The organism is Streptomyces olivochromogenes (assembly GCF_021538895.1).
Taxonomy (GTDB): Bacteria; Actinomycetota; Actinomycetes; order Streptomycetales; family Streptomycetaceae; genus Streptomyces; species Streptomyces olivochromogenes_A.
In genome coordinates this window covers 1-57,671 of sequence record NZ_JADDRL010000005.1, presented here as the reverse complement: position 1 = coordinate 57,671, position 57,671 = coordinate 1, and the positions used below count along the sequence as shown (strand labels likewise).

Sequence of the window (57,671 nt, the reverse complement as noted above, 5' to 3'; positions counted from 1 at the left end):
CTGGCGATCGGCACGATGATCGAGCTGCCGCGCGCCGCGCTCACCGCCGACCAGATCGCGGAGGCCGCGGAGTTCTTCTCCTTCGGCACGAACGACCTGACCCAGACCGTGTGGGGCTTCAGCCGCGACGACGTCGAGGCGAGCTTCTTCACCGCCTACCTGGAGAAGGGCATCTTCGGCGTCAGCCCGTTCGAGACCATCGACAGGGACGGCGTCGGCTCCCTGGTCAAGGCGGCGGTCAAGGCGGGCCGCGAGACCCGCCCCGACCTGAAGCTCGGCGTCTGCGGCGAGCACGGCGGCGACCCCGAGTCGGTCCACTTCTTCCACGAGGTGGGTCTGGACTACGTCTCCTGCTCCCCGTTCCGCATCCCGGTCGCCCGCCTCGAAGCGGGACGCGCGGCCACCCACTCCCAGGGCAGCGACCACCGCTGACCCTCACCCGGAGGGCGGCGACCACCGCCATTCCTCCCTGGCCCCGGAGCCGCCGTCGGTCCCCGACCCTCAAGACCGATCGGCGGCGGCTCCGGCGCACCATAGAAGGAGGGGCGGCACCCTGTGCGGGGGTGCCGCCCCTTCGGGCATCATCCAGCTCCGTGGAGAGCGGCATCCGGCGCACTAGGAAGTGCCGTTCGGGCCCCCGGTGGGCGTTCCCTGATGGTGGAACATCTGCCAGTGCGTCGGTGCTACCCGTCGCCACAACGAGGTTCGGTTGGACCACTTCCCGTCGATGTTCGCGCGGTACTTCACCATCACCAGCCCGTCGGCCAATCTGAGCCCACGTACGCGCTCGGCCTTGATCGGCTCACCAGCCGGGTCGGTGTATGCCGCTACGCGCTGCGCGGTGCCTTCGTACTCGATCTCCGCGCCGGAGGCGCCGAACTCATGGAAGTCCGGCGCGAGGAACCGGTTCAACCGGTCAGGATCGGCTCGGCACTCAGGTGACAGAGCCTCGTACTCCGCAGCAAGTGCTTCGGCCACCTGAGGGTCATTGCTGCCGGTTTCCAGATGCGTTGCCGTCATGAAGCCATGGTCACCCTCGCGCGGTGCTCGTGTCGCCTGCCTTTCCCTGCCACGCTCCTTCACCCACCACTTACACCCCCCACCCCTCAGCGCCGTCGGCAAGACGCCCGTGCCACCACGGCGCCTCGCCCCGCGCGGCCGCGAGTGGATCGGGCAGGGTCCGGGTCCGATAGCGGCGGTCGAGCGTCAGCAGTGCACGCCGCAGCTCGCCCCGGGCCCGGGGCGGCAGCAGTGGCAGGATCTCCGCCAGTACGTCACGGGCGTGCCGTACGTCGTCCAGGGCACAGCCGGGGCACGACGGGCAGAAGGCCTCGTGCGGATACAGGGGGCGTAGCCCCGGGCGGCTCAGGAACGCGCGGTACCGGCGTAGGGCGTCGCCGGTCGCGCCGACCCGGATGAGGAAGCCGTCCGACGCGCTCTCCACCCGGTGGATCGTGAGACTGGTCCGGGCCGACAGACCGGGGATGCGGACGGGAGGCGGGGTCTCCCGGGTGTGCGGGAGCGCGCGGCTCCGTCGGGCGCGCAGGGCGCCGGGCCGGTTACGCGGCATCGGCCTTTCGGGGTGTGATCATGGACGCCATCATGTCACGGGGACATGCTGTGACCGGCGTTGTCACGGCACTTCGGCCCCCTCTCGGAAGGTCTCGCCCATGTCCGGCTGGAAGACGACCGACATCCCCGACCTCACCGGCCGCATCGCCGTCGTCACCGGCGCCAACAGCGGCCTCGGTTACGTCACCGCGCGGGAACTGGCGCGCAACGGGGCCCGGGTGGTGCTCGCCTGCCGGAGCGAGGATCGGGGGAGTGCCGCGGCCGACCAGGTGGTGGCCGAGGTGCCGGGCGCCCAGGCCGAGTTCGGACGGCTGGACCTCGGGGACCTCGCGTCCGTACGGGACTTCGCCGACTCGTTCGCGTACGACCGTCTCGATCTGCTCGTCAACAACGCCGGTGTGATGGCGCTGCCGTACGGGACGACGGCCGACGGGTTCGAGACCCAGTTCGGCGTCAACCACCTGGGGCACTTCGCCCTCACCGGGCTGCTGCTGCCGGCCCTGCTCGCCGCCCCCGGCGCCCGGATCGTGACCGTGTCCAGCATGCTGCACGCGCTCGCCAACCTCGACATCGACGACCTCAACAGCGAGCGCCGGTACCGGCGTTGGGTGGCCTACGCCCGCTCCAAGACCGCCAACCTGCTGTTCACGCACGAGTTGGCGCGCCGGCTGGCGGCCACCGGCGCGGACGCCGTCGCGGCGGCGGCCCACCCGGGGTATGCCGCCACCAACCTCCAGACGGCCGGGCCGCGGGCCGAGGGGCGCCGGGGCGCGGAGCGGCTGATGGAACTCGTCAACACGGCCGTCGCCCAGCCGGCGGAGGCGGGCGCGCTGCCCACGCTGTACGCGGCGACCGCGCCCGAGGTCCGGCCCGACTCCTTCACCGGCCCGTCCTTCGCGATGTGGCGCGGGGCGCCGGCCCCCTCTCCGCGCGCCCCGTGGACCCGCAACGACCAGGCGGGCATGCGGCTTTGGGACGCGTCCGAGCGGCTGACGGGAGTGACGTACGACGCGCTGAAGGCGTGAGGTGAGCGGGAGCCCCGTGCGGAACCTAGGCCCTGTCGTCAAACTCCCGTCTGCCCCGCGACGTCATGCACGCTCCCCCAAGCTCTTCGAGCAGGGGGGACCCCCACTCGCCGCACCGGGCCCCGACCCAAGTACGTCCAGTACGAGGGACGAGGCCCGGCACTCCCCCAGCCTTCGGCCGGGGGGACCCCCAGAGCACGCTCCCCCAAGCTCTCGGCTCCGCTCGAGCAGGGGGGACCCCCATGACGCCGCGAGGCCCGCCCTTCGGGCGGACGACGCGAGTTTGACGACAGGACCTAGCGCCGGCGCTGTGCCACGGCCGCCTTGAAGGTGTCCACGGCCAGCTTGTCCGTGGCGTCGGCGCGGCCGGTCTGGCGGTGCACGAGGATCCAGCCGCTCGGTGAGGCACCGGCGAAGACGGACGCGGTGTTCGTCGCGCCGTTGTGCCAGAGCATGGGTCCCGCCGGCTGCCAGGCGGGCGCCGGATCGCCGAGGCCGCGGTCGACGAGCAGGCCGACGACGACACGGGCGGCGGCCCGGGGAGTGGCCCAGAGCCCGCCGGCGGGCAGGATCGCGCCGGTCATCGTCCAAGGGCGCCGCAGCAGTTCCAACGGCCCCCACCGGTGCAGTCGTCGGTCGGCCGGGGGGTCGGCGCGGACGTCGGTGACACCGAGCGGGTCGAGGACGTGCCGGCTCAGGAGTTCCTCGTACGAGGCGCCGGCCGCGGAGACCAGGGCGGCGCCCAGGACGGCGTACCCGAGGTTCGAGTACTCCTCGGAGGTGCCCGCGGGGGCGGTGACCAGGCCGTCGAGGTGGCGCACGACCGAGTCCAGGGCCCCGGCGTCGAAGGCCGCGTAGGGGTCGCTCCCGCCGAGGCCCGGGGGTAGCCGGGGCAGGCCCGAGGTGTGCTCGGCGAGGTGCCGCAGGGTGATTCCGGTGCCCCTGGGAGCCGGCAGGAACGACTCCAGCGGGTCGTCGAGGCCCAGGAATCCGCTGTCCGCCAGCCGCGTGAGGACGGTCGCGGTCAGCGGCTTGGTCAGGGAACCGATCTGGACGAACAGGTCGGGGCTGTGGCCGTGCAGCACACGGGGGGCCTCGAAGCTGCTGAGGACGCAGGTGGGTACGCGCATCACGGTGCCCTTCGGTCGCCGGTCCGAGGCGGGGTGATCACGTCTGCGCGAGCCAGAGTCCGAGAACCTCCTCGCGCTCGCGCGACTTGAGGATTCCCGTCGGCCGCGACTTCTCCCACCACTGGGTCATCAGGGCGGGCGTGGCGCCGCCCCGTACGAAGCGGTCGATCAACTGCCGTGACAGGTCGACCTCGCGGGGCGAGTAGGCGACGGCGGCGCCGGAGTGGACGGATGTCCGGAAGCAGCCGTCGGGCGTGGTCACGGAGACGGTCATCCGCTCGGGGTCGCCCGGCACCCAGACGTCCATGGCCGCCGCGGCGACGCTCGCCGCCCGGCTCGCCCAGCGGTTCAGGGTGGAGCGGACCGGGACCTCGGTGACCTGCAGATCGGCGATCTCCGACCACGTCCACGTCCGTGGATCCGGACCGGTGAGACGGGGCCCGGACGGCTGGAGAACCAGGGTGGGAGCCGGAGTTGTCGCGGGTGCTCCCAGATACACGCCGTCCGCGGCGACCCAGAAGAGTCCCACGACCATGCCGGCCTCGGGTCGGACGGGCGGGGTTTCGTGCATGTCCTGTCCGTCCTCCCTCGGTGGGTCCGGCCCTTTCATTCCTTACGTCGATCGAAGGTTGGCACACCTCCCGCGTAAGTTTCTTGTCGGTAGCCGTCCCGCGTGACCGAAAACAGTCGGTGTGCCGAGCGCGGTCGAGAAGGGTGCCTACGAGGCTCCCGCCTCCCTCAACCCCTCGCCCCCCTCACTTCGTACGTCGCCACCCGCACCGTCTCGTCGTCCAGGCACTGCCCGGTGACCAGGTCGAAGCGCTGCTTCAGCAGCGGGGAGGCGACGAACGGCCGGCCCTCGTGGGTGCCGGTCAGGCCGCGCGAGAGGACCGCCGCGCCGCCGAACGGGTCGCGGTTGTCGATCGCGTACACCTGGCCCGTCCGGTCCAGGAAGAGCGCCGCCTGGCGGCCGTCGGGCAGCAGCGCCGCCACCCCGCGCCCCGGGGTCAGCGCGGCCAGGTCGCAGATGGTCAACCAGTCCTCGCCCAGCCGCAGTTGGACCATCAACGAGGTCGTCTCGGGTGCCAGGGTCATCGCGGGGCGCTTCCTTCCAGTGCGTCGTGCAGGGGACGGTGGCCGATGCTCAGCAGCGGCAGGTCGGGCTTGATCTGGTCGCGCTCGGGGACGAAGGCGACCACCGGGTCGGGGGTGTCGGGCGCGTTGACGAAGGACACGAACCGGGCCAGCTTCTCGGGGCTGTCGACGGTCTCGGCCCACTCGTCGCGGTAGTGGGCGACATGGGCCGCCATCAGCGACTCCAGCTCCTCGCAGATGCCCAGCGAGTCGTGCACCACCACGTCCCGTACGTGGTCCAGCCCGCCCGGGATCCGCTCCAGCCAGGTCGACGTGCGCTCCAGCCGGTCGGCCGTGCGGATGTAGAACATGAGGAACCGGTCGATCAGCCGCACCAGTTCGGCGTCGGACAGGTCCTGCGCGAGCAGGTCCGCGTGGCGCGGGGTCGCGCCGCCGTTGCCGCCGACGTACAGGTTCCAGCCGTTGGCGGTGGCGATCACGCCGAAGTCCTTCGACTGGGCCTCGGCGCACTCGCGGGCGCACCCGGAGACCGCCGACTTGAGCTTGTGCGGCGAGCGCAGCCCCCGGTAGCGCAGCTCCAGGTCGATCGCCATCCGTACGGAGTCCTGGACGCCGTAGCGGCACCAGGTCTGCCCCACGCACGACTTCACCGTGCGCAGCGCCTTGCCGTACGCGTGCCCGGACTCGAAGCCCGCGTCCACCAGGCGGGTCCAGATCAGCGGGAGCTGCTCGACGCGCGCCCCGAACAGGTCGATCCGCTGACCGCCGGTGATCTTCGTGTAGAGCCCGAAGTCACGGGCGATCTCACCGATCACGATCAGCTTCTCCGGGGTGATCTCACCGCCGGGGATGCGCGGCACGACCGAGTACGAGCCGTTCTTCTGCAGGTTGGCGAGGAAGTGGTCGTTGGTGTCCTGCAGGGCCGCCTGCTCGCCGTCGAGGACGTAGCCGTCCGCGCCGATCGTCGGGGCGAGCGAGGCGATGATCGAGCCGACGGCCGGCTTGCAGGTCTCGCAGCCGTCGCCGCCCCGGGCACCCTCGCGGCCGTACCGGTCCAGCAGGTCCCGGTACGAGGTGAGGCGCAGGGCGAGGACGATCTCGTACAGCTCCTCGCGGGTCTGCGCGAAGCAGCCGCACAGCCCCTTGTCGACCTCGACGCCGCTCGCCTCCAGCTCGGCGGTGAGCAGCTGACCCAGCACCTTCACGCAACTGCCGCAGCCCGTACCGGCCTTGGTGCACTTCTTCACCTCGGGCACGCTGGTGCAGGAGTGGTCCGTCACCGACCTGCGGACCGCGCCCTTGGTGACGTTGTGGCAGGAGCAGACGACCGCCTCGTCCGGCAGGGCGGAGGGGCCGAGCTGGACGGGGCCGCCCACGCCGGCGGGCAGTACCAGGGACTCGGCCGCCACCGGCGGGACCGAGCCGGTGAACGCGCGCAGCGTGGCGTACGCCTCCGCGTCGCCGACCAGGATGCCGCCGAGCAGCGTGCCGTCGCGGCCGACGACCAGCTTCTTGTACAGACCCGACCGGGCGTCGGCGTATACGACCTCCAGGCAGTCCTCGGTGGTGCCGTGCGCGTCGCCGAAGGAGGCGACGTCCACACCGAGCAGCTTCAGCTTGGTCGACAGGTCGGCGCCGGTGAACGTCACCTGGTCGGCCTCGTCGGCGGCGATCGTCGCGGCCGCCGTCTCGGCCTGCTCGTAGCCCGGCGCGACCAGGCCGTACACCCGGCCGTCCGCCGCCAGCGCGCACTCGCCGATCGCGAACACCTGCGGGTCGGTGACCGTACGGCACCGCTCGTCGACGGTGATGCCGCCGCGCTCGCCGACCGCCAGACCGCAGTCGCGGGCCAGCTGGTCGCGGGGGCGGACACCGGCGCTGAACACCACCAGGTCGGTGGCGAGTTCGGAGCCGTCGGACAGCTTCATGCCGGCCACGGCGCCCGCGTCGTCCGTCACGATCTCCTGGGTGCCCGTGCCGGTGTGCACGGTCAGGCCCATGTCCTCGATGGTGCGCAGCAGCGCCGCGCCACCGCCCTCGTCGACCTGCACCGGCATCAGCCGCGGCGCGAACTCCACGATGTGGGTGGCGAGTCCGAGGCCCTTGAGGGCGCCGGCCGCCTCCAGGCCGAGCAGACCGCCGCCGACCACCGCGCCCGTCCGGGCCCGCGACTTCGCGTACGCCTCGATGGCGAGCAGGTCCTCGATGGTCCGGTAGACGAAGCAGCCCTCGGCGTCCTTGCCCGGGACCGGCGGTACGAACGGGTAGGAGCCGGTGGCCAGGACGAGGACGTCGTAGCCGACGGTCAGTCCGGAGCGGGCGGTCACCGTCCGGGCCGCGCGGTCGACGTTCTCCGCGGGGTCGCCGACGTGCAGCTCGATGCCGTGTTCCCTGATGAACTCCCGGTCGGTCATGGAGAGTTCGTCGGGCGTCCGGCCCGAGAAGTACGAGGTCAGCCGCACCCGGTCGTAGGCGGGGCGCGGCTCCTCGCAGAGCACGACCACGCGGTGGGTGGCGGTCAGGCCGCGCTCGGCGAGCGCTTCGAGGAAGCGCTGGCCGACCATGCCGTGGCCGACGAGCACGATCGTGGGGCGGGGGTGGTTCTCGACAGGTGAGGTCGTGGACATCAGCAGCCTCCGTCGTTGGTGAGCAGGTGGAGCACCGCCACACGCGTATTCGAGGTCATGCCACGCAGACTGCGGCGCCGACGTTACCCGGCCGCATCACGACTGTTTCCCGGGAGGAACGCTGCCCTCAGCGGGAGCGGGGAGGCGATGTGAGGGGGCTGGAGGCCCTCACCGGCTGCCGGTGAGGTGCGCGAAGACGACCACGTTCCCCTGGTAGCCGGTGGTCTTCGAGTAGCCGCCGCCGCAGGTGATCACCCGCAGCTCGGGGCGCTTGGCGGCGCCGTACACCTTCTCGTCGGGGAAGTCGCGCGCCTGGTAGACCTCGACGGCGTCGACCGTGAACACCGCGACGCCGCCGTCCTTGCGGTCCACCTCGACGGTGGCGCCGCGCTTGAGCGCGCCGAGGTCGTAGAAGACGGCGGGACCCTCGGTGTTGTCGACGTGCCCGGCGACGATCGCGGTGCCCGGCTCGCCGGGAGCGGTGCCGGCCTCGTACCAGCCGGCGAGGTTCTTGTTCGAGGCGGGCGGCACGTCGAGGCTGCCGGACTTCGTCAGGCCGAGGCCCATCAGGGGCGCGTTCACCCGGATCCCGGGGATCCGGATGCGCGTGGGCGGGGAGGGCGGCAGCGCGGGTGCCGTGAGCCGCTCCTCGGCCGCCTCCGGGCGGCCCTCGGCGGCGGACGGCTGGGGCGGGGCGTGCGTGCCCGCCGTGCCGCCGAGCAGCCACACGCCCGAGCCGAGGGCGACGACGGTGACCGCGGCTATCGCGGTGTCCCCGATCCTGCGCATAGGAAACCCCTCTCCGGAACAGGTCCCCTACCCCCTCCGGGCCGCGAGGGGCGTCGGACCCGGAGGGGGTGGGACATGCGGTACCGGCGGACGGACAGCGGAGGGTGTCCGTCAGATCCCGTCGCCTCTCGCCCGGCGATGCAGGAGCCAGGTACCGCCCGCGGCGGCGACGGCCAGAGCCGACACACCCGCCGCGGTCTGCACGGGGTCGCGGCCGAGCGCGCCGCCGACCCCCGTCTTCACACTTCCGCGCGGCTGCACCTGCTCGTGCGCCGCCATCAGCGTCACCATGAGGTCGCCCGCCACCTGCCGGTCGCCCTCGGCGCACTTCGCGACGATCTCGTATGTCCCCGGCTGCGCGCTCGGCGGCACCCGGAACTGGCCGATCGCGTCGCCCTCGTGCGCGCTGGGCGCCAGCGTGAACGTTCCGGCACCCACCGCTCCGGCGTCGCCCAGCGCCGAGCCCGCGCCGCACGCCTTCGTGTTCACCGTGACCTGACCGCCCGGCGTCACCGTGGACGGATACACCTCCAGGCTGCCGGTGGCGTCGCCGAACGCGGGCGCGGCGGCCAGCCCCGCCGTCGCGACGGCGAGCGCGGTACCGGTCAGCAGACGGGCGGTGCGTCGCATGGTGCTCCCTCGACAAGCCAGGGATCACGGCCCGCGGCACCCCCATGTGCCGCCGAGTCGGTCGCGCCCCTGCCCTTCCGAGGTAAGTGGCACTCGCGCCCTGCCGCTTCCCGAGGCGCCGCCGGCTGTGGGATGAACGGGTGTCACCGGCAGCGGCCGTACGGGTCGTCGGCGCCGTGTTCCGGCAGGTCATGGGGCGTACGCGGGACCGTGTCAGCCTCACGCTCGCGGATTCACCCGAACGGGACGGCGGTGGCCGCCATGAAGACCGGGGCGCGGAGCATGCATCCCCCGGAGAGTGGACGAAGGGAGCGCGCATGGGCGTGGACAGGGCTTATTTCACCGTCGGGGGCACGGTCACCCCGTACGACATCGACGCGGACGCGGCCGACACCGCCGGGCAGTGGCAGCTCGGCACGGCGTGGAGCGGGCTGCCGCCCGGCTGGGAGGAGGGCGTCGACGCGGCCGTCGACCTCGGCCGGCAGCACCTGTACGTCTTCCGGGGCACCGAGTACGTCCGCATCCCCTTCGCCACCCAGACCGTCGACGACGGCTACCCGCTGCCCATCGCGGGCAACTGGCCCGGACTGTCCTTCGACACCGTCGACGCGGCGATGAACTGGGGCGACGGCAAGATCTACTTCTTCAGCGGCGGCGAGTACGTGCGCTACGACATCGCCGCCGACCAGCAGGACCCCGGCTATCCCAAGGCCGTCGCCGCGGGCTGGACGGGGGTGGCCGCCGACTGGGTGGGCGACGGCCTCGACGGGGCGCTGAACCCGGGCAACGGGCGGGCGTACCTCTTCAGGGGCACGGAGTACGTCGGCATCGACTGGCACAAGAAGCGCCAGGAGGACGGCTACCCGCTCACCGTCGCCGACCAGTGGCCGGGCCTGACCGACCCCTTCGACGCGGTCTGGTCGAATGCCGCCACGGCGCCGGTGGAGCGCTCGGCGACGGCGGCCGAGTTCCGCGCTCGATACGGGGAGTACGCCGACGCCGGCCAGGCGGCCACGGGCGTGCCCGCCCTGGTGACGCTCGGCCAGGCCGCGCTGGAGTCGGGCTGGGGCGCGCACGCCCCTGGCAACAACTTCTTCGGCATCAAGGCCAGGGCCGGCGACCCGCCCGAGACCCGTCAGCTGCTGCGCACCACGGAGGTGCTCGACCGGCCCGACGCGGTGTTCCCCGAGGTCATCTCGGTGACCCAGCGGGCCGACGGGAAGTACGTCTACGTCGTCCGCGACTGGTTCCGCGTCTACGCCTCGCCCGCCGACGCCTTCACCGCGCACGGCAACTTCCTGCGCAACAACAGCCGGTACGCCCCCGCGTTCGAGCACACCGACGACGCGTACGCCTTCGCGCGGGCCGTCGCGGACGCCGGATACGCGACGGCGACGGACTACTACGAGGCGCTGGCGAGGGTGATGCGCACCATCGAGGCCAGTGACTGAAGACCCGCAAAGTTCCCCAAGTGCCGTTATTGCTCGGGTAATTCACTTATCCGGGTGAAGCGCTCCAGTCGGTCGTATGGGTGTCCAGCGACTCGGGCAGGACGGTCGCATGGGGTATCAACTGGGGGATCTCGGGCGGACGTTCCGCGATCAGATGTACAACGTGCTCACGGGGGGCGACGGAAGCGTGCCCCCCTCCACATCCAGCTTCATCACCTGGTGCATGCCGGGACTGCCCTACCAGGAGGCGGACTTCGCGTTCGCCGCGCAGGGCATCGGCACCGGCGCCACCGCGGCCGAGGACAAGCTGCTGCTCCAGCAGGCGTTCAACTTCGCCTCGCTGATCGACTTCATCCCGGACGTGACGTCGGCGTACTCGACGGGACGCCAGGAGGGGGTGTGGCGCAACGCGAGCGGGGCGCGGCTGAGCGAGATCTACGGCCAGATCCTGAAGTTCTCGAAGGTGATCGACGACCAGCTCACCGACGACCAGAAGAAGAAGCTGGAGCGCTTCCGCGGACTGCTGCGGGTGACCCGCACGGTGAAGGACATCGTCACCGAACAGGAGAAGCAGGTCACCGAGGACAGCCCCATGCTCAAGGCCTACAAGGCCGGCATGCAGGCGTACGTGGCCGCCGCGCTGGCGTACAACAACAAGCGCATCGCCGCCCAGGCCGCCATCGGCGAGGCCGGCAAGCAGGCGGTCGCGGACTGGGCGAGCAACGCGCAGCTGTACGGACTCCAGGTGGCCGCCGCCGCGGACGACTGGACCTCCAGCGGCTATCGCAACGAGGTCGAGGAGATCAACGCGTACATCGACCAGACCACCGAGAAGTCGATGCTGCTGTGGAAGCGCAACCTGGAGCGGTACTACGAGGAGGCGCTCACCAGCGCCCTCGGACCGGGCCAGTCCTTCTACTACACAAGCGTCGTGCCCGGTGACTTCGCCACCTCCGCCGGCTGGACCAACTACTCCATGTACCACCAGATGGTGGACTCCCACAGCCACTACGAGACCACGTCCTGGTCGGCGGGCGGCGGCCTCAACTGGGGCCTGTGGAGCGCGAGCGCGGGCGTTTCCTCGACCTCCACCGACTACAGCGAGAACTTCCAGCTCGAAGACTTCTCGATGTCCTTCGACATGACCCAGGTGCAGGTCGTCCGCCCCTGGTTCTACCCGGAGTTCCTGGAGAACCGCGGCTGGGACCTGTGCAAGGGCGAGGGCTGGAACTACGACGACATGCCCTCGGACGGCGGCACCCCGCCCCAGGGCCGCTTCATCGGCTACCCGCTCCAGGCGCTGTTCGTCAAGAACCTCACCATCCGCTCCGCCTCGCTCGCCCAGGCCTTCCAGCACCACGCGAGCTCCGTGTCCGTGTCGGCGAGCGTCGGCTGGGGCCCCTTCACGATCAACGGCAGCTACAGCCACTCTGAGTCCGACCAGCACTTCCACTCGGAGAACGACGGCGCCACCATCCGGGTCCCCGGCATGCAGATCATCGGCTTCGTCAACCATCTGCTCGGCAAGACGCCCAACCTCCTCGACGGCATCGACCCCGACCAGCTGGTCTGACCCGAAGGCGCGCACATGGTCAACACCGAGGCGGCGTCCTCCGTCGACGCCTCCGCCCTGCTGGGCCTCGCGACCCGTATGCAGCAACTGCTCACCGACGCCGACCACCTGGTCGCCGTACCGGCCACACCGTTGGCGTACCGGGACGCCGAGTTCCGTTTCGACGGGCCGCTGGACGCCGTCCGGGCGGGCGCCCACGCCGAGTTCTCCGAACTCGTCAACCGGGTGCCCACCCAGCCCGTCTGGTCGCCGCCGGGCACCCTGCACCTGTGGGACGTCTACGGCGAGCTGCTCGCCGCGGACCTCGCGCACAGCAGCCTCACCCCACAGGAGCGGCAGCGCTACGACGCCGCGTCGGACTACCTCTATGTGACGGACGCGAGCGGCACCCCGTCCCCGTCCCGGGCCCTGCTCGACTACCGTGCCGCCCGCCAGGCCTGGCTGCAGGCCGACACCGACTACCACCAGGGCGAACAGACCGCGAGCATGTCGCCCGACCCCGCCGTCCGCGACCACTGGGCGCACGTCGACGAGCCCCGGCTGCGGCAGATCCGGGACGACGCGATGGAGGCGTGGCAGACGGGCGGCCACAAGGCCCAGGTCGAGGACGCGCTCAGGGAGACCTCGGAGCTGGCGTCGAAGGCACCCTCCAGCATCTGGAAACGCCACCGCGACACCTTCAACCCGAACCTCCCCGACCAGTTCTCGACGGCCCCGAACGGCATCCGGTACGCGCCGACGTACTACTCACCGGCCGGTGCCCTGGACATGCCCTGGTCCCGGGTGGTGCTGCCCCGCCAGACCCTGCTGACCCTGGCCGAGCAGGCGCCGCCGGAGCTCACGGCGGCCCTGGGCGGCGGCATCGACCCGACGGTCCAGTCCCTGGCCTTCGACTACCGCGTGGTCTCCGTCGTCCGCCCGTGGCTGGATCCGCCGATGGAACTCTTCGGCTCCCGCGCGTGGAAGCTGTCGCCCTCGGTGACGCCGCTGAGCGACGGCGGCAGCCCGCCGCACGGCCGCTGCCCGGCGTACGTCGAGTCCGTCGCCCTGGCCCGCAACCTCGACCTCACCCGCCTGGTCACCGACTCGGTCGTGGCCAGTCAGGGCGACACCGCGCTGAAGGGCACCTGGACCTTCGACTTCGACACCGGCGAGCAGGGCGGCGACATGTTCTACGCCGACGTCTGGTGGGAGTGGATGACCGAGTCGTCCGCGCAGCTGGTGCCGAACGGCCGGGCGAGCATCGTCAACCTGGGCGTGCGGGACTTCGGCTCGCTCACGGTGGACCAGCTGGCCGCGTTCACCTACGGCAAGAGCCCCGTCCCCGGCAATCCCGACGGCTCCAACCAGCTCGTCGACGGCGACGTCTTCGCGGTGGCCACCAGCGAGGGCAACTTCGCCAAGGTCCTGGTCGTCAAGTACGGCTACAACATGCTGATCCGCTGGGTCACCTACCGCTGGACGTCCCCGCGCGAGGAGCACGCCGTCACCGGCCCGGACGACGTCTTCCTCGCCGCGTTCGTCTGCCGGCGACTGCCGCGGTGCCCGGATCCGGACCCGGGGCTGACCTGGTGACGGCGCCCCGGGCACTGCGCGGCCTGCTGCTCCTGGGCAGGGATCCCGTGTACGCCGTCCACCTCCCGATGTTCGGCCCGCCGTACGACTTCCAGGCGATCCTGCGGGTGACGCCGAGCACGCCCACGTACGACTCCGCCCGCTCCCGCTTCGGCACGTCCGCGGTGTTCACGGTCCGCCCGGAGACGGAGGTGCTCCTCAAGGACCTCGAACCGGGGGCGGAATTCCCCGGGGAGCTGTACTTCGGCCGCTTCGACCGGGACGGCGACTCCCTGGGGCCGCTGTCGGTGCGGGTGAGCCACCTGGTCCACGCCCGGCCCCTCGACGCGCCCGACACCGACCCACCCGACAGCGGGCTCACCGGCGCCGACCCGACCGACCCGGCCTACGTCGTCTTCGGCGACGAGGACCGGCTGTTCCTGACCCGCCGGCTCACCGTACCGCCGGACTTCGACCAGACGCTGACGGCACTGGTCGTGGACGGCGAGGTGCGGGAGGGGTGGACCGTGACCCTCCCAGGCCGCCGGGGCGACCTCATGAGCCGCCCGAGACCGGGCGAGCAGATCACGACGGCCGACGGAACCCAGCTCCAGATCCTGGCCGAGGTCTACCTGGAGACGGACGACCTCGCCCGGTGAGGGAGTCCCCGAGTCCTAGGTCCTGTCGTCAAATCCCCGTCGTCCGCCCGAAGGGCGGGCCTCGCGGCGTCAGGTGCCTGCTCTCGGTGTGCCGGGCCTCGGCCCTCGTACTGGATGTACTTGGGTCGGGGCCCGGTGCGGCGAGTGGGGGTCCCCCCTGCTCGAAGAGCTTGGGGGAGCGTGCATGGCGTCGCGGGGCAGGCGGGGATTTGACGACAGGGCCTAGTCCGGCAGCCGCAGCGCCAGCCCGTCCAGCACGATCTCCAGCGCGTAGGCGAACTTGTCGTCGCGGAGCTTGACGGGGTCCGCGGTCCTGACGGCGGCCTCGCGGTAGGAGTCGGCGAGGTGGTCGTGGTCGGCCGCGGCCTGCTGGGCGGCGGGCAGCAGCCGGTTGATGAACTCGGCCTCTGTCTCGCCGGAGCGGGCGACCGTGCTGAGCCAGGCGGCCTCCGTGGTGCTCATGCCGATCGTGTACGACAGCACCGCGTCGATCGCGCCGCTGGGGTCCGGAAAGCCGACCGCGATGAACAGCGAGGCGAGCCGCTCGGAGAAGGCCATGAGGTTGGGGCCGAGGTAGGCGAGCCCGGCCTGGCCGAGGACCGAGGACAGCCAGGGGTGACGCAGGGCCGTGGCCCGGAAGGAGTGCGCGGCCTCGGTGACGGCGGCGCGCCAGTCCGGGCTGTCGGACGGCGGTACGTGGATCTCGGCGGCGACCGCGTCCAAGGCCAGCTCCATCAGCTCGTCCTTGGTGGCGACGTGCCGGTAGAGGGAGGTCGCGCCGGCGTTCAGCCGGGCGCCGAGCTTGCGCATGCTGAGCGCCTCGATGCCCTCGGCGTCCAGCATGGCGATCGCCTCACGGACGATCACGTCCCGGCTCAGCGCGGGCTGGTCGGGCTCGCGCTGCGGCCTGGCCCAGACGGAGGGGATCGGGTTCGGCTTGCTCTTGGCGGCGGCCATGACGCGCTCCTGTCGGCTTCCCTGTCGGCTTCTTCGGGCGTACGTACATGCCTCGGTGCGTACGTCGTGCGCAACCAGCGTACAGCGATCGTGGGTTGCGCACATCGTTCCGCTGTGCGTACAGTGTTCGCATCGCAAGGAACGGTGTTCGCGCCGCAGGAACAGTGTGCGCACTCTGGTTGAGTCGAAAGGAAGACCCCGATGGAAACCCGCAATCCGCGTCGCTGGTGGATTCTGGTCGTGCTGTGCCTGAGCACGCTGGTCCTGGTGATCGACAGCATGGCCCTCACCGTCGCGGTGCCCTCGATGACCGAGGACCTCGGGGCGAGCGCGCAGGACACCCAGTGGATCCTCGACTCCTACATCCTGGTCTTCGCCGGCCTGCTGCTGACCTCCGGCAGCCTCGGTGACCGCTTCGGTCGCCGCAAGGTGATGCTGATCGGCCTGCTGCTGTTCGGGGCGGCGTCACTGGCCGCGACCATCTGCACGAATCCCGGCGAGGTGATAGCCGTACGCGTGGCGATGGGTGTGGGCGGAGCCCTGATCATGCCCTCCACCCTGTCGATCCTCATCACCGTCTTCGACGAGGAGGAGCGCGGCAAGGCGATGGCTGCGTGGAGCTCGGTGTCGATGCTCGGCCTGGTCGGCAGCCCGGTCCTCGGCGGTGTCCTGATCGACCACTTCTCCTGGCACTCGATCTTCTTCCTCAACGTCCCGGTCGTCGTGCTGGCCGTCGTCGCGGGTCTGACCCTGATGCCGGAGTCGAAGGCGCCGTGGCAGAAGGCGGACCCGCTGGGCGCGGTGCTCTCCGCGGCCGGCATGACCGCCCTGGTCTGGTGGATCATCGAGATTCCGCAGCACGGCGCGTTCGAAGGCCGCTCGCTGGTCTCCCTGGGGATCGCGGTCCTCACCCTCGCGGGCTTCGTGGTCCGGGAGAACGTGACCTCCTCCCCGATGGTCCCGCTGGTCCTCTTCAAGCACCGCAACTTCAGCGGCGGTTCGCTCTCCCTCGCGCTGGTCCAGATCGGCAACGGCGGTCTGCTGCTGGTCCTCACCCAGTACCTGCAGTTCGTCCTCGGCTACTCGCCGGTGAAGGCGGGCCTGGCCTTCCTGCCGCTGGCCGTCACCGCGCTGATCGGCAACACCGTGGGCGTCAAGCTGGCCGCGCTGATCGGCAACCGCTTCGTGATCCTCTCCGGCATGCTGACCATGGTCGGCTGCTTCGCCCTGCTGACCACGGTCGGCGCCGACACCGGCTTCACCGTCCCGGCCATCGCCCTCGGCCTGCTCGGCCTGGGTGCGGGTCTGGCGATGCCGGCCGCGGTGGGCGCGCTGATGGCCACCATCCCGGCGGACAAGGCGGGCGTCGGCTCGGCCCTGAACGACACCATCCAGCAGGCCGGTACGGCCCTCGGCATCGCGATCCTCGGCTCGCTGCTCACCAGCGGCTTCGCCGCCGAGATGCCCGCCGACGCCCCCGAGCGGGCCAAGCAGTCCATCGCCGGCGCGCTGGCGGTGGCCCACGGCGACGCGGGACTGGTCCACGCGGCCCGCGAGGCCTTCACCTCCTCGATGTCCACCACCTTCACCCTGAGCGCGATCGGCGTCCTGGCCGCCGCCCTCCTGTCCACCCTGGTGATGCGCGACACCAAGCCGCAGCAGCCGCAGGAGACCCCGGCGACGGAGCCGGAGCCCGAGCCGGTCGCCTGACCGGAACATCACCCGAGAGGGCCGGTGCCTGAACAGGCACCGGCCCTCTCGTGCCGTGGGGGCGTCGCGGTCAGTCGAGTTGCAGGAGCGTTGCGCTGTCGCCCGGTGCCGCCGCGTCCGCCGGTGACAGTGCCGTGGCGTAGAGGCGGACGTCACTGAGGCGTCCGTTGGCGTATTGGCCATAGACGCTCTGGTGAAGACAGCGGCCGAACTGGACGGGGCCTGCCGCGTTCCACATGGTGCCGGTGTAGGCCTTGGCGGCCGACAGCCGGCCGTTGACGTACAACAGGAGTCGGCTGGCATCCGCGTCGTACACACCGACGAGGTGGGTCCATTTGCCGGCCACGGCCTTGGCGCCGTAGGCGGCGGTGAAGGAGGTACTGGCGGTGTCGTCGTCGTGGCGTCCGAAGGCCCAGACCTGGGCTCCGGAGGAGTAGTAGAGCTGAAAGCCGTTGGCAGCGCCCACGGATGGGGCGTCGGACTGCGAGACGAAGGTGGAGTTGTCGCCGGAGAGGGAGTTGAGCTTGACCCAGGCCGAGACCGTGAAGCTCCCGCTGGTGTCGACGCCCGGGTCCGTGGTGGCGGCGTAGCCAGTACTGCCGTTGAGGTTGAGCGTTGTCCCGCGGTCGGTGTCCGTGGCCCAGGACGCTCCGCCAGTCAGCGTGGCGGGCAGATTGCCGGCGGCATCGCCGGCGGTGCTGCCCTTGGCGTCGTCCAGCGTCCAACGGTGGGCGGCGGTGTCGGTGACGGTGCCCAGCCCCACGGGGTCGGCGAAGGCCGCGGTGGTCCCGGTCGGGGTGGCGCCGGGGTATTCGGTGAGCTGTCCTGCCGTGTTGGTGGCGTAGAGATCCGGCTTGCCGTCGGGACCGCCGGTGGGGCTGTTGACGTCACCGGGGGAGGCCACGGTGGGAGAGTCATGGGCTCGCAGCACCATGGGCAGCGCGGTGGCGGTGTACGTGCTCCAGCCGGTGGCGGCGCTGCTCGTCCAGTTCTGGGCCGCGCTGTTGTTGCACGTGTAGAGGCGTACCTGGGTGCCGTTGGCGGTGCTTGAGCCCGGGTCGTCCAGGCATTTGCCGGACTGCGGGTTGACCAGACTGCCGGACGCGCCCGTGGTCCACTTCTGGGCCGCGCTGCCGTTGCACGTGTAGAGCTGGATGAGGGCGCCGTTGTCCGTTGCGCCGTCGGTGACGTCGAGGCACTTGCCGAGGACGCGCAGGGAGTCGTCGTCGTGCAGGACCCACTTCTGGGCGGCTGAGCCGTTGCAGGTGTACACCTGGATCTTGGTGTGGTCGGCAGTGTGGGCGCTGGCGTCGTCCAGACAGATGGTCCCCCCGCCTGCGGGCCGTACGGCCGAGGCGAGGGCGGTGCGTACGGGGGCGTGCAGCAGCTTGGGCATCTGACCGTTGCCGTCGCTGTCGAGCGGGAAGGTGTAGACGGTGCCGGAGGCGTCGTCGCGGGCCCAGAGGGTGGGGGTTCCGCCGGTGACCTTGCCGTTGCCGTTGGCGTCCACGGTGAATGTACCGCCGACCCGGCCCGGTGCGATCAGGGTCAGGCCCGACCAGTCGCCGTCGCCGAGCAGCCGGGGATGTCCCATGTGGCCTGTGCCGTAGGTCTGGTAGATCCACAGCTTGCCGTGTTCGACCGTGATGACGGCGGGGTGGTCGCTGTTGCCGTACACGTCCCCGGCCGCGACCAGTTGTGAGATGTCCCAGGGGGTCGACGGATCGTAGCCCGCGTCGGCGCAGCGACTGGCGGGGACGGTGTCGGCGGACTCGCAGGGGTCCTTGGTCACGACGTCGTACCGGTGGCCGAGGAAACCGGGGAAAGTGGAGAAGGGCTCGTGCGGGAAGGCTCCGTCGTCCTTCGGGTCGAGGTCGTTCTTCACCACGTACAACTTGTTGCTCTTGCGGTTGTACGCCAGCAGGTCGTCGTGGGTGTCTCCGTGCAGGTTGCCGCGGTGGGCGATCAGGTAGTCGCTCCAGGTTCCGGCGGGGGCAGCGGCGGCGGTGGACACGATCACCGGGCCGGTGATCGCGGGCGGGGTGCCGGTGACCGGGCCGCCCTGTGCCGGGGCGGGGGCCTGGGCGGGGTCGCTGTTGCCGGGGATGAGTTCGAGATCGCCGGTGCTGGTGGTGGCGAGCAGGTCGGGGCTGCCGTCGCCGGTGATGTCACCGGGCGCGATCTTGGTCTTGGGATTCCAGGGTGCAGCGAAGGTGTAGCCCGCGGGGCTCTGGGAGATGTTGCCCGCTCGGTCGACGGCGGCGACGTACAGGGTGTGGACGCCCCAGTCGGTCACCGGCACGGTGAGGGTGCCGGAGGCGGTGGTGCCGCTGGTGGAGGTCACCTTGGCGCTGTGCCCGGTGGCGGCGGTCGGCTGGCTGTCCAGTTGCCACAGGAAGCGTTCGATGCCGCTGGATTTGCAGCCGGCCGGGTCGCAGGTGTCGGCCGGGGTGTTGTCGGCGGCGGTGACGGAGAAGTCGGTGGTCACGCCGCTGCCCGCATAGGTGTCGCCGGCTCCGCTGCCGACGGACGGGAAGTGCGGGTTGTCGGCGATGGCCGGGGTCTGCGGCGGGGTGAAGTCGGTGTCGAACCAGCAGTGGTCGCTGACCGGCGACTGCATGTGGATGGAGGAGTTGTCCTGGGCGTAGACGTCCCAGCCGTATTCGTGGCCGTCCTTGAGGGTGAAGCCGATGGATGCGTCGGCGTCGCCGCCGGAGGCTGTCCAGTCGCTGACCCGGTCGGGCTTGTCCACGGGGCTGCCGCTGGAGTCGAGGTCGGTGCGGTCCCAGACGTGGTAGTGCGCCTGCGCATGTTCACCCTTGATGTGGGTGATGACGGTGGAGTGCAGCTGGACGTTGCTGCCCGCGTCGTCGTACGTGGTGGCACCGATCCAGCCGACCGCGCCACTGCCGGTCACGCAGTCGCCGTCGGCGCCGAGCGGCTTGGGCGTGGTGTGCAGCTTGGTGGGGGTGTCCGGTGGGATGTCGAAGTTGGTGAAGAGGCTGAGCGTCTGGGACATGCGCAGGTAGTCGTCGTTGGAGCTGGACGTGGTTTCGTTGCCGAACAGACCTATCGTCCAAGTGCCCTTGTTGCCGTCGGCGATCTTCTGGATCTGCTTGTCGACGCGGAAGCCGGCCGTGCTGTTGCTGCAGTTGGTGTTGGCGCCGCTGGGGACGGTCGTCTTCACGGCGGGGTAGCCGTTGTCGTCGAGGGTGTCGGGCTGGTGCTTCCAGTCCGTGTTCTCGTTGATGCCGCCGGTGGTGTGCAGGGTGATCGGCTGGTCGTGGGAGCAGTCGAGGCTGGCCGCGTAGGTGGTCTTGACCTTGACCTCGGCCTTGATCACTTTCATGGACGGGTCCAGGCCACTGGTGTTGACCGCGTAGTAGGAGCGTTCCAGACCGGTGCCACAGGCGCCGCCCCAGCGCTGATAGCCGACGCCCTCGCCGTTGGTCTGCGGCTTGTTGTACTGCGGGGCGTCGGAGCAGGCGGAGCTGGAGTACACCTCGTCGAAGGCACCGGATTTGCTGGTGACGGGGTCTTCGAACGGGTCGATGTAGACGGGGTAGTGCGTGCCCGGACCGTCGAGCAGCGACGTGTCCGGGGCCAGAGTGATGGTGCCGGAGGCGGTGCTCATGGGTACCTGCCCGACCTGAGCACCGGTGCCGGGACCCGTCACGGAGGACGTGTCCGTAGGGTCCGGGGAACCGGCGGCGGCACGCGCGAGGGACGTGGTCCTGAGGCGTGCCCGGGCGCCGGTCGGCGAACTGCCGCTGGAATCCCACATCAGCGGCGGTGGACTCGTGTAGGACACCGAACCGTCGGGCGCGGTCGCCGTCATGCCGCCGGAAGCGGTGGGCGCAAGGTCCAGCCCGTCGGTGTCCGTCGCCACGGCAAGTCTCCGGACGCGCGGGTCGGCGGCGGCCTTCGCGTCGTGGACCACCAGGACATCGCTGAAGCCGCCCTGGTCAGTCACGGACACCGAAAGATCCACGCCGGGCAGCACAGAGCCATAGAGCGCTGTGTTGCCGGCGACCTGAGGTGCCGGCAGGGCGAACGGCATGGTCAGGCTCATGCGGTGTCCGGCCGGATCAGTGAGTGTGGCCAGCGGCCCGTTGCCGCCGCCGGACAGGCGTACTCTGCTGAGTGTGGCCTTGGGGGAGTAGGTGCCGTCGGCATTCGCGGTGATAGTGGCGTCCACCGGTACCCAGTTGTCGTCCTGACGCACTCGTACCGGCAGCACGGACGAGGTTCTGGTGAAGGAGCCGTCCGGCTCGGCGGTCACGGTGTCGGTCTCACTGGTCAGGGCGTCCACCGGAACGGAAGCGCCCTCCGCGACGGCCTGTGCCTGGGCGGCGAGCAAGGGGTCCGACGTGTCCACAGGATCGTCGGCAGTGAACCCGGCGGCGGGGACCACCAGTCCGGTGAGCAGCAATGTGGCCACTGCGGGCAACAGGGCGAGTCTGCGGACGGACGACGGCAGCACGACAGAGCTCCTTCACACGACGGCACGACAGACACTTCAGGAAGCGGCTCGCCGGGCGTTGGTCAGGACGCCCGCGACGGCGTGCGACGGTGATGGTCGCTCCCCCCGGCACAGAACGTACACAGGAAATGCCAAAAGCAATCACATACTTGTCATGGCATTGGCAAAAAGTCTTGATGATCGGTCAAATCGCTTCCTAGCCTCCCGTCCTGGATCACGCCGACCACGTGACCTGCAATCAACGGACCATCAAGTCCGTTTCATACGGGGGGACTTCTCGCGTGGGTGTGCGAAGGACGCTGACGTTCGTCTCGGCACTCGTCGCCGCCATGGCGCTGCTCGTGACCGGGGCGGTCGCCAAGGACGGCATCGGGCCGTACATCTTCCACGGCAAGATCTGGGACCCGAAACCCCTGCCTGTCACACCAGGGGTGGGCGGACATGCGTTGCGTCACCCGCAGACGGTCCACCCCCGGGGCTACCGCGCGCTCACCCACTATCAGACCGCACCCAAGCTGGCTTGGCCGAAGGGCGGTTCCCGTACCGTCGCGCTGAACGAGAAGCCGGTCAAGGCGGGTTCGCTGCCCCTTTGGGTGGCCTCCGCCGACAAGGCGGCCATGCCCGCCAAGCGCGCCAATCCCGCCAAGACGCTCAAGACGAATCGAGCGGACGGCGAGAAGGTACGTGTCCAACTCGCCTCCCGGAACAAAGCGTTGCGCGCAGGCGCCGACGCCGGTCTGCTGGTCGGCCTGGGGCGCACGAAATCCCCCAATGCCAAGGTCCGTGTCGTCATCGACTACTCGTCGGTCGCCAAGGCGTACGGCGGCGGATACGGCTCCCGCCTCACCCTCACGCGCCTCCCGGCCTGTGCCCTGACCACGCCTGAGCAGCCGGCCTGCCGCACGCGGACGCCCCTGAAGTCCACCAACCGGGCCACCGCCGATCAGCTCACCGCCACGACCACCGCCGACTCGGCGATCGCCGTGACCTCGGGCAGCCGCGGCTCACAGGGCGACTACTCCGCCACCTCGCTGAGCCCCTCGGGTACCTGGCAGACCAGCGGCACCGGCGCGTACACGTACTCGTATCCGATCGACGTACCCGCCGCTGTCGGTGACACCGGGCCGTCGGTCGCGCTGTCGTACGACTCGCAGACCGTGGACGGTGAGACCTCCGCCCGCAATTCCCAGGCCTCGTGGATCGGCGACGGCTGGGGCTACCAGCCCGGGTTCGTGGAGCGGACGTACCGTCCGTGCGGCTCGCTCCTCGACGGGGACGGGAAGAAGATCCTCAAGGGCTCGGGTGACGAGTGCTGGGGTGGTGACAACGCCAGCGTCTCCTTCGGATCCCACTCCGGGCGTCTGGTGCCCACCACCTCTTCGGGAGCGCCCGGCGAGACAAAGGAGTTCAGACTCGAGGGCGACGACGGCACCGTGGTGCAGGAACTGTCGGGTGCCGCGAACGGTCTGCACGACGGCGTCTACTTCCGGGTCCTCACCACCGACGGCACCGCTGCCTACTTCGGCGCCGACCACGCCCCGACCGCTCCTGGGACCGCCGGTACGGCGTCCTCGACCTCGGGCGACGACACCACCCACGCCGCCTGGGGTGTCCCGGTGCTGCACCCCCGTTCCTCCAACCCCTGCCACAGCGACGACGACGGCAAGAAGTCGCGTTGCGACAAGCCCGAGGGCTGGCGCTGGAACCTCGACTTCGTCGTCTCGCCCTCCGGCTCCGTCCAGCGCTACGACTACTCCACCGAGACCGGCTACTACGACCTCGGCGGCGGTCAGGCCGCGGCGACCAGCGACAAGGACGACACCGGAACCCTCACCTCGTACACCCGGGGCGGCACGCTGACGTCGATCTCGTACGGCTACACCCTGGATGACGAGCAGGCCGGCCGCACCCCGGCGGCCCAGGTGGCGTTCACCTCCAAGCAGCGCTGCCAGACCACCTCCTCCTTCACCGACTGCTCGCCGGGGAACCTCGACGACAACACGGCCCCGCACTGGCCGGACGTGCCGTGGGACCTGCACTGCGACTCGACCGACAAGACGAAGCTGCCCGACGACGCGACCAAGGTGCCGACGGACGTCTGCATCGTCTCGTCGCCCACTTTCTGGACCACCACTCGGCTGGACAGCATCACCACCAAGGTCCACGTCAAGGACGGCTCGACCGACAGGCTGATCCCGGTGGACAGCTACGACCTGGGCCAGGTGTACTCCGACGCGGGTGGTGCCGTCGACCCCGTCACCGGGACCACCGTCGACCCCAAGGACGTGGGCTCGCTGCAGGCCGTGATGTGGCTGCAGTCCATCAAGCACACCGGCAAGGACACCTACGACAATGGCAACAGCGACATCACGCTGAACCAGGTCTCCTTCACCGGAACCGAGATCGACAACCGGGTCGACGACGACTCCCCGTCCGCCCCGCCGCTCTATCGGCCCCGCATCGCCAACGTGCAGACGGAGACCGGCGAGTCGATCACCGTCGAGTACAACCAGAACCCGTGCGCCGGCAAGAAACTGGACATCAAGGCCGCCGACTCCAACACCAACTCCTGCTACCCCACGTACTGGACGGTGCCCGGTGACTCCAAGCCGATCGCGGACTGGTTCAACAAGACCACCGTCCACAGCGTCGCCGTCGCCGACCTGACGGTCGCCGCCCAGTACAACCCCGATTCGTCCAAGATCCCAGCCGGTTCCGAGGCCCAGGTCTCCACGTACTCGTACTCGGGACCCGCCTGGCACCGGGACGACTCCGACCTCACCGACGACCAGTACCGCACCTGGGACCAGTTCCGCGGCTTCCGCAACGTCACCGTTCGCACCGGCAAGGCACCCGAGCCGGTCACCCAGCTGACCACCACCTACCTGCAGGGCATGGACGGCGACTACAAGGCCGACGGCACCCGCCGCTCGGTCAACGTGGACGCCACCGTCGGCGGCAAGACCGTCGAGACGGTCACCGACGCGGATCAACTCGAGGGCACCGCCCTGCAGACGGACACCTACACCGCCTCCGGCGGCACGGTGAACGCGTCCACCGTCAGCGGCCCGTTCACCTTCACCACCACCGCCCACGCCGACCGAACCCCGTGGACCGGCTGGACCCAGGAGGACAACCCCGGCGACAGCAAACCGGCCACCTCCACCCTGCCCGACCTCACCGCACGCCGGATCCGGTCCAGCCAGAGCCACGGTTACGCGCTGCTCGCCGACGGCACCTGGCGGCACACGCGCGTCGATGCGGCCTACGACGACCAGGGTCGCGTCCAGTCGGTCGACGCGCACGGCGACGTGTCCGTAGCCGCTCAGGAGAAGTGCACCAGCACGGACTACGCGACCCCGGCATCCTCGGCCGCCAACAGCATGCTGCTCGCCTACCCCTCCCGGATCACCACGGTCTCCGGCCCGTGCGGCACCAAGCCCGGCACCGGCACACTGCTCTCCGACAAGAAGATCTACTACGACGGCAACGGCTCCGTCACCGACCTCGGTGCCCACGGCACACTCACCCTCCCGCACGTCACCGGCACCCAGATCGCCACCGGCTACGGCAGCGACGGCACCGAGAACTGGCGCACCACCAGCGGCATCGCCTACGACGGTGCCGGCCGCGCCACCGACACTCTGGACGCCACCGGCAAGGGCACGCACACCGACTACCTGCCCAAGTGGAGCAGCACGGGCGGCAACACCAATCCGACCAGCATCGTCTCCACCAACCAGAAGCAGTGGAAGGTCACGTCCACTCTCGATCCGCTGCGCGGCCTGGCCACCGAGAACGTCGACGCCAACAACCGCGTCACCGACATCACCTACGACGCCCTCGGCCGCCGTACCGCCGTCTGGTTGCCCGGACGTGACAAGGCCACAGAGAGCGCGGACATGAAGTTCGCGTACTCGATCAACCCCGGCGCTGTCCCCGCTCCCGGCGGCACGATCACCCACCCGGGCGACCCGACCTCGGTCACGACGCGCACACTGCGCGAGGACGGCTCCTACGCGACGTCGATCAGCATCTACGACGGGATGCTCCAGCCACGGCAGACCCAGACGACCGCCGACGGCGACTCGGACTCCGGCCGGATCATCTCCGACACCTTCTACGACTCTCACGGCTGGGCATCCGCGTCGTACGCCCCCTACTCCGAGCCGGGCCACGGTCCCTCCACGACGCTGTACGCGGCCAACGAGAACGAGATCCCGGCCGAGACCACGACCACCTACGACGGCCAGGGCCGCGCCACCACCAGCACCCTGTGGCACCAGGCGGTCAAGCAGTGGTCCACCAGCACCGCTTTCAAGGGCGCCGACGAGACGGACACGACTCCACCGGCCGGCGGTTCGGCGACCGCGGTCTTCACCAACGCGCTCGGACAGACGGTGAAGTCCGTGGTGAAGAACACCGACGCCACGGCGACCCTCAAGGGCGGCAGTGTCATCCCGTCCGGCACCTCGCTGACCTCCAGCAGTGTCCGCCTGACCATGCAGGCAGACGGCAACCTGGTCCTCACCGCGCTCAACAGCGGCAAGACCCTCTGGTCCAGCGCGACGGCGGGAAACCCCGGCGCCTACGCCCAGTTCGGTACCGACGGCAACCTCGTCGTCTACACCGCGTCCGGGACTTCCAAGTGGAGCACCGCCCTGGCCGCGACGACGGGTGCCACTTTCCAGATCCGGGCGGACTCCACCGTCGCCGTCGTCGGCAGCGACGGCAGCTCGGTGCTGTGGCACCAAGGCACGGCAGGCGCGGTCCCTGCCGCCGACGCCACCACCCGCTACAGCTACACGCCCGCCGGACAGGTGGATTCGGTCAGCGACAGCGCCGGCAACAACTGGTCCTACAAGTACGACCTGCTCGGCGAGAAGACCTCCCAGACCGACCCCGACGCCGGTACGACGACCTTCGACAAGTACGACGTCCTGGGCAACCTGCTGCAGACCACCGATCCCCGCGGCCAGGTCCTGTCGTACGGCTACGACTGGAACAACCGACGCACAGCCGAATACACCGGCTCCTGGTCGGCCACGCCCGACCCGGGCAAGCAACTGACCTCCCGCCTCTTCGACACGCTCGCCAAGGGTTACCCCACCTCCTCGACCCGCTATGTGGGCGGGGCGAGCGGCAAGGCGTACACGGAGGCCGTCACCGGCTACAACACCGCCTACCAGCCGTTGGGCGCGACACTCACGATCCCCACGGCGGACGGTTTCCCGGGCACGGAGGGCAAGGACAGCGGCACGGTCACCTACACCCTGGCCTCGTCCTACACCCCGACCACGGGCCTACTGTCGACCACTGACTACAAGGCCGACGGCGGGCTGCCCGCCGAGCGGGTCGGCTACGGCTACACCCTGCAGGGCGTCCTGGACGGCTTCGGCGGCGACATCAGCGTCTCCAACACTCCCTCCTACCTCGACGGCACGGTCCACGACCCCTTCGGCCGGGTCCTCCGGGCCAACTACGGCCCCGTCGGCAAGGAACTGGCGACCTTCGCCCAGTACGACGCCACCACCGGGCGCACCACGCAGACCAGCAGCATGGTGCAGACCTCCGCCACGGCTCTGGACGTCGTCAACTACCGCTACAACCAGGCAGGCGAACTCACCGCCACCGACGACCTGCAGAACAACACCACGCACGACACCCAGTGCTTCACCTACGACACCTTCCAGCGGCTGACCGCCGCCTGGACGGACACGGCAGGCATCACCGACTCCGGCAGCGCACCCGTGGGCGCGGTCGGCGGCTGCACGACGGCCTCGGTGCAGACGAGCACCGCGCCGGTGAAGACGAAGACTGTCGGAGGCCCGGCACCGTACTGGCAGACGTACACCTACGACCTGCTCGGCGACCGCACCGGCATGGTCGACCACGACACCGGCGGCAACGCGGTTGCCGACACCACCCAGACCACGAGTTACCCCGGCGCAGACGGAACGACCGCTGCCAACCATCCGAACCAGGCGGGCGCGACCACCCTCAGCAACCCCGTCGCGGGGACGGCGACCCAGACCCCGTCGTACACGGACACGAGCGGCAAGAACGCGGGCAACACGGTCAGCCGCGCGACGAAGACGACGGGGCCGCTCACCACCGCCTTCACCCTCACCGGCGGCGGCAAGCTGTGCGTGGAGGAGACGGGATCGGGCGCGAAGGTCGAGGTAAGCGCCTGCAGTTCGTCCTCAACTGCCCAGAAGTGGGCCATCGGCACGGACGGCACGGTGAAGGCGGGCGGGTTCTGCCTGGACACCGCGGGCAACGCCACCACGTCCGGCACGGGTGTCGTCGCTGACGCCTGCTCCACGGACGCCACCCAGAAGTGGCGCCTGACGGCCACCGGTACCCTGGTCAACGCGGCCAAGAGCACCCTGTGCCTGACCGACCCGAGCGCGAGTGCCACCAAGGGGACCCAGCTGACGCTCACCACTTGTGGTGGCAAGGGCCAGACCTGGTCGACGATCAAGGCGGGCGCGCTTCCGGCCGGCCAGACGCAGACGTTCACGTACGACGCCGAGGGCCGCACCGCCACTGTCTCGACGCCGTCCGGCACCACCGACCGCACGAGCAAGTACCTGTACGACGCGGACGGCAACCTGCTGGAGCAGACCGCGTCGGTCGGCGGCACGGACAAGACCCGCATCCTCTACCTCTTCGGCGGCGCCGAACAGCTCACCCTGGACGTGCCGGCCAAGACCTGCACGGGCCTGCGCTACTACACAGGCCCGGACGGCACGACGATCACCCGCTCCAGCACGGGCACGGTCACCTACCAGGTGGCAAACGGGCAGGGCACGGCGACGACGGCCGTGGACGCGTCCACCCTTGCGGTCACCCGCCGGTACTACGACCCGTACGGCAACCCGCGAGGCACCACCCCCTCCGCTTGGGTGGCACCCGACGAGAACCACGGCTTCCTCGGCAAGCCCAACGACACCACCACGGGCCTGAACCTGCTGGGCGCCCGCAACTACGACCCCACCCTCGGCCGCTTCCTCACCGTCGACCCGGTCTTCGAGCCGGGTGACCCCAACCAGATGGGTGGCTACACCTACGCCGGCGACAACCCGGCCTCGGGGAGCGACCCGACTGGCACCATCAAAATCAACCCTGACGGCACGCAGTGCAGCGGCGGTTGGAAGGAATGCGGTCCGGGAACCGGCGGCGGAGGCGGCGGCACCTCGACAAACGAAGGCACCACCAATACCTCCAGCGGCAATGGTTCGCCCCCTCCTCCTGGAAACCCCTACGCCTGCGGCCGATTTGGGCAATGCGGACCGACGGTCCATTACAAGAATGACCCGGCGAAGATCGGTCTCAAGATTTTGCTTGAGCCCTTCTGGGATGCCGTCAAGTGCACCCTCGGGATCAGCGCCAATGGGGTCAGCAACGAGGAGGCGTGCTCGGTGGCGGGCGGCCTCGTTGGTGGAGGGATCGCAGGGAGCGAAGCCCAAGGGGTTGAAAACGGGCTGGCTACCGACGCCGAACGCGCGGTTGCAGGAGCCGCCGAGCGTGAACCGGCAGCTGCCGCAGTTGCGGCTGGCGCCGAGGCCAAGGCCCTCGATGAAGCCACAGCCAATTTCGACCGCGATCTGGCCAACCTGAAACGGGCAAACGCCAAGGCCCAAGCAGAGCGCGCGGCCAGAGAAGCGGATGCTGCGGCGGCCCGCCCGAGCGAACCGGACACCGGTTCGTCGGGGACAGCGCCCGCCAAGGCCGGAGAACCCGGAAAGTGCAGTTTCTCGCCCGATACGCCCGTCCTGATGGCCAAGGGCAAGACCAAACCCATCGGCAAGATCAGGACCGGCGACAGGGTCGAAGCAGCCGATCAAAAGACGGGCAAGCGCGCAGGCGCCCGCACGGTCCAGCACGTGTGGATCAACCACGACCACGACCTGCTCGACCTCACGATCCGCACCAAGGGCGGCCACACCGCCACCATTCACACCACGGCCAACCACCCCTTCTGGGACGACACCACCCACACCTGGGTCCCCGCCGGCGAACTCCATCACGGCGACAGTCTCAATACCCCTACCAACCAACACGCCTACGTCGTCGCCACCCACCTCACACCCGGCACCGCCGACCGCTGGAACCTTACTGTCCAGGAACTCCACACGTACTATGTGGTGGCAGGGGCCACGCCGGTCCTCGTACATAACTGCAACATCGTCGGCGATGGCCATCTCTATCGAGGGGTTCCCAAGGGGCATCTGAAGCATGCTGATGCGCTTGAAGGTCGAGCTGTTCCGTTCGGGGGGCACTCGGAACCGTGGCGGCACATCGGCGGCGATACAGGGAGTGAGATGACTTCCTGGACTCACGATGTTGATATAGCCACTGAATTTGCTGACGAATATGGCCCCGGCGGGGTGGTGATGCGAATTCCTCATGTAGATGTCCCAAATAAGGATGTCCAGGTTCACGACACTGATCTCGATGGCAGCTGGTTTGAGGAAGAGCACCTACTCTTCGATGTTGTAGAGGCGCCCGAGATCAGCCTAGATGGGGAGACATGGTTTAACCCGAGAGAGCGAAAGGGGTGAAAATGGACAGGGGTGAACTGGTTCGAGCATTCGTTATGGAATCTGACGTAAGTTCTCAGGCTAAGAGTGCCCTCCTTGCTGGGGCTGCTTTTGAGATCTCGCCAGGCGAGATTCCTGCCGTGAGGCTGCATCACACATACGCCAGGCGATTGCGGAGATTGCAAGAACTCGACCGGCCGTCGCTGGGTTTTGAGGAATCGGTGGCGGCTCTTGCGGCGAGTGGTGATCGAGATCTCCTGATCGGATATATAGACGACCGCAAGAGAGGGGGCTATTATTATCAGCTATTTCTTAGCTCTGATCTGGCGAAGGTGGTTGGATGTATTGGCCTGAAAGTTCTCTCGTGAATTGCTCTGATGTGGCTGCCTTCTGAGTCCGAGCACTTTGAGTGGGACAATCCCAGTGTCTGCACTGCTGGAGACGCTTGGCGATGCTTTTGGTAATGCGAACGCCGTATGCGTCGAGCCGTTGCGGGATCTGGCTGAGGCAGAGGGAAGCCCGGTCGCTGTAGGCGGCGAAGTGGATCGAATTGAGGCGGGTGTCAGTTTGCCTGAGCTCCGATTGGCACACCTGCAGGGTCTTCGGCGGTTCTTCCGAGAGGAAATCCGCATCCGGGGCCTTGTCGCTGACGAGCAAGTAGCGGCTGACCTGGATTCTTGGTGACGAGCCCTTGGGGTCATCTCATTTGGGGTGTTCGATAGGCTCCGGGTGTGGGGATCGTTGAGCGGCTGGTGCCGGATGAGCTGTGGGAGTTGTTCCAGCGAGTGGTGCCGGAGGCGCCGAGTCGCCCTCAGGGAGGCGGCCGGCGCCGGCACGGTGACCGGGAGGTGCTGGCTGCGATCGTGTTCGTGGCCACGTCGGGCTGCACGTGGCAGCAGCTGCCGGCCGCCTCGTTCGGACCTTCAGGGCCCACGGCTCACCGGCGTTTCACCGAGTGGTCGAAAGCCCGGGTGTGGGCGAAGCTCCATCGCCTGGTCCTCGACGAGCTCGGCTCCCGGCGTGAACGGGACTGGTCTCGCTGCGCGATCGACTCGGTGAACATGCGGGCCCTGAAAAGGGGGACCTGACAGGTCCGAATCCGGTGGATCGAGGCAAGTACGGTTCGAAGATCCACTTGACCACCGAGCGGACCGGATTGCCCCTCTCCGTCGGCATCTCCGGCGCCAACCTGCACGACGGTCAAGCCCTCGAACCGCTCGTGCGCGGCATCCCGCCCATCCGCTCCCGTCGCGGTCTGCGCCGACGACGGCCAGCCAAGCTCCACGGCGAAAAGGGCTGCGCCTACGACCACCTGCCCCGAAGGTTACGCCAGCGCGGCATCCAGCACCGCATCACCCGCAAAGGCATCGAGTCCTCCAAGCGGCTGGGACGGCACCGCTGGACCATCGAACGCACGATGTCCTGGCTCGCCGGATGCCGCCGCCTGCACCGCCGCTACGAACGCAAGGCCGTCCACTTCCTGGCCTCCATCAGCATCGCCTGCACCCTCATCAGCTACCGGAGACTCATCAAATGAGATGATCTCTTAGGGTCGATGGTCCACGATAACTCTTCACGGCCGCCCCGGTGCGTTCCCCGAGGCGGCCGCATTACGAGTCCTTGACGGTCAGTTCACGTTGACCGCGCTCCACGCCGCCGCCACCGCGTTGTACTCCGTGCTGCCCGCGCCGTAGAGGTCCTTGGCCGCGTTCAGGGTGGCCGTGCGGGCGGCCTTGTAGTTCGTCGAGGACGTCATGTAGACCGTCAGCGCCCGGTACCAGATCTTGCCGAGCTTGTCCCGGCCGATGCCGGTCACCGTCGAGCCGTTGGACGTGGGCGAGTCGTAGCTGACGCCGTTGATGGTCTTCGGGCCGCTGCCCTCCGCGAGGAGGTAGGCGAAGTGGTTGGCGACGCCGGACGAGTAGTGGACGTCGAGGTTGCCGACCGAACTGCTCCAGTAGTCCGCCGAGTTGCCGTCCTTGGACGGCTTGTCCATGAAGCGCAGGGCGGCCTTGCCGAAGCCGGGACGGACGATCTTCTCGCCGATCAGGTAGTCGCCCTGGTCCGAGGAGTTGCCCGCGTACCACTCGACGAGGGTGCCCATGATGTCGGAGGTGGCCTCGTTCAGGCCGCCGGACTCGCCTGAGTACGTCAGCGCCGCCGTCTTGGACGTCACGCCGTGCGACATCTCGTGGCCGGCCACGTCCAGCGCCACCAGCGGCCCGAAGATCGAGCCGTCACCGTCGCCGTACGTCATGCAGAAGCAACTGTCGTCCCAGAAGGCGTTGTTGTAGTTGTTGCCGTAGTGGACGCGGTTGTACGAGCCCTTGCCGTCGCCGGCGATGCCGTTGCGGCCGTGGACGTTCTTGTAGTAGTCCCAGGTCTCGTTGGTGCCGTACTGGGCGTCCACCGCGGCCGAGGCGCGGTCGGCGGTCGTGCCCGTGCCCCAGTGGTTGTCCGCGTCCGTGAACAGGGTTGCGGGGGCGCGGATGAAGCAGATGCCGAAGATGCACAGGTCGGTCTTGTTGGCCGCGTCTCCGGTGTACGTGTTCCCGCGTGTCGGGTCCTTCAGCTGGTACGTCGAGCCGGAGAGGGTCGTCTCCAGCGGTACGGTCCCGCCGTAGAGGGACTTGCCGTCGCCGCCCGCCGTCTCGATGCTGTCCCAGGCGTCGATCTGCGCGCCGGTGCGGGCGTCCGTCAGGACGGTGCGGGCGACCGGGTTGCCGAGGGAGTCCTTGGCCACCGCGTTGGTGCGCCAGGCCAGCTTCGGCGCGCCGTGCAGGGCGTCGACGACCAGCTCCGGCTTGGCCTTCAGGCTCCTCAGCTTCTCGCCGAGGTTCGCGGCGCGCAGCGCGTTCGCCGCGAGGTCGGCGGCTTTCGGGGCCGACAGTTTCGGGGTGACGGAGGGGAGCGAGATCAGGCTGCGCGTGGCGCGGTCGGCGCTGCGGTAGTTGCCGTTCGGGGCCAGGTGGACGACGAAGTCGCCGCCCAGCACGGGGAGTTGCCGGTAGGTGCGGTTGTAGCGGACGTGCTGGGTGCCGTCCTTGTCGACGATCACGTCCCGGACCGCGGTGTCCTGGGCGGTGGTGAGGCCCAGACTCGTGGCGTGCTGCACGAGCGCGGACGCCGCGTTCTCGATCGCGGTGGCCCGGTTCGGTCTGCCGTCGGCGTGGGCGGCGGGGGAGAGCGCGGCGGCCAGCAGGGTCGCTGTGGTGGCGGCTATGCCGGCCGTGGCGAGACGGGATCCTCGGATGTGCCGTGTCCGACTCATCGGTCTCCTTGGGGAGGCGCCTCGAAGGCGTGGGGGTGGCGCAGATGTCGACTGAGATTTAAAGGGGCATGACATGTCATGTCCATAGCGCCTTCAAGGAGATGTGTGTGGGTAGGGAGGGGGTACAGAATCGTTTCCGTGACCCTTCCGTTCTTCGTCTATGGCACCCTTCGCCCTGGTGAGGGCAACCACGACGTCTTCCTGCGCGGCCGCACACTGGCCGAGGAACCGGCCCGGCTCGCGGGAGCGGCCCTGTACGACGGGCCCGGATATCCGTACGTCGTGGAAGAACCGGACGGCGTCGTGTCCGGCGAGCTGGTCACGCCGCTGCCGGAGGAGTACGAGCAACTGCTCGTCACGCTCGACCGGTTGGAGGAGTACGCGCCCGGGGACGCGCGGAACCTGTACGAGCGGGTGGCGAAGCCGGTCGTCCGGGGGGCCGACGGGCGGACGGTGCGCGCCTGGGTGTACGTCGCCGCGCCTCCTGTCGCCGCCCGCCTGCGCGCGCGGGGCACCCGGATCGAGAGCGGTGACTGGCTCACCCGGAGCTAGGTCTGGGCGCGCTGCCCCGTCGTCCCATCGCCCCGGCGGGGCCGGCCGGTCAGGTCAGCAGGTTCAGGCCCGGCGGCACGGTGATGCCGAGGCTCAGGCCCGGCGGCACGGTGATGTCGAAGTCCTCGTCCAGGACGCGCCGGGCCTCGGCCTCGTCGGTGAGCTTGCGTTCGGTGACCGTGCCGTCGGCGCGGGTCTCGACGAAGTGGGCGCCGTCGAGGCAGAGATGGCGCTCGGCGGTGGTGCGCTGGATGTAGGGGCGCTGGGTGAAGGGGGAGCGCGGGTTGGTGCCGACGTGCCAGTTGAAGACCTCGAAGTCGCGCCGGGAGAACGGCTCCAGCGTGAACGCGTACTGACCGCTCCAGGCGCCGTCACCGCCGCCCCAGGCCGTCTCGCCCCGCTCATGGGCCTCAAGTACCCACATCTCCAACGGCCCTTCGTGGGGCACGTGCACGAACCGGTGCCGGCGCCCCGCGTCGTGGAACTCGGTGTCCACGGTCAGCGGCACCGCCTCCAGCAGCGCCCCGGCCGCCCCGAACCCGACGTCCGCCAGATACGGCTGCGGATCTCCCGGCGCCCCGACCAGCAGCGTCATGTGCGTGCGCGGCCGGCTGTCGAGGCGGTCGGCGCCCAGGACGACCCGGGCGGCGAGCCCGGTCACCCGGAAGCCGAGCGCCTCCAGCGCCAGCGTGAACAGCGTGTTGTGCTCGTAGCAGTAGCCGCCGCGGCGGCCGCGCACCAGCTTGGCGATCAGGTCGGCCGGGGCCAGCGAAGGAGCCGTACCGGCCAGCGGGTCCAGGTTCTCGAAGGGTATGGACCGGGCGTGGGCCAGGTGCACGCCCCTCAGGGTCGCCGCGTCGGGCCGCCGGCCGCCCCGCCAGCCGATCCGGTCGAGATACGCGTCGAGGTCGAACCGCACGGTGTCGGACATGCCGCGACCGTACGCCGTGGCGGGCCGCCGGGCACCGGCCGCGGGGATCTTCGTCTCACCGACCGCTCGCCAGCGCACGTTCCACGCCACGTTCCTTCCGGCCGAGGAACCGGGGATCCGGCTCGAACACCGCGTCCAGGGCTGCCTTGCCCGCCGCGAAGACCTCGCGGGTGCCGCCGTAGTACCAGGTGGCGTCGTGCTTGGCGTCGACGCCGACGCCGTACGAGTCGACCCCCGCCGCCTCGCACAGGGCGACCGCGCGGCGGATGTGGAAGCCCTGGCTGATGAGGACGGCCCGGTCGACGCCGAAGATCTTCTTCGCGCGGACGCAGGAGTCCCAGGTGTCGAAGCCCGCGTAGTCGCTGACGATCCGCGAGTCCGGCACGCCGTGCTTGCCGAGATACGCGCGCATCGCGTCCGGCTCGTCGTAGTCCTCGCGGCTGTTGTCCCCGGTGACCAGGACGACCTCGATACGGCCCGCGCGGTACAGCTTCGCCGCCGCGTCCAGCCGGTGCGCGAGGTACGGCGACGGCTCCCCCTGCCACAGGCCCGCGCCGAAGACGACGGCGACCTCCGCGCGCGGCACGTCCGCCGTCGTCCGCAGCCGGTCGGCCGTGGACACGTACAGCCAGGTCGACGGCAGCAGCGCGAGGACGCACGCGGCCATCACACCCTGCACCAGCCGCCGGCGCCCGGCACGCGTGCGCGGCAGCCGCGGTCGACGGATCTTCATACGGTCCCCCAGTCCTGCCGAATCGTCCTCGCCCTTGGAGGACGCCTCGAACAGTGATCCGGTTCGCCTCACATCGAACGGGCCCGCGCCGTGAAGGCCCGGAAAACGCCTGTCACCACCGTGCAACGGGTGCGCAACGTCCGACCGTCAGGATCCTTTCATGAAGGCGTCGAACCCCTTTCCGCCCGGCCGGCGCCGCCCGGCCCCGCCCGCCCTCGTCCTCGTGGCGCACGGCAGCCGCGACCCGCGCGCGCTGACCACCGTCCGCACGCTCGCGGAGCGGGTACGGGAGCTGCGCCCCCGCCTGCCCGTGCACCTGGGCCACATCGAGCTCAACGAGCCACTGCTGCCCGACACCCTCGCCGCCCTCGGCGACGCCGACGCCGTGCTCGTACCGCTCCTGCTCACCCGCGGCTACCACGTCAAGCGGGACATCCCCGAGCTGGCGGCCGCCTCCCCGGCACGCACGCGCGTGGCCGACCCGCTCGGCTCGCACCCGCTCCTCGTGGAAACGCTGTACGCCCGCCTCGTCGAGGCCGGCTGGGACACCGGGACCGATGACACCGGCCGCCCCGCCGACGCCGTGGTCCTCGCCGCCGCCGGCTCCCGCGACCCCGAGTCCGCGGCCGACACCCGCCGCACCGCCCGCCTCCTGGCCGACCGCCTCGGCGTGCCCGTGGTCCCCGCCTACGCCTCCGCCGCGACACCGACCGTCCGGACGGCCGTACGCACCCTGACCGCACGCGGCCACCACCGCGTGGCCGTGGCGTCCTGCTTCATGGCCCCCGGCCGCTTCGCCACCCAGTGCGCGGAGCAGGCCCCCTGGCTGGCCTCGGCCCCCCTCGGCGCCCACGAGGCGATGGCCCGCCTGGTCCTGCACCGCTACGACCGGTCACTGGCGTTGCCGGTCGCGACAGCGGCCTGAAGCGGCGCGGGGAACCGCGCGATCAGCCGAAAACGACCTGCGGCCGCCCCCCAAACAGAACCCGGCGGACCAGCGGGCGTCTACTGTCGAGGCATGGAAGGCACCGCACCCCCCGACGCCTACGACCCGACGTCAGTCGAACGCTGGGCCCCCGAACCGGACAAACGCCCCGGTCGCACCGCCTTCCAACGCGACCGCGCCCGCATCCTGCACAGCGCGGCGCTGCGCCGCCTGGCCGGCAAGACCCAGGTCGTCACGCCCCTCGAACTTCCCCAACTCCTCGGCTCCGCCCGCGGCGGGGGGACCTCCGTCCAGGCCTGGGACGCCAGCCCCCGCACCCGCCTGACCCACTCGCTCGAATGCGCCCAGGTCGGCCGCGAGCTGGGCGCGGCCCTCGGCTGCGACCCCGACCTCGTCGAGGCCGCCTGCCTCTCCCACGACCTCGGCCACCCGCCCTTCGGGCACAACGGCGAACAGGTCCTGAACGAGTTCGCCGAGGACTGCGGCGGCTTCGAGGGCAACGCCCAGTCGCTCAGGCTCCTCACCCGCATCGAGCCCAAGCGCTTCACCGCCGAGGGCTCCGTCGGCCTCAACCTCACCCGCGCCGCCCTGGACGCCGCCACCAAGTACCCCTGGCCGCGCGGCGCCCACCCCACCGACGCCAAGTCCCCCAAGTTCGGCGTCTACGAGGACGACCGGCCGGTCTTCGACTGGGTCCGCGAGCACGCCCCCGGCACCCGCACCTGCTTCGAGGCCCAGGTCATGGACTGGTCCGACGACGTGGCGTACTCGGTGCACGACGTGGAGGACGGCCTGCACGCCGGCCACATCGACCCCAACTGCCTGCACGCCGAACCCGAGCGGCAGGCGGTCTTCACGGTCGCCGTCGGCCGGTACGTCCCCGCGGACACGGACCCCGCCGAACTCGCCGAGGCCCTCGACCGGCTCCAGGACCAGGAGTGGTGGCCGCACGGGTACGACGGCACGGCGGTCGCCCAGGCCCGCCTCAAGGACGCCACCAGCCAGCTCATCGGCCGCTTCTGCCTTGCCGCCGAGGCCGCCACCCGGGCGGCCCACGGCAACGGCCGGCTCACCCGTTACGACGCCGAACTCGTCGTACCCCGCGAGACCCGCATGGAGTGCGCGGTCCTCAAGGCGGTCGCCGACCGGTACGTCATGCAGCGCGCCGAACAGGAGCGGCTCCGCGCCGACCAGCGGGTCGTCGTCGCCGAACTGGCCGAGGCGCTCACCGCCCGCGCCCCCGACGGTCTGGACCCGCAGTTCCGCTCACTGTTCGACGAGGCACCCGACGACCGTGCCCGCAAACGTGTGATCGTGGACCAGATCGCCTCGCTGACCGACGCCTCGGCCCGCTCGCTGCACGCGAGACTGACGGGGCATATGTGAAAGGAAAGTGACCCAGGGTGGCCTGATCGGGTCACTCCCTCTTCCCGCAGCACCTTGCGTGCGGGACGCTCGCATGTGGCGGCACCCTTACGAGGAGGCATCAAGTGGTCGACGCGGATCAGACATTCGTCATCGTCGGAGGCGGTCTCGCCGGCGCGAAGGCGGCCGAGACGCTCCGTGCGGAGGGCTTCACCGGCCGGGTGATACTGATCTGCGACGAGCGCGACCACCCGTACGAACGCCCGCCGCTGTCCAAGGGCTACCTCCTGGGCAAGGAGGAGCGCGACAGCGTCTTCGTGCACGAGCCCGCCTGGTACGCGCAGAACGACATCGAGCTGCACCTCGGCCAGACCGTCGACAAGATCGACCGCTCGGCCAAGACCGTCCGCTTCGGCGACGACGGCACCCTGGTCCACTACGACAAGCTGCTTCTGGCCACCGGCGCCGAGCCGCGCCGGCTCGACATCCCCGGCACCGAACTCGCCGGCGTCCACCACCTGCGCCGCCTCGCCCACGCCGAGCGGCTCAAGGGCGTCCTGACCGCCCTCGGCCGGGACAACGGCCACATCGTGATCGCCGGCGGCGGCTGGATCGGCCTGGAGGTGGCGGCGGCGGCCCGCGAGTACGGCGCGGAGGTGACCGTCATCGAGCCGCACCCGACCCCGCTGCACGGCGTCCTCGGCCCCGAGCTGGGCTCGGTCTTCGCCGAGCTGCACCGCGAGCACGGCGTCCGCTTCCGCTTCGGCGTCCGGCTCACCGAGATCGTCGGCCAGGACGGCATGGTCCTCGCGGCCCGCACCGACGACGGCGAGGAGCACCCCGCGCACGACGTCCTCGCGGCCATCGGCGCGGCCCCCCGCATCGGCCTCGCGGAGGCGGCGGGACTGCGCATCGTCGACCGGGCGCACGGCGGCGGCGTCGAGGTCGACGAACGGCTGCGCACCTCCGACCCCGACATCTACGCGGCCGGCGACGTCGCCGCCTTCCCGCTCGGCCTGTTCGACACCCGCATCCGGGTGGAGCACTGGGCGAACGCCCTGAACGGCGGCCCGGCGGCGGCCCGCGCGATGCTCGGCAAGGACGTCACCTACGACCGCGTGCCCTACTTCTTCACCGACCAGTACGACCTGGGGATGGAGTACAGCGGATGGGCGCCCCCGGGGTCGTACGACGAGGTGGTCATCCGGGGCGACGCGGGCAAGCGGGAGTTCATCGCGTTCTGGCTGAAGGAGGGCAGGGTGCTGGCCGGGATGAACGTGAATGTGTGGGACGTCACAGATCCCATCCAGAACCTCATCCGCTCCCGGGCCCGGGTGAACACGGAGGCCCTGGCGGACCCGCACGTGCCGCTGGACAGCCTCGTCTCGTAGCCCTCGTCGTCATCGGCACTGTCGGTCCGCCCCCGTAGAATCACTACGTGGCAGGACGGATCAACGACGAGGACGTGAAGGCGGTACGGGACGCGGTCCCGATCGACGCCGTGGTGTCCGAGTACCTCCAGCTGCGCAACGCGGGCGGGGGCAACCTCAAGGGCCTGTGCCCGTTCCACGACGAGAAGTCGCCGTCCTTCCAGGTCAGCCCGAGCAAGGGACTCTTCCACTGCTTCGGCTGCCAGGAGGGCGGCGACACCCTCACCTTCGTGATGAAGGTCGACCACCTCACCTTCTCGGAGGCGGTCGAGCGCCTCGCCGCCCAGGCCGGCATCACGCTGCGCTACGAGGAGGGCGGGTACAACCCGGCCCACCAGCGCGGCGAGCGCATCCGCCTGGTCGAGGCGCACAAGATCGCCGCCCAGTGGTACGCCGAGCAGCTCGCCACCGGCGCCGAGGCCGAGACCGGCCGGGTCTTCCTCGCCGAGCGCGGCTTCGACCAGGCCGCCGCCGTCCACTTCGGCGTCGGCTACAGCCCCCAGGGCTGGGACCACCTCACCCGCTATCTGCGCGGCAAGGGCTTCACCGACAAGGAGCTGCTCCTGTCGGGCCTGTCCCAGGAGGGCCGCCGCGGCCCCATCGACCGCTTCCGCGGCCGCCTGATGTGGCCCATCCGCGACATCGGAGGCGAGGTCGTCGGCTTCGGCGCGCGCAAGCTGTACGAGTCGGACAACGGCCCCAAGTACCTGAACACGCCCGACACGGCGATCTACAAGAAGAGCCAGGTGCTGTACGGCATCGACCTGGCGAAGAAGGACATCGCGAAGGCCAGCCGCGCGGTGGTCGTCGAGGGCTACACCGACGTCATGGCCTGCCACCTGGCCGGCGTCACCACCGCCATCGCCACCTGCGGTACGGCCTTCGGCGGCGACCACATCAAGATCCTGCGCCGGCTGCTGATGGACAACGGCTCGGCCCGCGTGATCTTCACGTTCGACGGCGACGCGGCCGGCCAGAAGGCGGCCCTGCGCGCCTTCGAGGACGACCAGAAGTTCGCCGCCGAGACCTACATCGCCATCGCGCCGGACGGCATGGACCCGTGCGAGCTGCGCCTGGCCAAGGGCGACGAGGCGGTCGCCGACCTGGTCGAACCGCGCACCCCGCTGTTCGAGTTCGCGCTGCGCCAGATCGTGAGCCGCTACGACCTCGACACCCCCGCCGGCCGGGCCGCCGCCCTCGACGAGGCGGCGCCCATCGTGGCCCGCATCAAGAACAGCGGCGCGCAGCACGAGGTCGCCGTGGAGCTGGCCGGAATGCTGGGCATCCTGGACACCCAGTTCGTGGTCAAGCGGGTGGCGCAGTTGGCGCGTTGGGCCCGCGAGAAGGGCGGCGGCCGGGGCCCGGCGCCGGCCCGCGGCCCCCAGCAGCAGTACGAGGCGCGCTCCCCCCACCCCACGGGCTCCGGCCCCGCGCTCAATCTCCGCAACCCGGTGTACGCCACCGAACGCGAACTCCTCAAACTGGCCCTGCAGCGCCCCGAACTGGTGTCCCCGGCCTTCGACGCGTACGGCGTGGACGAGTTCACCGCGCCGCCGTACGCGGCCGTACGCCAGGCGATCATGGAGGCGGGCGGCGCCGAGTACGGCGGACAGGACTCGCAGGAGTACCTGGTCCGCGTGCGCGAGGCGGCCCCCGACGACACGGTCCGCGCGATGGTGACCGAACTGGCCGTGGAGGCGATCATGCGCCGCACGGTCGACGAGTCCTACGCCGGCGAACAGCTCGTCTGGGTCCGCCGCCGCGCCGTCGACCGCCGCATCCAGGACATCCAGATCACCCTCACCCGCCTCGGCAGCAACGCCGACCCCGCCCATCTGGCGTCCGTCCAGAACGAGTTGTGGGTCCTTCAGCAGTACGGACAGGCACTGCGCGAACAGGGAACGGCCGCTCTCTAGCCGCCCCGGGAACGTCGGGATAACCGCGCGGTCACGGACCGGACGCAAAAAGTCACCGCACGCCCCTCGTGGCGGCGATGTGTCTTACCCCACACTGGGTTGCGGTGCCTGAGTCCTCGGAGCGCGGCCGATCCGTCCCCCACGGGTCCTACACCCCCGCGGTTCCTCTCATCGCGTACGGGACGGACAGCGGCGAGGCCGTCGACTCCGCCCCCGAAGTACCGCTGCCGCCCACCTTGGCAGCGATCATCCTGGAGGTCGCCCCCGTGCAGACCCAGACCCTCGCCCAGACCGACGTCAGCACGACGGACGGTGCGGAGTCCGATCCGGAGTCCGACGCCGTCGCCGCCGTGCCCGCGCAGAACCGTGTCGCGCTGCACCCCGAGACGGAGCAGGAGGGCCCGCCCGAGCCCGCGGAACCGCCCGCGGAGGCGCTGGCGGCACAAGCCGCCGAGGCCCCCGAGACGGCCGAACCGCCCGCCGCCGCCCGCGCCGACACCAGCGGCCCCTCCTCGGACCTGTTCCGCCAGTACCTGCGCGAGATCGGCCGCATCCCGCTGCTCACCGCGGCGGAGGAGGTCGAACTCGCCCGCCGGGTGGAGGCCGGCCTGTTCGCCGAGGAGAAGCTCAGCAGCACCCCCGACCTCGACAGTGAGCTCGCCCTCGACCTCGACCGGCTCGTCGTCATGGGCCGGATGGCCAAACGGCGGCTCATCGAGGCCAACCTGCGGCTCGTCGTGTCCGTCGCCAAACGGTACGTCGGACGCGGGCTGACCATGCTCGACCTCGTCCAGGAGGGGAACCTGGGGCTCATCCGGGCCGTCGAGAAGTTCGACTACGCCCGCGGCTACAAGTTCTCCACGTACGCCACCTGGTGGATCCGGCAGGCCATGTCCCGCGCGCTGGCCGACCAGGCCCGCACCATCCGCGTACCCGTGCACGTCGTCGAGCTCATCAACCGCGTCGTCCGTGTGCAGCGGCGCATGCTCCAGGAGCGCGGCTACGAGCCCACACCGGACGAGGTGGCCGCCCATCTGGACCTGGCGCCCGAGCGGGTCGGCGAGGTGCTGCGGCTCGCCCAGGAGCCCGTCTCGCTGCACGCCCCCGTGGGTGAGGAGGACGACGTCGCCCTCGGTGACCTGATCGAGGACGGGGACGCCACCAGCCCGGTGGAGTCCGCCGCCTTCCTGCTGCTGCGCGAGCACCTGGAGGCGGTCCTGTCCACGCTGGGCGAGCGCGAGCGCAAGGTGGTCCAGCTGCGTTACGGGCTGGTCGACGGGCGTCCGCGCACCCTCGAAGAGATCGGGCGCATCTTCGGGGTCACCCGCGAACGGATCCGGCAGATCGAGTCCAAGACCCTCAACAAGCTCCGCGACCACGCCTTCGCGGACCAGCTGCGGGGCTACCTGGACTGAACGGGGCCGCTCACCTCGCGGCGAGCGGCCCCCCGCGGCGGGCGACGGTCAGTCGACCTCGGCCACCGCCTGCGCGAACTGCGCCTTGTACAGCCGCGCGTAGGCACCGTCCGCGGCCAGCAGCTCGGCGTGGGCGCCCTGTTCGACGATCGAGCCGTTCTCCATCACCAGGATCGTGTCCGCGTCCCGGATGGTCGACAGCCGGTGCGCGATGACGAACGAGGTCCGCCCGTGGGCGAGTTTGGCCATCGCCTTCTGGATCAGCACCTCGGTACGGGTGTCGACCGAGCTCGTCGCCTCGTCCAGCACCAGGATCACCGGGTCGGACAGGAACGCCCGCGCGATGGTGATGAGCTGCTTCTCACCGGCGCTGACCCCCGTGCCCTCGTCGTCGATCACGGTGTCGTAGCCGTCGGGCAGGGTACGGACGAACCGGTCGGCGTGCGCCGCCCGCGCCGCCTCCTCGATCTCGCCCCGGGCCACCCCGCGCGAGGCGCCGTACGCGATGTTCTCCGCGATCGTGCCGCCGAACAGCCAGGTGTCCTGCAGCACCATGCCGATTCCGGCCCGCAGTTCGTCCCGGGACATCCGGGCGATGTCGACGCCGTCGAGGGTGATGCGCCCGCCGGAGACGTCGTAGAACCGCATGAGCAGGTTGACCAGCGTGGTCTTGCCGGCGCCCGTCGGGCCGACGATCGCGACCGTGTGCCCCGGTTCGACCTTCAGCGACAGGTCCTCGATCAGCGGCTTCTCCGGGTCGTACCGGAACGACACGTGCTCCAGCTCGACCCGCCCGCGCAGCTCGGCCGGCCGCTCGCCCGGGACCGGGTCCGCCTCCTGCTCCTCCGCGTCCAGCAGCTCGAAGATCCGCTCCGCCGAGGCGACGCCCGACTGCACCAGGTTCGCCATCGAGGCGACCTGGGTCAGCGGCATCGAGAACTGCCGCGAGTACTGGATGAAGGCCTGCACATCACCGATGGACAGCGCGCCGGACGCCACGCGCAGCCCGCCGACCACGGCCACCAGCACATAGTTCAGGTTCGACACGAACATCATCAGCGGCTGCATCACCCCGCTGTTGAACTGCGCCTTGAACCCGGCCTCGTACAGCGCCTCGTTCTGCTCGGCGAACAGCTGCGCCGACTCGTCCTGGCGGCCGAACACCTTCACCAGGGTGTGCCCGGTGTACATCTCCTCGACGTGCGCGTTCAGTTTGCCGGTGGAGCGCCACTGCTGCACGAAGTGCGGCTGCGACCGCTTGCCGATGCGGGTCGCCACCACGAAGGACAGCGGCACGGTGGCCAGCGCGACCAGGGCCAGCAGCCACGACACCCAGAACATCATCACCAGCACACCGATGATGGTGAGCACCGAGTTGATGAGCTGGCCCATCGACTGCTGGAGCGTCTGGCCGATGTTGTCGATGTCGTTGGTGGCGCGGGAGAGCACCTCGCCGCGCTGACGCTTGTCGAAGTACGACAGCGGCAGCCGCGACAGCTTCGCCTGCACGTCCTCGCGCATCCGGTACATCGTGCGGTTCACGGCCCGGTTGACCAGCCGCGTCGCCACCGCCATCAGCAGGCCGGCCACCAGGAACGTGCCCAGCGCGATCACCAGGACGTTCCCGACGGCGTCGAAGTCGATGCCCTTGCCGGGGGTGAAGTCGGTGCTCTGGAGCATGTCCGCGACGGCGCCCTGGCCCCGCTCGCGCAGCGAGTCGAGGGCCTGCTCCTTGGTGACGCCGGACGGCATCCGCCGGCCGACGATGCCCGCGAAGACCAGGTCGGTGGCCCGGCCGAGGATCTTCGGCCCGATCACACTGAGGGCCACGCTGACGACGACGCACAGCAGCAGCCCGTAGATCGTCAGACGCTCGGGCCTGAACCGGGCGATGAGCCGCTTGCCCGACCCCTTGAAGTCCATCGAGCGCTGGTCGGGGCCGCCCCCGGCCATCATGCGTCCCATGGGCCCTGCCATCAGGCGGCCTCCGCTTCCGTCAGCTGGGAGAGCACGATCTCCCGGTAGGTCTCGTTGTCGGCCATGAGCTCGTGGTGCCGGCCGGTGCCCACGACCCGCCCCTCGTCCAGGACCACGATCCGGTCGGCGTCCCGGATGGTCGCCACACGCTGGGCGACGATCACCACGGTCGCCTCCGCGGTCTCCTCGGCGAGCGCGCCGCGCAGGGCGGCGTCGGTGGCGTAGTCGAGCGCGGAGAAGGAGTCGTCGAAGAGGTAGATCTCCGGGCGCTGCACGAGCGTCCGGGCGATCGCCAGCCGCTGGCGCTGGCCGCCGGAGACGTTGGTGCCGCCCTGCGCGATCGGCGCGTTCAGCCCGCCCTCCAGCTTCTGCACGAAGTCCTTGGCCTGCGCCACCTCCAGCGCGTGCCACAGTTCCTCGTCGGTGGCGTCCGGATTGCCGTACCGCAGGTTGGTCGCCACCGTGCCCGCGAACAGGTACGGCTTCTGCGGGACGAGACCGACGGTCCGCGCGAGCAGCCGCGCCTCGACGCTCGCCACGTCGACGCCGTCGACGAGGACCTCGCCCTCGGTCGCGTCGAACAGCCGGGGGACCAGGCCGAGCAGCGTGGACTTGCCGCTGCCGGTGGAGCCGATCACGGCGGTCGTCTCACCGGGCCGGGCCACCAGGTCGACGGCCTTCAGCACCGGCTCCTCGGCACCCGGGTAGCGGAACCCGGCGCCGCGGATCTCCAGATGGCCGTGCCGGCGCAGCTCGGTGACCGGGGCGACGGGCGGCACCACGCTGGACTCGGTCCCCAGGACCTCCTGGATCCGCTCGGCGCACACCTCCGCGCGCGGCACCATCATGAACATGAAGGTGGCCATCATCACGGACATCACGATCTGCATCAGATAGGCGAGGAACGCGGTCAGATCGCCGATCTGCATCCCGCCGCTGTCGATGCGGTGCGCTCCGAACCACACCACGGCGATCGACGACAGGTTCACCACGGTCATCACGATCGGGAACATCAGCGCGAGCATCCGGCCGGTGGCCAGCTGCATCTCGGTGAGCTCGCCGTTGGCCTTGCCGAAGCGGTCCTGCTCGTAGGGGTCCCGGACGAACGCGCGGATGACGCGGTTGCCGGTGATCTGCTCGCGCAGCACCCGGTTCACCGTGTCCAGTCGCACCTGCATCGACCGGAACAGCGGGCGCAGCCGGACGACGATCAGCGTCACGGAGACGCCCAGCACCGGTACGACCGCGATCAGGACCGACGACAGCGGCACGTCCAGACCGAGGGCCAGGACGATGCCGCCCACACACATGATGGGCGCCGACACCATCAGGGTGAACGTCATCAGGGCCAGCATCTGGACCTGCTGCACGTCATTGGTCGTACGGGTGATGAGGGAGGGTGCGCCGAAGTGCCCGAGTTCGCGCGCGGAGAAGGACTGCACGCGGTCGAAGACGGCGGCCCGGACGTCCCGGCCGAGCGCGGAGGCGGTCCGAGCGCCGTAGTACACGGCACCGATGTTGCACACGACCTGGGCCAGCGAGATGCCGATCATCAGGGCGCCGAAGGAGAGGATGTAACCGGTGTCACCCTCGACCACACCATGATCGATGATGTCGGCGTTCAGGGTGGGCAGGTAGAGGGTGGCGCAGGTCTGCAGGAACTGCAGCAGCACCAGGAGAGCGATGGGTTTCTTGTAGGGCCTGAGGTGGGCCCTCAGAAGTCGTATGAGCACGCTACGTCTCTCGGAGTCGGCGATAGGGGCGGTGGTTGCCCCTGGCCCCTATCGTCGGACACTCCACCCGTGTTACTTCAACCGGATTAACCCAATAGCGGGGGCCCTGAGGGACCCCCGGCCGGCGGGACCTGCTGAAGAGCGGGACAGCTAGGAGCGGAAGGCCCCCGGATGGGTCTGCTCCCGCACCGACACGAACTGCTGGCGCACCGCCCGGCCCACCGCCAGGTCGTCGCCGGGGTCCAGGACCTGTGCGGCGGCCCCCTGCCAGATCGGCGGGGTGCGCGGGTCGAGGGTGCCCTGGGACACGCCGAGCGCCCAGGCCGCCTGGCGGGCGGCGCCGATCGCGGCGTAGTCGGCGGGCTGCGGCACGACGACCTGCGCGCCGAACAGCGAGGGTGCCGCGGACTGTACGGCGGACAGCTCGGCCACCGGGCCGAGCAGGAAGATCCGCCGCACGTCGACACCCCGGCCACGCAGCACGTCGAGGGCGTCCGCGAGCCCGCACAGCATGCCCTCGAAGGCGGCCCGCGCCAGGTGCTCGGGCTTCATCGACTCACGCCTGAGCCCCGCCAGCGTCCCCGCGGTGTGCGGCAGATTCGGCGTCCGCTCGCCTTCCAGATAGGGGAGCAGGACCAGCCCGTGGGACCCCGGCGTCGACTTCATCGCCAGGTCGGACAGGCTCTCCAGGTCGGGCAGCCCGAGGAGTTCGGCGGTGCCGCGCAGGGTCCGTACGGCGTTCAGGGTGGTGACGACCGGCAGGTGCATGCCGGTGGCGTCGGCCAGCGAGGTGATCATCCCGGACTGGTCGGCGAGCGCCTCGGGGTGGACGGCCATCACGGAGCCGGAGGCGCCCAGCGACACCACCGCGTCGCCCAGCCCGATGCCGAGCCCGAACGCGGCGGCCATCGTCTCGCCGGTGCCCGCGGAGATCAGCAGCCCTTCCGGCGTCGTACCGGCCGCGTCGGACGGGCCGATCACCTCGGGCAGCATGGCCTGGTGACCGAGCGCCAGCTCGACGAGGTCGGGCCGGTAGCCACCGGTGGCCGCCGACCAGTACCCGGTCCCGGAGGCGCCGCCCCGGTCGGTGGTCCGCCGCACCGGCCGCCCGAGCAGCTGCCACACGAGCCAGTCGTGCGCCTGCAGCAGCATCGCCGTGCGCAGGGCGTTCTCGGGCTCGGACTTCGCCAGCCAGCGCAGCTTGGTCACCGGCTGCGCGGCCTGCGGTACGGAGCCCACCGACTGCGCCCAGGCCTCGCGGCCGCCGAGCGCGTCGACCAGATCGGCCGCCGCGACCTGCGCCCGCTTGTCGCCGCCCACCATCGCGGGCCGCACGGTGTTGCCCTGGGCGTCCAGCGGTACGAGCGCGTTCTGCTGGGCGGAGACCCCGATCGCCTGCACGCCCTCCAGGAGCCCGCCGCCCGCGGCCTCCCCGAGGGACAGCAGCCAGGCCTGCGGGTCGACGTCGGAGGGCCGGCCGGACTCGGGGTTCTCCACCGGGTGCGGCGCATAGCCCTGCCTGAGCACGGCACCCGAGTCCGTGTCACAGACGACGATGCGAGTGAAATCGGGCGAGCTGTCCAACCCGGCGACTATCCCCATGACTCAAATTCTGCCGCAGCGCGCCGCCTGCTTTGGCCATAGGCGCCACAGGGGGCGTGGCGCCGGCCGGGGGCGGATGCGTTGTGGCTGGTCGCGGTCTTCCTCGGGCCCCGGGGGGCACGATTTCGGCCGGTGGCTAGGTGTTGCTGGTTCCCCAGTCGTCCTCGACCTCGCCGTTCGGGTGGCGGTCCTTGAGGGCGCGTACGCGATGGGCGACCGAGTCGGGCATGTGATCGCCGACCTTCGTGCTGACCGTGTGGAGGGCCTTGCCCGCGAAGACGCGGCCCTGCTGCGCGGCCGTCTCCGCGGTGTTGCGGACGGCCGGGTTCTGCGCGACCTGGCGGGCGGACTTCTTCAGCTGCTCGTAGCGCTCGCGCCCGGCCCTGGTGCCGAGCACGTAACCCAGGGCGAGTCCGGCGATGAACGTGAGCCGGTAACGCATGGCGGCCACCCTTCCCTCGTGTAGGTCTCCGGTGCGGCGTCCGGGCCGGGGAGTACCGATTGGCGGAGCACCCCCCTGCTTGCGCTAATGTATGTGTCGCAGCGAGCGCGCGCCCCCTGGCGAATACCCAGGTAGGTGCGTTCGATGCAACGAGGCATTCCTCCGTAGCTCAATTGGCAGAGCAGCCGGCTGTTAACCGGCAGGTTACTGGTTCGAGTCCAGTCGGGGGAGCTCGGTCCTCCGTAGCTCAATTGGCAGAGCAGCCGGCTGTTAACCGGCAGGTTACTGGTTCGAGTCCAGTCGGGGGAGCATGCTGAAGAGGACCCCCTCAGGGGTCCTTTTTCATGTCCGGGGGGAACCGCGCAGGCCACGGCGGAGTCTTCAAGGTCATGTGTAGCCGACCATCCGAGGCAGGAGATCGTATGAGCGGCTATGCTGCGGCAGACGGCGCGCACACATGTACGCGACACGCCGCTATGGGGCGGTAGCTCAGCCGGTTAGAGCAGCGGACTCATAATCCGTCGGCCGTGGGTTCGAGTCCCACCCGCCCCACCAGGCGCTACCCGCGCAGAAACGTCTTGACCAGCGTCTTGGCTGGTCGCGTGCGGTGTACGGCAGGATCTTGGTGACCCCTCGCCATCATGGTTTCATGATCGTGAGGACAAATTGAGGACGCCGGTCACGCGGCGGGGCACAATCCCTCGTCCGGCCCATCCTCGTCAGCGTCGGGCGCCTCTTCGAGGGGTGCGCAGTTCCCGTAATGGTCGGGACGGGGGCGGTCGGTCATGAGGCACGAGGCATCTGTTTCGGCAGCCATTGACACGCCGGCTCAATTGTCGGCCCGGTGACGGGTGAACTGGTCGCGCCGGTCGCGGAGTCGGCCTCGGCCGACGAGGGCGGCAGATTGCCCACCGGCGACACGGGGGGCTATAGAAGACGTCCGGATCCTGTACGGCCAAGGGTGACTCCGGCGGCCCCGTGTACACCGTCGACAGCAGCGAGGTACTGACATGCGCCGTGCCCTTCTCACGCCGTTGCTGGCGGCTGCCCTGACTGGATGCTCGCTCCTCGGCCAGGACGCGCCGTGCACCCAGGCCGACGCGGACTCGCACGTCTCCGCCGTGTGGCGGCCCGCCGACTTCGGCGGCCGGGACGCGGTGAGGATCCGGCTGTGCGTGGACGGCACCTGCGAGGAGCGGACATCGGGCCGTCCCGACGACCCGTTCGCCTCGCTGTCGGTCCACCTCCCCGACGACATCGGTGGGTCCACCGTGCCGGTGCGGCTCACCGTGACCTCCGTGAAGAGCGGCGACACGGTCGTCGAGGACAGCACCCGGGCCGGACTGACGGAGCAACACCCCAACGGCACGTCCTGCCCGCCCACCAATTGGACGGCAACGTTCCGTGCCCACCCGGACAAGGGCCTCACCTCACCCAAGGGCATGAAGCTCCAGGGCTGAGTCCACTACGGGAGACCGAACCCGTCCTGGATGCGGCCACCGATGACGGTGCTGTGGCAAACGGCTGCGCCTGGCGAGCGGCGCCAACTCCTTTGATTCCGCGCCTCGATGCGCGTTCTCCGTATGGAATCCGAACTGGTGTTTCCCTACACCCCACCGATAGCTTTGGTTCGCTTGCGTAATCACCCACCCCAAGAGGGAGTCACAAAGTGAACCGCCCCGCCCGGCTCGTCACGGCCGCGCTCACCGCAACCGCGGCCCTGCTGCTGACCGCCTGTGGCTCGGGGGGAGGCGATGACTCGTCGTCAGACAAGATCAAGGGTGCGGACGGCGGTGGCGGGAAGGCCTCGGCGAGCCCGTCCGCCTCGGACTCGCCGGGCGGCGCCGGGCGGCCGGCGATCACGTTGCCCAAGGAGTTCCAGGCGGACTTCTTGAGCTGGACGAACAGTGACCCGAAGCTGCAGGCGATTTTGAACGACGGTCGTGAGGAGCTGCGCTCGGAGTATGCGGCGGTCATCCAGGCCGACCCGAACTCCGAGGCGGTCGCGTTCTACAACTCGGATGCCACCCTGCCGAGCGCCCACAAGTGGATCAAGCAGTTCATCGACGACGGCGAGACCCTGATCGGCAAGGTCACGGTCTTCAAGCCGCAGGTGCACATCAACGACAGCGGCTCGGGCGTGCTCTTCTACTGCGTCGACGAGCGCAAGGCATCCACGAAGAACCGTAGGACCAGCAAGATCACGACCACCCCGAACACGAACGAGCACGTGCTGCAGTACCGCACCAGGCTGGAAAGGACCGCGCAGGGTGTATGGAAACTCGTGTCCCTGAACGTGGTGCCGGGAGCGTGCGGCTGATGCGTGTCGCAGCGAAGGCGTCGGTCCTCCTGACCGCATCGGCCTGTGCCCTGGTCCTGTCATCGACCGGCGCATACGGCGTCGGGGACGAGAACAACCGGACACCGTCCTCGCCCAACGGCCCCTCCGGCGGCGCCTCCGACGGCACGCTCACCGCCTCGGCCACCACGACCCGTATCAAGATCACGCAGATCAGCGGCGGCTCGTCCGGCAAGTCGAGCAAGCCGCTCGCCGCCGTGGACCCCAACTGGGTGCCGCCGGCCTGCTGGTACGAGCCCGTGGCCACGCCCCAGCAGCTCAAGGACGCCGTGGAGCGGCTCAAGAAGGGCGGCGACCTGGTGCCCGTCACGCCCACGCTCAGCTGGGGCGAGGACCTGATGGTGGATCACTACGAGAAGGGCACGGCGGAGACCGCGAGCGGCGCCGGCTACAAGGACTACAACGTCGGCAAGGACGGCATGTTCTGGCGCGGCGTGATCAACAAGAACCGGGCGAACGACCCCGCGTCGTACGACTGCGAGCGCACCCTGTTCTGGCAGAACGCCAACACCCTGCCCCAGGACAAGCACGCCCCTACCCCGGACGTCCTCGCCGCCTACGCCTACGACAAGATCGACGTCCCGTCGACCGAGATCGAGTTGAAGCCGACGGTCAGGTCGACCGTGAAGGTGCCGACCTGGGTCTGGCTGGACAAGGCCACCTTCAAGGACGTCAAGGTCCGTGCCGAGCTGCCGAACGCGGGCGTGTGGGCGGAGACGACCGCCAAGCCGGTCGCCCTGCACCTGAATCCCGGCACGGCCGACGCCGAGACCATCCCGGCTTCCGGCGACTGCAGGATCAACGACGACGGCTCGATCGGCACCCCCTTCACCAAGGGGTCCGCCGACAAGACGCCGCCGTGCGGCATCCGTTACCTGCGCGCGAGCGGCGGGCGGCCGTACCGGCTGAAGGCGTCGATCACCTGGCAGATCTCCTGGGAGGGCTCCGGCGGCGCGAAGGGCGACCTGCCGGACGGCACCTTCGAGACCACGCAGGACATGACGGTCCAGGAGATCCAGGCCGTCAACCGCTAGAGCGGGCCGGGTTCCTGAACGGTCCGTCACTCCAGGGCGTGTCATGGGGTCCGTCTCCTCCTACGGGAGGAGACGGACCTCGCCGTCTTCCTGCCCGAGAGGCATGGCCGGAGCCTCCGTGGGCACGATGTGCCACACCGGGCCGAGGTCGAGGCTTGGTGAGCGAAGCGCGAACGAGTTCCTGGGAGGGCGTCATGGACCGTCGGATCCGTGTGCGTGTCAGCCGTCGGCCCGCCGCTCCCCGCGGGCAGGAGATCGACCGCAGGACGCCGTCGGGGCGGATCCTGCCGTACTGACCCGCCGTACCCGGGCCGCGTACTACACCCTGTAGGGGCAGCGGGGGTGCGTCGCGGATTCCGGGATCGGGGAGGGATGCGGGCGGCCCGGACGGGGCACCCGTGTCCCTGGAGGACCAAGGAGACGGCGTGGGCATGCTCCCGGCCATGCGAGGAGTCCAGGGAGGCCCGCCGGAAGAGACGCATCGACGCTTCGCGAGGTGATCGAGGTGTGGAGGTCATGACCGCCGCGCCGGGAACGTTCGTCCACCCTGCCCTGTTCTACGGCGACGAGCGGGAGTACCTGGCCGGCACGGTGCCCTTCGTGCGCGACGGGCTGGCCGCCGGTGAACCCGTGGCGGTGGCGGTGCCCGCCGAGAACCTGGGGTTGATCAGGGACGAGCTGGGCGCGGACGCCGCGTCCGTACGGCTCCTCGACATGCGGGAGGCCGGACGCAACCCCGGCCGGATCATCCCCGGCGTGCTGCGGGCCTTCGCCGACGCGCAGCCGTCCGGCCGGCGCGTGCGCATCGTCGGGGAGCCGATCTGGGCGGGCCGCACGAGCGCCGAGTACCCGGCCTGCGTCCAGCACGAGGCGCTGATCAACGCGGCGTTCCGGGGCCGCGGGGTGACCATCCTGTGCCCGTACGACATCGTCCGCCTCGACACCCGGGTGCTCTCCGACGCGTACGCCACGCACCCCGTCGTCATCCCGTCCGGCTCCCTCGGCCGGCAGGACAGCGGGGCGTACGCCCCCGAGCGCATCGTCGCCCGCTACAACGAGCCGCTGCCGCCCGCGCCGCACGCGCTGTCGTTCGCCTTCGACGAAGCCAACCTCGCCCACGTCCGGCACCGCGCCACCGGCGCGGCGGGCCGGTTCGGCCTGTCCGGCGTCCGGCTCTACGACCTGGCGCTGATCGTGGCCGAGCTGACCACCAACAGCGTGGTGCACGGCGGTGGTTCGGGCACGCTCGGGCTGTGGACGGAGGCCGGGTACGTGGTGTGCGAGGTGCGCGACGAGGGGTGCCTGACGGATCCGCTGGCGGGCCGTCGCCCCGCCGCCCGCGACCAGCGCGGGGGACGCGGCCTGCTGCTGGTCAACCAGATCGCCGACCTCGTGCGGGTGCACACGGGCGGGCCGGGGACCACGATCCGCTGCTACCTCGCGCGGACCTGATCACGGGGGCGGGGGACCTACGAGGTCAGGCGGCCAGCGGGTCCAGTACGAGCGGCTCGATCCTGCCCTCCAGCATGGCGCCGATGCCCTGAACGGCGCACACGTCTGGCCGTTCCGCGATGGTGACAGGCATGCCGGTCGCCCGGCGCAGCATCTGGTCGAACCCGGGGAGCAGGGCGGAACCGCCCACCATCGTGATCCCGCGGTCGGCGAGGTCGGCCACCAGGTCGGGCGGGCAGCCCCGCAGCACCTTGCCGATGCCGTCGAGGACCGCCGTCAGCGGGGCCTGGATGGCCTCACGCACCGCGGCGGTGTCGACCAGCACGGAGCGGGCGAGCCCGGTGGCCACGTCCCGGCCGTGGATCTCCGTGGACGTCGGCCCCTGCGCGGTGAGCCCGGTCCCGGACAGCGCGAGCTGCAGGGGACGTACGGACTGGCTGGGCAGCATCAGCTCGTGCTCGTGCCGCAGGTACTGCACGATCGCGTGGTCGACGGCCTCACCGCCCACCGAGATCCGCTGGGCGGTCACGACCGACCCCAGCGACAGGACGGCGACCTGGGTGGCGGCCGCCCCGCACACGATGAGCATCGTGCCCTCGGGGCGTTCGACCGGGAGCCCGCAGCCGACGGCCGCCGCGATGAGCGTGTCGACGAGCTCGACCCGCCGTGCCCCGAGCCCGACGAGCGTCTCGATGGTCGCCCGCTGGGCCAGCGGATCGGCGTCGTGCGGGGTGCAGGCGGCGGCGCGCAGCCGGGGCTTGCGGCGCAGGCTGCGGCGCATCTTGTCGCCGAGCAGCTGGCGCAGCATGCGCTGGGCCATCTCGATGTCGACGACGGTGCCGCCGGACACCGGCCGCACCACGCGGATGTAGTCGGGCGTGCGGCCCGTCATCTGCTCCGCGAACTCACCGACCGCGATGAGCGCGCCGGTACGGGTGTTCACGGCGGCGACGGACGGCTGGTCCACGACCAGACCGGCGCCCTTGACGTAGACGCGGGTCCGGGCCGCACCCAGATCCACGGCGAAGTGGCAACGGCGCAACTGCTCCAGACTGACGGTCACGGCAGATCCTCCCGAGTGCGCAGGCCGTGGGGGTGCCGCCGGAAGGCGGGCCTTTTCTTCATCCTCCGGGGGTGGCCGGGGGCGCGCCTTCTGGAGGGGGCCGGGCGGGGTGCGGCCGAACGAGGGAAATTCGCCGCGACACGCGGCGAGAGTCTCCACAAAACGCACCTGAGGGCCCCTGCATGTGCCTGGCCGCGGCGTGGGTGGTCGTCAGTGGGCGCGGGCCGCTTCGAGGAGCGGTTCGAGGGACGAGACGGTCACCTCGCTGCCCGCCTCGCGCAGGCGCTGACCCGTGGTGGCCGTGGTGGCGTACCCGACGAAACGGAGACCGAGCTGCTGGGCGGCGGTGAGCTCGGCGACCGAGGAGCTGATCAGGACGGCGGTGTGGTCCGCGGCGCCGGGCACGTCCAGGGCGCGCCGCAGGCAGTCGGGGTGCGGCATCAGCAGGCCGAGGTTCTCGCTGCGGCCGTGGATGCCGGCGAGGCGCAGGCCGTAGGGGTGCAGATAGCGGCTGACGGCCCGGTCGCACACGTCCGTCACCACGCAGACGCGGCGGCCGGAGGCGAGCAGGGTCCGGACGAGCGCGACGGAGCGGTGGGTGGTGGGCGCGTCGGCCACCGCGCGCAGCTCGATGTCGTCGAGGCGCTCCCGCACCAGGGGCCCGAGCGGGTCGTGCGCGAGGGCGCGCAGCACGTCCAGCGGGTGCACGAGTCCCTCTCGCCCGGCCCCGCCCGTGACGGTCAGCGAGCGGCCCGCCAGCGCGTCCTCCGGGCGGCGGTTCTCGGCGACGACGGAGAGCAGGGAGAGCGCGGCCTCGCGCGCGGTCTGCGCCGAGAACAGGCGGGCGAGGGGACCGTCGAAGCCGATCAGTACGGTCTCGGCGTCGGCCAGGACGCCCGCCGCCGGACGCCGCGGCTCGGCCGGCCGCTCCGGAACCCGCACGGGCGCCCCCTGCGGGGCCAGGCGCACCGCGCAGGTCACCGACAGTCCCGGCACCGGCCAGGTGCGCAGCGCGGCGTTCACCGCGCGCTCGGCCGCGCCCGCGTGGCGCAGCGGGTGGCGGCGGGTGATGCCGGTCGCCACCTCGACCAGGTGCTTGCGCAGCAGGTCGGGGACCCGGGTGGCGTCCCCGCGTACGAAGGCGACCGGGTTGTCGACCTGCCAGGACAGGGTGGCGGCGGCGCTGAAGGTGCCCTTGCCGGAGCTCGGCAGGGACAGTGTGTGACGGTCCTGGTACGGGGTGAGGTCGACCCAGTAGTACGTCTCCGGCCGGGGCGGGCGGGTGCCGTACGGCTGGACGGGGTTGAGCAGGGCGAGCCGGCCGTCGGGCCGGGTGTGGACGACGGCCGTGCGGCCCGGGGCGGGGACGCCGAGCTCGTGCAGGTCCCGGGTGATGAAGGGGCCCTGCACCAGGCCGCCCGCCTCGGACTCCTGGGCCACCGGTGCCAGCGCGCAGTACCAGGCGACCGGCGGGGCGTCCGCGTCGCCGGCGGGCCGGTGCATCGGCAGGAACCGGTGGGACCCCTGTGCGGCGGAGCTGGCCTTGAACTCCTCGTACACGGCCGGGGAGATGACGACCTGGGTGCCGGTGTCCGGGCGGCGGCGCGGCTCCGGCAGGTCCGCGGGCGCGCCCGGCGCCTCCCAGAGCAGCACCCGCAGGCGCGGCCGGTCCGGCAGCCCGGCGAGGGTCTCGGGGAGTCCGCGCAGCATCGCGACCAGGACGGGCAGCAGGTAGGCGGTGGGGTCGACGTGGACGAGGTAGCCGTTCGGGAGGACCTTCACCTCGTACTGGCGGGGCACGAGGGCGCCCCGGGAGAGCACCTCGTGGACCGCGTACTCCAGGGTGATGCGCGCCTCCGGGTGACCGGTCAGTTCGTCGGTCAGGAAGGCGACGGTGGACCGGAGCCGCTCCGGATCGCCGCCGGAGCCGTCCGCCGCCCGATCGGGTTCGTCCCGGACGGCCCGAAGCCTGCGGTGCAGGGCTTCGAGCTCGACCCGTACCTCCCGGGCGGCCGGACCCGGAACCCCCTCCAGGGGCTCACCACGCCACAACTCCAGCGCGGCCTGGGCGAGTTCACGCCCACGCGCCAGGTCTCCGCCCGCGTGGACCCGCTCGGCCTCGGCGGCCAGACGACGCACCCGGAACACGTCCACGTCGTCGGGCCCGGACACCCGATCGCGGCGCAGGGCGCACGCGTCCCCGACGACCACGACGTCCGCACCGAGGGCGTCCCGCAGCCGACCGAGGTGCGGGTCCAGCAGCTCACGCGACCCGCCTCGCCCGAGCTCGCCCCAGACCCCGGCGGCCAACTCGTCCCGCCCGACACTCTCACCCTCACGCAGCAGCAACATGCACAACAGCGCCTGTTCCTCGGGCCCTTCGAGGGAGAGAGCCCGACCGTCCCGGGTCACACGCACCGCACCGAGGAGGGAGAAGTTCAGGGTGTGCTCGCGGGGGGCCTGGGCCAGCCGCCGCATGCTCTCCGGTGTCACCGTCGCGAACGCCTCGTCGTGCGCGGCGGTTCCCGTGGGGGACGGGGTCGGGGCCAGGGCTTGGAACTCGCCCGGGGCGGCGCCCGCGCGGTCCTCGATCAAGCCGCCCATCCGGGCCAGGAGTTCGCTGGTGCGGCCTCGGGAGGAGCGGGGCAGGCCGCGCAGGAGGAGGTCGCGTACGCCCGGGCGGAAGGCGTACGAGCCCGGCGGGCCCGGGACGGCGCTGAGCATGCCGCTGAGGATGACCTCGGCCAGATGCTGCGGCCGGGGGTCCGGTTCGACCGCCCGCTGGACCAGCCGCATGACCGGCAGGTCGGGGCGGCCGACGGCGAGGTGGCCGGCCAGGCGGAACGCCGCCGGGGACGCCTTCGCGCGAAAGCGCAGCACGAGTTCCTCGGGGGACAGCCGGGACACGTCGGTGCGGGGCTCCGTGTCCCAGGGGCGGCCCAACAGGGCGGCCGAGCCCGGGAATTCGGTGCCGCCGACGGACGCCACCAGCCCGGCCCAGTTGGCCAGCCACCCCGGCCCCGGCTCCAGCACGGGAAGCGGTACGGCCCCGTCGGCCACCCCCTCCTCGTACGGCGAGAAGGTCAGCGCCGCCGCCGGCGCCGCCGGAAACGGGGCCGAGAGCAGTCCCGGCGCGGCGGGCAGCGCGGTGGCGCGCCACAGGTGTTCCGGGAGGGGCTGGACCACCGCCAGGGGCATCAGGGCCGCCCAGCGGCGCAGGGTGCCGTACCAGGCGTCGCCCGCCGGGCCCTGCCGCCACTGCGGGCCCATGCAGTCGCTGATCAGCAGGGTGACGGTACGGCCGTCGGTCGGGGCGTGCGCGCCGCGCCCGCCCACCGTGCCGTCGGGGTCGGCGCGGTACACGTCCACCGTGCGGAACACGCCCGACTGGGCCAGCGCCGTGCGCAGTTCGCGGATCAGCGGGCGCCAGACCGGCATCGTGGGACCGGTGTCGTACACCAGGTTCAGCCGCAGCCAGCGCTCCCGCGCGGGGCGCAGCACCGGCAGCCACCACTCGGGGCCCGCGCCCAGGCGGGCGATGCGGTCGACCGTCGCGTGTTCGTCGAGGCGGTGGCCGACGGGCGCGTCGATACGGCGCTTGAGTGGTCGCAGGGCGCGCTGCAGGCCCAGGGGGTGGCGCAGCATCGGC

38 protein-coding genes and 3 tRNA genes (1 of these 41 running past the window's edge) are annotated in these 57,671 nt (G+C 70.6%); 22 read left to right on the top strand and 19 right to left on the bottom strand.

Features of this window, described 5'->3' with window-relative positions; all coding sequences use genetic code 11:
- A protein-coding gene (ppdK, locus tag IPZ69_RS03865) for a pyruvate, phosphate dikinase (RefSeq protein ID WP_235452219.1) crosses the window boundary here: on the top strand, nt 1-432 show its 3' portion. The gene continues 2,316 nt to the left of window position 1, outside the view; 432 of the gene's 2,748 nt are visible here — the last part of the coding sequence; its start codon lies beyond the left edge, outside the window; it ends in the stop codon at nt 430-432.
- A 183-nt stretch (nt 433-615) separates the two neighbouring features.
- Here ppdK and IPZ69_RS03860 read toward each other — a convergent pair whose 3' ends face one another.
- Both IPZ69_RS03860 and IPZ69_RS03855 read right to left on the bottom strand, forming a co-directional pair.
- Nucleotides 616-1,020, bottom strand: coding sequence for a DUF4440 domain-containing protein (locus IPZ69_RS03860; protein WP_235452218.1), 405 nt, complete (start codon nt 1,018-1,020; stop codon nt 616-618).
- 70 nt (nt 1,021-1,090) lie between these two features.
- Nucleotides 1,091-1,570, bottom strand: a complete 480-nt coding sequence (locus tag IPZ69_RS03855; protein ID WP_235452217.1) for a hypothetical protein — start codon at nt 1,568-1,570, stop codon at nt 1,091-1,093.
- A 100-nt stretch (nt 1,571-1,670) separates the two neighbouring features.
- On the opposite strand from IPZ69_RS03855, the gene IPZ69_RS03850 reads away from it, so the two are divergent.
- Nucleotides 1,671-2,597, top strand: a complete 927-nt coding sequence (locus tag IPZ69_RS03850) for an oxidoreductase (protein WP_235452216.1) — start codon at nt 1,671-1,673, stop codon at nt 2,595-2,597.
- A 296-nt stretch (nt 2,598-2,893) separates the two neighbouring features.
- Here IPZ69_RS03850 and IPZ69_RS03845 read toward each other — a convergent pair whose 3' ends face one another.
- The 6 genes from IPZ69_RS03845 to IPZ69_RS03820 form a co-directional block, all read right to left on the bottom strand.
- On the bottom strand, nt 2,894-3,727 hold the full coding sequence (locus tag IPZ69_RS03845; RefSeq protein ID WP_235452215.1) for a serine hydrolase domain-containing protein: 834 nt from the start codon (nt 3,725-3,727) through the stop codon (nt 2,894-2,896).
- Between the two features lie 37 nt (nt 3,728-3,764).
- Nucleotides 3,765-4,298, bottom strand: coding sequence for a hypothetical protein (locus IPZ69_RS03840; protein WP_235452214.1), 534 nt, complete (start codon nt 4,296-4,298; stop codon nt 3,765-3,767).
- Between the two features lie 167 nt (nt 4,299-4,465).
- Nucleotides 4,466-4,822, bottom strand: coding sequence for a nitrite reductase small subunit NirD (gene nirD, locus IPZ69_RS03835; RefSeq protein ID WP_235452213.1), 357 nt, complete (start codon nt 4,820-4,822; stop codon nt 4,466-4,468).
- Nucleotides 4,819-7,449 carry a nitrite reductase large subunit NirB gene (gene nirB, locus IPZ69_RS03830; protein ID WP_235452212.1) on the bottom strand — a complete coding sequence of 877 codons (2,631 nt, stop codon included), beginning with the start codon at nt 7,447-7,449 and terminating at the stop codon, nt 4,819-4,821. The genes nirD and nirB overlap by 4 nt, the downstream gene beginning before the upstream one ends.
- Nucleotides 7,450-7,617: 168 nt before the next feature.
- Complete coding sequence (locus IPZ69_RS03825) at nt 7,618-8,238, bottom strand: class F sortase (protein WP_235452211.1); 621 nt, start codon at nt 8,236-8,238, stop codon at nt 7,618-7,620.
- 111 nt (nt 8,239-8,349) lie between these two features.
- Nucleotides 8,350-8,868: a hypothetical protein gene (locus tag IPZ69_RS03820; protein ID WP_235452210.1), complete on the bottom strand. Its 519-nt coding sequence runs from the start codon at nt 8,866-8,868 to the stop codon at nt 8,350-8,352.
- 317 nt (nt 8,869-9,185) lie between these two features.
- Between IPZ69_RS03820 and IPZ69_RS03815 the strand changes: the two genes are divergently transcribed.
- The 4 genes from IPZ69_RS03815 (at nt 9,186) to IPZ69_RS03800 (ending at nt 14,105) form a co-directional block, all read left to right on the top strand.
- A complete protein-coding gene (locus tag IPZ69_RS03815; protein ID WP_235452209.1) occupies nt 9,186-10,319 on the top strand; it encodes a hemopexin repeat-containing protein in 1,134 nt (377 codons plus the stop codon).
- A gap of 109 nt (nt 10,320-10,428) precedes the next feature.
- Complete coding sequence (locus tag IPZ69_RS03810; RefSeq protein WP_235452208.1) at nt 10,429-11,892, top strand: hypothetical protein; 1,464 nt, start codon at nt 10,429-10,431, stop codon at nt 11,890-11,892.
- 15 nt (nt 11,893-11,907) lie between these two features.
- The gene (locus IPZ69_RS03805) at nt 11,908-13,467 is read left to right on the top strand and encodes a hypothetical protein (protein ID WP_235452207.1); all 1,560 of its coding nucleotides are present in this window, start codon (nt 11,908-11,910) and stop codon (nt 13,465-13,467) included.
- Nucleotides 13,464-14,105, top strand: a complete 642-nt coding sequence (locus tag IPZ69_RS03800; RefSeq protein ID WP_235452206.1) for a hypothetical protein — start codon at nt 13,464-13,466, stop codon at nt 14,103-14,105. The genes IPZ69_RS03805 and IPZ69_RS03800 overlap by 4 nt, the downstream gene beginning before the upstream one ends.
- Before the next feature lie 222 nt (nt 14,106-14,327).
- On the opposite strand, the gene IPZ69_RS03795 is transcribed toward IPZ69_RS03800, so the two are convergent.
- Nucleotides 14,328-15,062, bottom strand: coding sequence for a TetR/AcrR family transcriptional regulator (locus IPZ69_RS03795; protein ID WP_235452205.1), 735 nt, complete (start codon nt 15,060-15,062; stop codon nt 14,328-14,330).
- Nucleotides 15,063-15,263: 201 nt separating this feature from the next.
- On the opposite strand from IPZ69_RS03795, the gene IPZ69_RS03790 reads away from it, so the two are divergent.
- Nucleotides 15,264-16,772 carry an MFS transporter gene (locus IPZ69_RS03790; protein WP_235452204.1) on the top strand — a complete coding sequence of 503 codons (1,509 nt, stop codon included), beginning with the start codon at nt 15,264-15,266 and terminating at the stop codon, nt 16,770-16,772.
- Nucleotides 16,773-16,842: 70 nt separating this feature from the next.
- Here IPZ69_RS03790 and IPZ69_RS46860 read toward each other — a convergent pair whose 3' ends face one another.
- Nucleotides 16,843-21,255 (bottom strand): LamG-like jellyroll fold domain-containing protein, encoded by a 4,413-nt coding sequence (locus IPZ69_RS46860; RefSeq protein WP_308407422.1) that lies wholly within the window; start codon nt 21,253-21,255, stop codon nt 16,843-16,845.
- 281 nt (nt 21,256-21,536) lie between these two features.
- On the opposite strand from IPZ69_RS46860, the gene IPZ69_RS47340 reads away from it, so the two are divergent.
- Together IPZ69_RS47340 and IPZ69_RS03770 are read left to right on the top strand one after the other, a co-directional pair.
- On the top strand, nt 21,537-29,822 hold the full coding sequence (locus tag IPZ69_RS47340) for a polymorphic toxin-type HINT domain-containing protein (protein WP_235452203.1): 8,286 nt from the start codon (nt 21,537-21,539) through the stop codon (nt 29,820-29,822).
- A 710-nt stretch (nt 29,823-30,532) separates the two neighbouring features.
- Nucleotides 30,533-31,338, top strand: a protein-coding gene (locus IPZ69_RS03770; RefSeq protein WP_235452202.1) for an IS5 family transposase whose coding sequence is annotated in 2 segments (ribosomal slippage) — nt 30,533-30,874 and nt 30,877-31,338 — 804 coding nt in all. Because the reading frame shifts where the segments join, the coding sequence is not laid out codon by codon here.
- Between the two features lie 90 nt (nt 31,339-31,428).
- Here the strand turns inward: IPZ69_RS03770 and IPZ69_RS03765 are convergent.
- On the bottom strand, nt 31,429-33,072 hold the full coding sequence (locus IPZ69_RS03765) for a M4 family metallopeptidase (protein ID WP_235452201.1): 1,644 nt from the start codon (nt 33,070-33,072) through the stop codon (nt 31,429-31,431).
- Between the two features lie 138 nt (nt 33,073-33,210).
- Here IPZ69_RS03765 and IPZ69_RS03760 point away from each other — a divergent pair, with 138 nt between their 5' ends.
- The gene (locus IPZ69_RS03760; RefSeq protein WP_235452200.1) at nt 33,211-33,624 is read left to right on the top strand and encodes a gamma-glutamylcyclotransferase family protein; all 414 of its coding nucleotides are present in this window, start codon (nt 33,211-33,213) and stop codon (nt 33,622-33,624) included.
- Nucleotides 33,625-33,673: 49 nt separating this feature from the next.
- On the opposite strand, the gene IPZ69_RS03755 is transcribed toward IPZ69_RS03760, so the two are convergent.
- Both IPZ69_RS03755 and IPZ69_RS03750 read right to left on the bottom strand, forming a co-directional pair.
- Entirely contained in the window at nt 33,674-34,555 is an 882-nt protein-coding gene (locus IPZ69_RS03755) for an arylamine N-acetyltransferase family protein (protein WP_235452199.1), read from the bottom strand.
- A 55-nt stretch (nt 34,556-34,610) separates the two neighbouring features.
- On the bottom strand, nt 34,611-35,288 hold the full coding sequence (locus IPZ69_RS03750) for a SanA/YdcF family protein (protein WP_235452198.1): 678 nt from the start codon (nt 35,286-35,288) through the stop codon (nt 34,611-34,613).
- A gap of 160 nt (nt 35,289-35,448) precedes the next feature.
- Here IPZ69_RS03750 and IPZ69_RS03745 point away from each other — a divergent pair, with 160 nt between their 5' ends.
- The 5 genes from IPZ69_RS03745 (at nt 35,449) to IPZ69_RS03725 (ending at nt 42,360) form a co-directional block, all read left to right on the top strand.
- Nucleotides 35,449-36,213, top strand: a complete 765-nt coding sequence (locus tag IPZ69_RS03745; protein ID WP_235452197.1) for a sirohydrochlorin chelatase — start codon at nt 35,449-35,451, stop codon at nt 36,211-36,213.
- Between the two features lie 93 nt (nt 36,214-36,306).
- Nucleotides 36,307-37,620, top strand: a complete 1,314-nt coding sequence (locus IPZ69_RS03740) for a deoxyguanosinetriphosphate triphosphohydrolase (RefSeq protein ID WP_235452196.1) — start codon at nt 36,307-36,309, stop codon at nt 37,618-37,620.
- A 104-nt stretch (nt 37,621-37,724) separates the two neighbouring features.
- Nucleotides 37,725-38,990: an NAD(P)/FAD-dependent oxidoreductase gene (locus tag IPZ69_RS03735; RefSeq protein WP_235452195.1), complete on the top strand. Its 1,266-nt coding sequence runs from the start codon at nt 37,725-37,727 to the stop codon at nt 38,988-38,990.
- Between the two features lie 47 nt (nt 38,991-39,037).
- Nucleotides 39,038-40,945, top strand: a complete 1,908-nt coding sequence (gene dnaG, locus IPZ69_RS03730) for a DNA primase (protein ID WP_235452194.1) — start codon at nt 39,038-39,040, stop codon at nt 40,943-40,945.
- Nucleotides 40,946-41,049: 104 nt separating this feature from the next.
- Nucleotides 41,050-42,360: an RNA polymerase sigma factor gene (locus tag IPZ69_RS03725; RefSeq protein ID WP_235452193.1), complete on the top strand. Its 1,311-nt coding sequence runs from the start codon at nt 41,050-41,052 to the stop codon at nt 42,358-42,360.
- A gap of 48 nt (nt 42,361-42,408) precedes the next feature.
- Here IPZ69_RS03725 and IPZ69_RS03720 read toward each other — a convergent pair whose 3' ends face one another.
- The 4 genes from IPZ69_RS03720 to IPZ69_RS03705 form a co-directional block, all read right to left on the bottom strand.
- A complete protein-coding gene (locus IPZ69_RS03720) occupies nt 42,409-44,337 on the bottom strand; it encodes an ABC transporter ATP-binding protein (RefSeq protein ID WP_235452192.1) in 1,929 nt (642 codons plus the stop codon).
- The gene (locus IPZ69_RS03715) at nt 44,337-46,070 is read right to left on the bottom strand and encodes an ABC transporter ATP-binding protein (RefSeq protein ID WP_235452191.1); all 1,734 of its coding nucleotides are present in this window, start codon (nt 46,068-46,070) and stop codon (nt 44,337-44,339) included. The genes IPZ69_RS03720 and IPZ69_RS03715 overlap by 1 nt, the downstream gene beginning before the upstream one ends.
- Nucleotides 46,071-46,220: 150 nt before the next feature.
- The gene (locus IPZ69_RS03710) at nt 46,221-47,672 is read right to left on the bottom strand and encodes an FGGY family carbohydrate kinase (RefSeq protein WP_235452190.1); all 1,452 of its coding nucleotides are present in this window, start codon (nt 47,670-47,672) and stop codon (nt 46,221-46,223) included.
- Nucleotides 47,673-47,808: 136 nt separating this feature from the next.
- Nucleotides 47,809-48,114: a YtxH domain-containing protein gene (locus tag IPZ69_RS03705; RefSeq protein WP_235452189.1), complete on the bottom strand. Its 306-nt coding sequence runs from the start codon at nt 48,112-48,114 to the stop codon at nt 47,809-47,811.
- Between the two features lie 158 nt (nt 48,115-48,272).
- Here IPZ69_RS03705 and IPZ69_RS03700 point away from each other — a divergent pair.
- From IPZ69_RS03700 to IPZ69_RS03670, 7 genes are all read left to right on the top strand, one after another.
- Nucleotides 48,273-48,345: transfer RNA gene (locus IPZ69_RS03700), tRNA-Asn, on the top strand.
- Between the two features lie 5 nt (nt 48,346-48,350).
- Nucleotides 48,351-48,423 (top strand) — tRNA-Asn (locus IPZ69_RS03695).
- A 169-nt stretch (nt 48,424-48,592) separates the two neighbouring features.
- Nucleotides 48,593-48,669 (top strand) — tRNA-Ile (locus IPZ69_RS03690).
- A gap of 455 nt (nt 48,670-49,124) precedes the next feature.
- A complete protein-coding gene (locus tag IPZ69_RS03685) occupies nt 49,125-49,574 on the top strand; it encodes a hypothetical protein (RefSeq protein ID WP_235452188.1) in 450 nt (149 codons plus the stop codon).
- A gap of 209 nt (nt 49,575-49,783) precedes the next feature.
- Nucleotides 49,784-50,434: a hypothetical protein gene (locus tag IPZ69_RS03680; RefSeq protein WP_235452187.1), complete on the top strand. Its 651-nt coding sequence runs from the start codon at nt 49,784-49,786 to the stop codon at nt 50,432-50,434.
- A complete protein-coding gene (locus tag IPZ69_RS03675) occupies nt 50,434-51,507 on the top strand; it encodes a hypothetical protein (protein ID WP_235452186.1) in 1,074 nt (357 codons plus the stop codon). Before IPZ69_RS03680 ends, IPZ69_RS03675 begins: the two co-directional genes overlap by 1 nt.
- Nucleotides 51,508-52,023: 516 nt before the next feature.
- Complete coding sequence (locus tag IPZ69_RS03670; protein ID WP_235452185.1) at nt 52,024-52,959, top strand: anti-sigma factor RsbA family regulatory protein; 936 nt, start codon at nt 52,024-52,026, stop codon at nt 52,957-52,959.
- A gap of 25 nt (nt 52,960-52,984) precedes the next feature.
- Here IPZ69_RS03670 and IPZ69_RS03665 read toward each other — a convergent pair whose 3' ends face one another.
- Nucleotides 52,985-54,022, bottom strand: coding sequence for a rod shape-determining protein (locus IPZ69_RS03665; RefSeq protein ID WP_235452184.1), 1,038 nt, complete (start codon nt 54,020-54,022; stop codon nt 52,985-52,987).
- 210 nt (nt 54,023-54,232) lie between these two features.
- Nucleotides 54,233-57,671: SAV_2336 N-terminal domain-related protein (locus IPZ69_RS03660; RefSeq protein WP_235452183.1), on the bottom strand; the 3,439-nt coding region annotated here is incomplete at its 5' end.

What these genes read in the sequence shown, in the direction of transcription:
- IPZ69_RS03720 (WP_235452192.1), bottom strand. Translation starts at nt 44,337, where the DNA reads ATGGCAGGGCCCATGGGACGCATGATGGCCGGGGGCGGCCCCGACCAG.
- IPZ69_RS03675 (WP_235452186.1), top strand. Translation starts at nt 50,434, where the DNA reads ATGCGTGTCGCAGCGAAGGCGTCGGTCCTCCTGACCGCATCGGCCTGT.
- IPZ69_RS03840 (WP_235452214.1), bottom strand. Translation starts at nt 4,298, where the DNA reads ATGCACGAAACCCCGCCCGTCCGACCCGAGGCCGGCATGGTCGTGGGA.
- IPZ69_RS03790 (WP_235452204.1), top strand. Translation starts at nt 15,264, where the DNA reads ATGGAAACCCGCAATCCGCGTCGCTGGTGGATTCTGGTCGTGCTGTGC.
- nirB (WP_235452212.1), bottom strand. Translation starts at nt 7,449, where the DNA reads ATGTCCACGACCTCACCTGTCGAGAACCACCCCCGCCCCACGATCGTG.
- IPZ69_RS03795 (WP_235452205.1), bottom strand. Translation starts at nt 15,062, where the DNA reads ATGGCCGCCGCCAAGAGCAAGCCGAACCCGATCCCCTCCGTCTGGGCC.
- IPZ69_RS03845 (WP_235452215.1), bottom strand. Translation starts at nt 3,727, where the DNA reads ATGCGCGTACCCACCTGCGTCCTCAGCAGCTTCGAGGCCCCCCGTGTG.
- IPZ69_RS03805 (WP_235452207.1), top strand. Translation starts at nt 11,908, where the DNA reads ATGGTCAACACCGAGGCGGCGTCCTCCGTCGACGCCTCCGCCCTGCTG.
- IPZ69_RS03855 (WP_235452217.1), bottom strand. Translation starts at nt 1,570, where the DNA reads ATGCCGCGTAACCGGCCCGGCGCCCTGCGCGCCCGACGGAGCCGCGCG.
- IPZ69_RS03745 (WP_235452197.1), top strand. Translation starts at nt 35,449, where the DNA reads ATGAAGGCGTCGAACCCCTTTCCGCCCGGCCGGCGCCGCCCGGCCCCG.
- IPZ69_RS03755 (WP_235452199.1), bottom strand. Translation starts at nt 34,555, where the DNA reads ATGTCCGACACCGTGCGGTTCGACCTCGACGCGTATCTCGACCGGATC.
- IPZ69_RS03850 (WP_235452216.1), top strand. Translation starts at nt 1,671, where the DNA reads ATGTCCGGCTGGAAGACGACCGACATCCCCGACCTCACCGGCCGCATC.
- IPZ69_RS03820 (WP_235452210.1), bottom strand. Translation starts at nt 8,868, where the DNA reads ATGCGACGCACCGCCCGTCTGCTGACCGGTACCGCGCTCGCCGTCGCG.
- IPZ69_RS03815 (WP_235452209.1), top strand. Translation starts at nt 9,186, where the DNA reads ATGGGCGTGGACAGGGCTTATTTCACCGTCGGGGGCACGGTCACCCCG.
- IPZ69_RS03670 (WP_235452185.1), top strand. Translation starts at nt 52,024, where the DNA reads ATGACCGCCGCGCCGGGAACGTTCGTCCACCCTGCCCTGTTCTACGGC.
- IPZ69_RS03860 (WP_235452218.1), bottom strand. Translation starts at nt 1,020, where the DNA reads ATGACGGCAACGCATCTGGAAACCGGCAGCAATGACCCTCAGGTGGCC.
- IPZ69_RS03710 (WP_235452190.1), bottom strand. Translation starts at nt 47,672, where the DNA reads ATGGGGATAGTCGCCGGGTTGGACAGCTCGCCCGATTTCACTCGCATC.
- IPZ69_RS03765 (WP_235452201.1), bottom strand. Translation starts at nt 33,072, where the DNA reads ATGAGTCGGACACGGCACATCCGAGGATCCCGTCTCGCCACGGCCGGC.
- IPZ69_RS03825 (WP_235452211.1), bottom strand. Translation starts at nt 8,238, where the DNA reads ATGCGCAGGATCGGGGACACCGCGATAGCCGCGGTCACCGTCGTCGCC.
- nirD (WP_235452213.1), bottom strand. Translation starts at nt 4,822, where the DNA reads ATGACCCTGGCACCCGAGACGACCTCGTTGATGGTCCAACTGCGGCTG.
- IPZ69_RS03750 (WP_235452198.1), bottom strand. Translation starts at nt 35,288, where the DNA reads ATGAAGATCCGTCGACCGCGGCTGCCGCGCACGCGTGCCGGGCGCCGG.
- IPZ69_RS03810 (WP_235452208.1), top strand. Translation starts at nt 10,429, where the DNA reads ATGGGGTATCAACTGGGGGATCTCGGGCGGACGTTCCGCGATCAGATG.
- IPZ69_RS03740 (WP_235452196.1), top strand. Translation starts at nt 36,307, where the DNA reads ATGGAAGGCACCGCACCCCCCGACGCCTACGACCCGACGTCAGTCGAA.
- IPZ69_RS03685 (WP_235452188.1), top strand. Translation starts at nt 49,125, where the DNA reads ATGCGCCGTGCCCTTCTCACGCCGTTGCTGGCGGCTGCCCTGACTGGA.
- IPZ69_RS03705 (WP_235452189.1), bottom strand. Translation starts at nt 48,114, where the DNA reads ATGCGTTACCGGCTCACGTTCATCGCCGGACTCGCCCTGGGTTACGTG.